Source organism: Pelosinus sp. IPA-1 (assembly GCF_030269905.1).
Lineage (GTDB): Bacteria > Bacillota > Negativicutes > DSM-13327 > DSM-13327 > Pelosinus.
Map to the genome: position 1 here is coordinate 519,043 of NZ_BSVC01000001.1, position 57,671 is coordinate 576,713.

Sequence of the window (57,671 nt, forward strand, 5' to 3'; positions counted from 1 at the left end):
TTACCTACAAAAAGACGGATACAATTCTCTCAAAAAATTCAGCAGAACTGCAACAAGCCGTTGCGCAGGATTATGCTCGGGAAGTTGAATTTGAATTCAATGGATTGTTAAACGATGTTTATTGTATCGCTACGTCGGAGCAAATGACTAATGTAACCGACAAAAATCAAATTCGTCAGATATTACGTAAGGAATTTAAACGGTTTCCGATGTTTAGTGCTCTGTGGTATTTCGACTTGGATGGAATCTCCATTGATACTACAGGACTAGAAACAAAAAGCGATGAACGGGAATATTTTCAAATTGTAAAGCGGACGCAGAAGCCCTATGTTTCTAATCCCTATATTTCCAAGGTTACTGGGAAGTTCGTTGTTGCCGTAGTATACCCTGTTTTTCGCAACGGCAAGATGGATGGCATGATTAATGCAGTCTACCCATCGGATAAAATCCTGGAGAAGGTTCAGCAAGCAAAATTCGGCAAGACGGGGTATGCTATCCTGGTAGGAGGAGATGGTTTAGTTGTTGCGGACGGAAACAATGCCGATTTAGTTGGAAAAGCTAACTTTCTCAAGCAAGACATTCCTGACGCCTTAAATCTTGCCCAGAAAAAGCTTGATGAAAGGGTAGTGAAGTCCACCAAGGAAGCACTTAGCGGCAATATTGTTCAGACTTCTTATACCAACTATGATAATAACTCTAAATATGCAGTGTTTCGTCCTGTACAACTAGGTGAACAGCAGCGTTGGGGTTTGATTATTACAACAGAAACGAAAGAGATATATGAAGATGCGAATAATTTATTGAAATGGATACTATTAATATCTCTTATCGGCTTACTTATCTCTGGAGCAATCGCCTATTCATTCGGGAGAAAATTTACCAAGCCGATCTTGGCTATTAATCAAGAGATGGCGTTAGTTGCCCAAGGAGATTTAAGAAAACGCAGTATCTCTGTCGTCAGTAGTGATGAACTGGGGCAAATGGTAAAAAGTTTCTTGGTAATGAGGGATTCTCTAATCAATATAGTTGAAAAGGTACAACACGAGTCTCAGCAGGTAGCGGCGGCATCCGAGGAACTTACTGCTAGTGCTGAGCAATCCGCACAGGCTGCCAATCAAGTCGCTTCATCAATAACCGAAGTGGCACAAGGAGCCGACAAACAGCATCATGTAGTAAGTGCGGCCGCTGAGATAGTAGGGCAAATGTCGGGGAGTATCCAGCAAGTAGCGGCGAATGCCAATGTATTATCGCAGCAGTCGACTAAAGCTGCTGAAACAGCAAAAGAAGGCGGTAAGTCAGTGGAGGGTGCAGTTAAACAAATGACCGAAATTGAACATACTGTTAGCTGTTCAGCCCAAGTTGTCGCTCGACTAGGTGAACGATCGAAAGAAATAGGACAAATTGTGGACACTATTTCCGGAATTGCAGGTCAGACCAATCTCTTAGCCCTTAACGCTGCTATCGAGGCGGCAAGAGCGGGTGAACAGGGACGCGGCTTTGCTGTTGTTGCCGAAGAGGTTCGTAAGCTAGCAGAACAATCTCAAGAGGCAGCCAAGCAAATCGCACATCTGATTAGCGAGATCCAGGATGAAACAGACAAAGCGGTATCGGCTATGGACGAGGGTACACGAGATGTTAAAGTGGGTACTGGGATAGTAAATGAGGCAGGTAAAGCTTTTCAAGAAATTATTAGTCTTGTAGACAATTTAGCGGGGCAGGTCGAAGAAATTTCAGCAGCTATTAGGAATTTAGCCAGTGGCAGTCAAAAGATTGTGTCGTCCGTTCAGGTAATTGATCAACTAACGGTGACAGCGACCGGGGAAGCACAGAACGTTTCAGCAGCCACAGAAGAACAGTCTGCATCAATGGAAGAAATTGCATCTTCAAGCCAAAGTCTTGCCAAAATGGCTCAGGATTTACAAGAAGTTGTTAGTAAGTTTCGCATTTAATAAAAAGTTACAGAACCTCAGCAAACTACCGATAGCATCACGGAACTATAGTAAAGGATGATTTTTATGGAAGACAAGGTAAGCAACCAGGGACCTTTTTCTAGTGGCACACGGCGTCCTTATCTCATAGCGCCAGCGAATGCCTGTGACTGTCATATGCATATTTATGATAGTCGATTTGCACCATCACCTCATTGGGAAAAACGTCCGCCAGAAGCGAATGTGGATGATTATCGCTTTTTTCAGAAGGGGATTGGCACTACACGTACTGTAGTTGTCACTCCATCCACTTATGGTATTGACAATCGTTGCACCCTTGATGCAATAGAACAAATTGGTCCAACGGCACGCGGAGTGGCTGTTGTTGATATGGATGTATCAGATGACGAGTTGAAGCGACTGGACAGTTTGGGCATATGCGGGATTCGTGTTAACTTTGTTTCTCCCCAATCTTGGGGTGTGACTACAGTAGAAATGTTAGAAACCCTTGCGAAGCGCATAAGCAATCTCGGTTGGCATGTGCAGATTTTAATGTTGGGTGACCAGATCGTTGCCATGGAGGGGGTTTTACAGCAACTACCCGTACCGATAGTAATTGATCATTTGGCTCGCATACCGCAGCCAGCGGGTGTGGATCACCCAGCATTTAAGACTATGTTAAGGTTGCTTGATAAAGGACAGACTTGGGTTAAACTTTCTGGTGCTTATATGGATACAAAGATTGGTCCGCCTAGCTATAATGACGTGACGAAGGTAGCCCAGGGGTTTGTCAAAGCAGCACCAGAGCGAATGGTTTGGGGGAGTGATTGGCCACATCCAACAGAGAAAGAAAAGCCTAATGATGCAGTGCTTTTTGATCTTCTGTCCAAGTGGGCAATAGAAGAAGCCGCGATTTATAAAATTCTTGTCGAAAATCCAGCAATTTTATATGGATTCTCAAAATGATTTTATATGAATGAAGCCATCTTAGCATAGCAATGATTAACTGGATATCAATTAGAGGAGGAAGTTTACATGGATAATAAAATAGTCACACGTCGTACTTTTCTTAAAGGTACAGGATTGACTTTCATGGCATTAAGCGGAATTCGTATCCCAGTGGGAAGTGCTGAAAGTTATTCCACCGAACAAAAAGTGCCTTATTCATCTGGTAGTGAGTTGCCGAATTTGAAGGTGCCTTTGAATGCGACAGATTGTCATCATCATATCTATGATTCACGCTTTCCTGTTGATCCCAATTCCACCCTTAGGCATCCTAATGCCACAGTTGCCGATTACCGTCTGCTGCAAAAGCGGCTGGGCACAACGCGTAATGTAATCGTGCAGCCTTCCACCTATGGTGTGGACAACAGTGGACTTGTTGAATCTCTCAAGGAATTCGGTCTTAAAACAACTCGGGGGATTGCCGTAGTTAATACCAGTGTCACCGATGCTGAGTTGGCAGAATTAGATAAGGTTGGCGTGCGCGGTATTCGCTTCAATATGTCGGTGCCAGGCGAAGCTACGAATATGGATATGGTGCAAACTCTGGCACAGCGGATTAATGAGCTAGGATGGCACATTCAAGTTGTGGCCAAACCGGATAAAATTTTAGCTGGCAAAGACGTGTGGAGCAGTGTTCCGTGTCCAGTAGTATTCGACCACTTAGGGCATATTACCAGTGTCGATCAGCCAGCCTTTGAAGTTATTCTTAATCTGCTGCGGGAAGGCAAGGGCTGGGTGAAATTATCTGGTGCTTATATTCTTAGTAAAGTTGGTTCGCCGACTTACGCAGACAGAACTATAGTAGCAAAAGCGTATGTAAATGAAGTACCAGGGCAATTGGTGTGGGGTAGTGATTGGCCGCATCCTACGTCAAAAATTGACAATAAGCCTGATGATGCTATCCTCATGAGCTTGTTGACGGAGTGGGCACCAGATGAGGCTCTGCAAAGACGCATTTTGGTGGATAATCCAGCTAGGCTTTATGGCTTCCTCGAATAGCCTTTAGGTTTCAGGGCTAGAAGAATTGATTGTTGAACATATTGCACGATGCTAGTAAGTTTGCAGAATGGGACTTGCTGATAATTTTTCGCAAGTTCCCATTCTCTAGAGATGTTGGAAGTTAAATGTCGCGCCCTTAATGCTTAAACTGATTAATAGTCAGTTAGATGAAGGGGAACGATAAAATCAGATGCTGAATCTTATTGATTACGTTATTACCTTTGAAGAGATGGCGGCTTTATTTGTGGGAACTGAAATTGATTTACTAAAAAGCTGTTGAAGAAACAAATGAATTTCATTATTGGCATCATAAACAGAAATTTAAACTTATATAATAATAGCTTCAGATCTGCAGTGTTTTGCCCTGTGAAACTGGGAGAGCAACAGCGTTGAAACTCGTAAGCTGGCAGACCAATTTGCATAATGGCCAATTGGTTCAGGATCTACAAGGAGCTGTCACTAAGTTTCTTGTAAATCATTCATATAATCGAGTATAATACTACTACGATAGATGATGAATGGTGGAGAGTGTAAATGGAAAGAACTGTTTTGCTGTTATTGCAGGAGAAGATGGAAATCCTTACTTCTGCTCAACGTAAAGTTGCTGATTATATTTTGAAAAATCCAACTGAAGTGGCATTTTTGACAACCGATCAATTGGCAGGAATTATTGGGGTTAGCGTAGCCACTGTTATGCGATTGGCTTATGCTCTTGGATATACTGGCTATGCGCAGTTCCAGAAGGATTTACAGGAAATGTTACGCAGCCGAGTTGCGTCACCCCCGACACGATTGGAAACAAATATAAAAAAAGTGGGAAAAAATAAGCTTTTGCTCGAATGTGCTGAAGTCCAAATGAATAACATCAAGAAAACAGTGGAATTTATGTCTGATGAGGCGATTGAGAAGGCCTTTAATCTTATATTTGCTGCGAAGAAGATATATGTTATTGGGATTCGAGGAAGTTCTTCGGTGGCTAATTATTTGAATGAAGGGCTAAACCGTATTGGTGTTGATAGTGAATTATTGATTACCGATTCTGGACGACTACAGTCAATTTTAGTGAAGCCCCCTCTTGACTCTTTATTTATCGCCTTAAGTTTACCGCGATATGGAAAAAGAACCTTTGAAGTTGTTCAGGTAGCAAAAAATAAAGGCGCGAAAATATTATCAATTACAGATGGATATTCGTCACCATTTGCGCTGTTATCTGACGCTTTCCTAGCGTGCGCCTTCGAAAGTTTATCATTTCACAATTCTGAAATCGGTGCTATGTTTCTGGCTGACTTTTTAGTAACCGGTGTGGCTATTCGAAATTCCAACAAAACTAAATATTATTTGGAAGAAATTGAAAAAATAGTAACTGCAACTGATGCTAACTTATTGAAATAAATTACTATGTTTCCTCGAATTTAGATAAACGAAGACTAACGCTTCTCCTAATCTCAGCTTCGTTTAACCAAAAGTCTTAGATAGAGAATCTGTAAATGATTCTGCAAGAGTGATATTTATTTGATTTGTTAAAAGGTGGACTGGATCGGCTCGTAGCATCACTATCCATACTATTCTAAAAAAATGCCCTTGCCAATGATGCAGAGATCCCGATTAAGCTTAAACGGCATTAGATTGATTAGTAATTTGCGCAAGAGATGATATGTTGAACCCTTAAAATGGAATATGAAAGAAAAAACCTCCTGTGGTGGATAAAATAAACTACCATAGGAGGTTTTGTTATGTCTAGAAAAAAGGGAATGAAACATTTATTCAGAGACAATTAAGGTAGAAGCAGTACGAATGCATCTAGAGGAAGGATAGCAACCAGGGAAATCATGCAAAGACTGAGTGTAACGCCTAGGCGTATCCGGTCCAGGTGCGAAGCATTGGATAATTTCTCTCACTCGATGTCTAATTCCATAAAATTATTAATTGTAGCTATAATTAGATTCTCCCCTATGTAGATTTATAAATAAGGCATACATAGGTAGAAGCTTTAATTCCATCTTAATAATAGTCACCTTATCGGATTACTTCTCACATATAGTTCTTGTCCTTCAAGAAAACCTATGTTAAACTAATTTACTATTCAGTAACGTAATCATAGTACTTTCAAATGACGGAGAGTACTATGTAGAATAATAAAGGAGGGGAAAAGGATGAATTCAATCTATTATTTGTTGGCATTCATTTCGGGATCAGTGTTAACTTTGCAAGTTGGAATTAACGGGAAACTATTACATAGCCTTGGGAGTCCTGTGCTTACTTCATTTATCAGTTTTATGGTAGGTACTATTGGATTAGGGGTTATTTATGTGTGTGCTGCTTTTCTTGGGGTACAAACAGTACCCTCTTTACAGAGCTTTTCTCTTCCCAGCTGGTGGGTATGGAGCGGGGGTTTATTGGGAGCATTTTATATTTTTACAGTTATTTTTGTTGCTCCTAAGATTGGATTTGCTAATATGTTTAGCCTAGTTGTTGCAGGGCAAATTATTCTGGCTATTTTGTTTGATCATTTTGGTGTGTTAGGAAACCAGATTCACAGTTTAACTGCGCTAAAATCGGTAGGTGTAGCTTTATTGATCGCTGGTGTATATCTAATTCAAACAAACTAGGATGTAAATGTGCAGTATATAAAAGGATTCTATGCTACAAATAAGTGCGTACTTGTTTAAAAATATCCTACTGATTATTATAGTATTAGAGAAATATTGAAAAGTAATATTTCATATTGCTTAGTTCGTGAGCATAAGAATATCTGATAGTGGTAGTTTTTAGAGGAAGTATAAAAAACAAATTACTAAAGATACTACCTGGAAGATGCAAGTTCATTGGGGAAGCAGTTAATGAATAGGAGGTTGTATTCATGTCATATTTACTTCAATCATTGCAAGCGGGTTCTTTGAGCCTGGCTAATCGTTTAGTTATGCCACCAATGGCTACCTCTAAAGCTGATAGTGATGGCAAGGTAAATGCAGGAGTACTAGATTACTATACGGAAAAATCCGCGGGCGGGTATTTATCACTTGTTATTATAGAACATAGTTTTATTCAGCAAGCAGGCAAGGCCAGTGAAAATCAGCTTTCTGTTGCCGATGATAGTGTAATAGAAGAATTAAGAAAGTTAGCGAATGTGATTCATCGCAATGGAGCTAAGGCTATCATGCAAATTAATCATGCAGGGAGTGCCGCTGATGAAAAGGTTATCGGCGAAATTCCCGTGGGACCTTCTGTCCTAGCCAATCCACGCAAAGGAACAATTCCTAGAGAACTTACCCACCAGGATATTACTGCTATTGTCAAAGCGTTTCAAAATGCTGCCCGTCGCGTCAAAGAAGCTGGTTTTGACGGAGTGGAAATTCATTCTGCCCATGGATACCTGTTAAACCAATTTTTTTCTCCTTTGACAAATAAGCGTGTCGATGAGTACGGTGGAGATGTACACAACCGTATTCGCCTTCATCGAGAGGTCATAGCAGCGGTACGTGAAGTCGTGGGTGAGGATTATCCGATTCTATTGCGCTTAGGAGCTTCGGATTATATAGAGGGCGGAACAACCATTGAAGATAGCAAAATTGCCGCACAAGAATTTGAAAAAGCTGGCGTCAATATCTTAGATATATCGGGTGGTTTTTCAGGTTATGTTGTACCTGGCAATAACTCACAAGGCTATTTTGCCCCACTTACTGAAGCTATTAAGCAAGTGGTGTCCATCCCGGTCATCCTTACTGGTGGTATTATTGATGTGCAAGTGGCTGAGCAGTTACTAGCAGAAGGTAAAGCAGACCTTATTGGTGTAGGTAGAGCTGTATTTAAAGATTCTAACTGGGCGAAAAAAGCTGTTGAAAGCCTTCGCTAACAGATCATTATTGGCATATACGCCAATCTATCTAGCAATATAATCGAAGTGAAAAAACTCTATTTGGTAAAAAGGAAGTGATTGGGAGAAAATAATCCTAATCACTTCCTTTGCTTTATAATAAGTTACGACTGCGTTGCATTTTCTAGAGTGGATATTTAGAACTTTACCTTATAATTACATTGTGTGCTGGTATTTAACTAATGAAAGCAAGAGTTGTTCATTTTTAAATACTCAATATGTTAAAGTTAATAAAGTATGATACTAGCATATTGTGAAAAGTTATCCTATGGCAAAGGAAAATCATAAAGTAACATTGGAGGTTTTAGGAATGAATAGACGTGTAGTTATTACAGGTATGGGGGCTGTATCTTCTTTAGGATGTGGCGCAGATACACTTTGGAATTCAATCAAGCAGGGGAAATCTGGAATAAGTAGAATTGAGAGAATTGATGTATCTGATTTACCTACGCAAGTAGGAGCGGAAGTAAGGGATTTTGATGCCAATCAGTTTGTGGAGAAGAAGGAAATTAAAAGGTTGGATCGCTTTACGCAATATGCCTTGGCTGCTACCCAAATGGCAGTTGAGGAAGCAAAAATAGATTTTGCTGCAGTAGATAAGGAGCGTGTCGGTGTAATTATCGGAACAGGCATTGGCGGTATAGAAACCATAGAAAATCAGCATAGCTTGCTTTTAGAAAAAGGAACCAATAGAATTAGTCCCTTCTTAGTACCCATGATGCTGCCTAATATGGCTGCGGGACTTGTTGCAATTAAATATGGCGCTAAGGGATTCAGTGAATGTACTGTTTCAGCTTGTGCTTCATCGACCAATGCGATTGGTGATGCTTATAAAATCATTCAAAGAAATGCCGCTGATGTGATGATTGCAGGTGGAGCGGAGGCATCCATTACAAGATTAGCATTAGCAGGTTTTTGTGCAATGAAAGCTATGTCAACCAATCTGGATGCCACCACAGCTTCTAGGCCTTTTGATTTAGAGCGCGATGGATTTGTCCTAGGAGAAGGTGCAGGTAGCCTTATTATCGAAGAGTTAAATCATGCTTTAGCGCGAGGAGCTACTATTATTGCAGAAATTGTAGGTTATGGCTGTACGAATGATGCATATCATATTACTGCTCCTGATGAGAGCGGGGCCGCCCGATGTATGAAGTTAGCAATAGAGGATGCCGGGCTAAAGCCGCAGAATATTGGTTATATAAATGCCCATGGTACATCAACGCCATTAGGTGATAAGAATGAAACAAACGCAATAAAAACCGTTTTTCAAAAGCATGCATATGAGCTTGCGGTAAGTTCAACAAAATCCATGACGGGTCATTTATTAGGAGCAGCGGGAGCGATTGAGGCTATTATAACCGCTTCTGCTCTGAAAGATGGTTTTTTACCACCAACGATCAATTACAAAACAAAAGACCAGGGGTGTGATTTATATTATGTGCCAAACGAAGGGAAAAAGGCAGACTTATCTTATGCCTTGACAAACTCCTTTGGTTTTGGCGGGCATAATGCAACACTGGTTTTAAAAGCGTTTTAAAGTTTGGGGGCTATTCAAGGTTATGATAGATATGAAAGAGATTGTAGCGGCAAGTGTTAATTATATTGAGAATAACATCTATAACAAGATTAGCTTAGATGATATTGCCCAGCAATCAGGCATATCAAAATATCATTTGCATAGAATGTTTAAGTCCTTAACAGGTGAGTCTTTGATGGAGTATGTTCAGTCTCGAAAACTTTCGTCTAGCATAAACGAATTGATTCATACCAATATGAGAATTATAGATATTGCGTTAGATTATGGTTTTGATTATGAACAATCTTATATAAGGGCCTTTCGTAAAAAGTTTGGGCATACGCCGCTAAAAGTACGTTCAGAAAATCTATCCTTAATCATTAAGGAAAAATTGAATATACATGATATTTTATCCCTTAATAATTCCATTATCTATAAACCATTTTTTGTTTATAAACCAAAAATGTATTTAGTGGGTAAGCAACATAAAATAGTAAGTAAATCTGGCGATAAGACTGCCAATGCCTATGGGAATGATTTTTATTATAATCATTCCCATAAGATTGTAAATGCAGTGAACCCAGCAGTATATTTTGGTTATACAGACTGGAGTAGAAATGATGAGGGATATATTTATTATATTCCCTCTCTTGAAGTCCCCAATTTATCTCATATACCTGAGGGAATGAAAGGAATTTCAATACCGGCGCACAAATATGTAGCCTTTCGCTTTGTAGGGTTTTTTCATCCCAATGATATTAATGGCAGGCAAGTAGGGCGGTTATTAGTTCATATGTATTCCAAATGGATTTTTAAGTCAGGTTTTAAGTTTGCTGAACCCTTTCGATTTGAGTACATTGATACTTCTGTATCAAAAGATAATTATTGTGAATTAGATATATACCAACCTATCATGGAAAATGATAGGAAAAATTTATACTAGAAAAATGAATGTGAACAAGTCACATTTATTTTTTTGCAAAAAAGTATTCAGAAAAATGATTGGAAGGAATATGTAGTTTATAGCAGAATAGAAAACAAATGATCATTTAATGAATAACGTGAATTGAAGAGGTTTATATGGATGTAAAGTTAAAGTTAGCATATGTTTTTATGGATCTAATACTACCCCTAGTATTAGGTTATCTATTTCGCCGCAAAAAGTATCTAAGCGAAGTAAATTGTAATAAGATGATTGTATTCAATATTCTAGTATTGTCCACTGCTCTGTCCATTCTTAGTTTTTGGACTTTGCCTTTGAAGTTGGAATTAATGTGGCTGCCTCTCTTTGGAATCTTACTTAGTATCATTCCTGGTACCACTGCCTTTTTAATATCAAGTAATAAATATGATAATGGGCTAGAGAAGGGGAGTTACTTAGTATCTGCTATTCTTTCTAATATTGGTACACTAGGTGGACTTTGTGCTTATATTATTTTCGGGGAAGCGGCATTTGCCTATACGCAGATTGTAGGCTTATTTCAAGGATTGGTATTATTCTTATTTTGTTTTCCCATGGCACAATATTATAAAATGAAAAGCAATCCCACAGGTGACAATAAAAAACTTACCTTTGGATCTATGTTTTTTAACCGCAACCAGTTACCAGTTGTGGGGTTAGTTTTTGGTATATTGCTATGCTTAGGCGGCGTTCCTCGTCCCGTATTCTTAGGTGCGGTATTTGATCCATTAGTTCATCTTTGCGCCTGGACGGCTCTAATTCCAGCAGGGTATTCCATTGAATTTTCAGGGATGAAACAGTATTATGGTACTACGCTTGATCTGCTTCCGATAAAGTTTATTATTACGCCAGTGCTAGGCTATTTACTAGCAAGAGAACTTTTCACCGATCCGGCATTGCTTGGTACTATATTGATTATCGCTAGTGTACCTACTGGAATTAATGCGATTGTAACTGCTAGGCTCTATGGATTGAATCTACATGTGTCTGGTGCAGCCTTTGTAGTAACGACTGCCGTTTTTCTAGTAATTGTATATCCGATCCTATTTTTTTGGATTACAACAAATAACGTAGGTATGATTCATTGATTAGAAGAGTTCACTGAAGGTAAAAAAGGATAAAGTGAGTTACAGATACTAAAAAAACTTGAACCATAATAGATATGGTTCAAGTTTTTTATGGTTCAGTAGGATCTAATTACCTTTTCGTGCCATTAAGTTGGATACTTTGTTTGCAAAGCTGATAGGGTCTTCTGGAAGTAGACCTTCAATTAGCATTGCTTGCACATACAATAGGTCACAATAATCTTTGAAGGCTTCTGAATCAGGAGTAGCTTCATGTAAATCCTTTAAGACATGAAATACATCGTGATTTGGATTTAATTCTAGGATTCTGCTAGCCTTGTACATGGTATTATTCATTTCTGACAAGATTTGCTCCATGGAAAGACTGATGCCATTATCATCACTAACTAGGCAGACAGCACTGGATTTTAGACGATTACTAATCTTCACATCCGCTATTTTGCCTTTTAATTGCTCTTTGATGGCCTTAATTAGAGATTCATTTTCTTTTAAAATGGCTTCCGTATCTTTTTTAGCTTCAGGAGAGTCGATATCATCCAAGTTTAATTCCCCACGGCTAATGGATTGGAACTTTTTCTCTTTATACTCTTGTAATGCATCGATTGTAAATTCATCAACCTGATCGTATAGGTAGAGAACTTCAATCCCTTTTTCTCTCAAAAGTTCCATTTGTGGCAACCGTTCTACAGAAGCTCGATCTTTACCTGTCGCATAATAAATGACTTTTTGGTTTTCCGCCATACGTTTCGTATAGTCATCTAAAGTAGTCAATTCTTCAGTTGCATGGGAAGACGCGAAGAGTAATAAATCTTTTAATTTATCGCGGCTTTGGAAATCTGTGTAGGCTCCCACTTTAATAGCCTTACCAAATTCCTTCCAGAAGGTTTCGTATTTAGGACGATCTTTGGAGAGTAAATTTTCTAAGGTTTTTAATACGCTTTTTTCTAGATTTTTGCCAATTAGCTTTAATTGCTTACTGTGTTGCAACAGCTCCCTAGAGATGTTAAGGGAGAAGTCGGAGGAATCCACTAAGCCTTTAACGAAACGCAAATATTCTGGGAGCAGATCCTGGCAGTTGTCCATAATGAAGACCTGTTTTGAATAGAGGCGAATTCCAGAGGTAGTTTTTTGGGTGTACAAATCAAAAGGCGCACGGGAAGGGATAAAGAGTAAGCTTGTGTACTCGACTGTTCCTTCTGCTTTGGAATGAATCAGTTCTAGTGGATCTTCCCAGTCATGGAAGAGATTTTTGTAAAAGGTATGATATTCTTCTGCCGAAATTTCGTTCTTACTGCGGGTCCATAAAGGAGTCATTGAGTTCAAGGTACGAATCTCTACTGCTTGGGTTGCTGGCGCATCTTCGATTTCCTTGCCATCTTCATCTTTTGGTTTTTCTTCTTTAATGAAGTTCATTTTTATTGGGTAGCGGATGTAATCCGAGTATTTTTTTATTAATTCTTCGATGGTATGACGGTTTAGGAAATTGTCTTTGGAACCGCCAGCAGAACGAAACTCTTCATTAAGGGTGATACTAATGGTAGTACCTCGTTTTTCCTTATCCACTTCTTCAATCGTATAGGTTCCATCTCCGCTAGACTCCCACTTGACGCCTTTTGCTTGTCCAGGGGCACGAGTGATTAGGGTTACTTTATCGGAAACCATAAAGGCAGAGTAAAAACCTACGCCAAATTGGCCAATTAATTCATTGTCAGTAGCTGTTTCCTTCTCTTTTAATTTTTGCAGGAAGGATTTGGTTCCTGATTTGGCAATGGTCCCAATATTTTCGACGACTTCATCATAGGTCATACCAATACCATTATCTGATATAGTTAGAGTATGCGTCGCTTCATCGGGAACAAGGAAAATTTCAAAATTTGAGTCTCCTTCGAGTAAATCATGATTTGTCAAAGATTCGAAGCGAATTTTATCGATAGCATCGGAGGCATTAGAGATAAGTTCTCTTAAAAAGATTTCCTTATTTGTATAAATAGAGTGAATCATCAAATCTAATAATTGCTTAGTTTCCGCTTGAAATTCCATAGTTTGTTTCGTTTTTGCTGCTTGGCTCATGTAGGAAGTCTCCTTTTTATTATGTAATTAATTTATAGATTACTTCTTTGTTAGCACTCTCAATATGCGAGTGCTAACTTTCTTATATAATACCTTGATTGTTATTTGAAATCAAGATATTAACCATCCAAATTTACGCAATAATAACATTTTTTTACCGTTTTTATTCAATTTACTAGCGAAATTATATTATCTTTCGTTTTTAAATGAATGCCTCATTCTAATATAAATAAGAGAAAATATGTGGGCCGCTGTAGCTTAGTGCTACAACGGCCCACATATTTATAAATGATAGTAGGAGCTTGGGGCAGATATCGGAAAGAAATCGTGAACTACGTTGAGAGATGTTTTTTTGCATGGAAGGCTGATTGGATAGCCTTTTGAATTGTTTCAGTATTAATTCGTTCAGTCCACTTATCGAAATAACAAGGATAACTTGTTCCGCATGAACTGCATTCTATAAATTGCTTAGTATCCTTTTGCTCTCGATTATCATATAAGTGGGGAAGAAGTTCTTCCGTATTATTAATTCCGGGTGCATTGGAATCTATGACATATGAATATTCATAGGTAGCTTGGTATTTTAATATAAGATGGTCACTATTACAAACGGGACATACAACAGAATTGGTTTGGGTCATAGTAGTTCCCCCTATCGTAGTTTTGTTTGGCGCCTTCAACCTTCCTATTCATTTGTATTATATCCATATTTTAAGAGTATCAAACCGTAAGGATAAAGCCAGGATTTTTGTTAAAAGTACATTCTCTGCTCTCACTCCACACGGTATGGGTGGTAATTTGATAAGAATGAGAAAAATTCTAGGCTTAAAAATAAATCATTCCAAGGATTAATGTAATGCTGATAATTTTTTTGTACATACTAAGTGTAAATATTGTAGTTTTTCCGAACAATCAGATGTAAATAAAGGAGTCGATTTTATGAATAAAGTGATTCAATTTCTAACTGACAACCCAACATTCTACCTTGCCACGGTTGATGGTGATGCCCCAAGAGTACGGCCCTTCGGATTTGTTATGAACTATAAAGATAAGATGTATTTTTGTACTAGCAATCAAAAAAATGTATACAAGCAGCTAAAAGCAAATCCTCAATTTGAAGTGTCTACAACTTCTAAAACAGGGGAATGGTTACGTCTAAGAGGGAAAGCTGTTTTTGATACAAATAAGGAAACGAAACAAGCCGCATTGGACTCTGCCCCTTTTCTGAGTAGCATGTATAGTGTTGATGATCCAAATTTTGAAGTGTTTTATATTGAAAATGCAGAGGCCAAATTTTACAATAGGACGGGTATTTCTGAAACGATCAACTTTTAAGCAATTGTTATTGAATTATAGCAATTGAGGTCTATTTTACCTCTTATTTTAATTAAAGTTATGGCAATAATACTATTGGAGGTGATAAATATGAAAGAACAGAAATGCAAACAAGAACAAAATAGAAAAGAAAATAAGAACGTTGAATTTGCAAAAGAAATTTTTAATAAAGAAAATAAAAAGCAAAATAAAGAAAAATGCTAAAATAACAAAAGGTGGCTATGTAGCCACCTTTTATATTGCAATTAAGGACTTTATTGCATATTGGAACCCGGATCAGGATTCTGGAAGGCTAGCGGCTGAAAAATTTTAAGATCAATTTGAATTCTATAGAATAGAAAAAAGATCAGCCCTACTTGCTAACATTTGTTATGTTCGTAGTTAGGGCTGATCTTCGATTATACTAGGTTAAGTAGTCGTGCTGTCTGGGCTACTAAAAAGCATACCGAAAATGCAATTGTAGTGGGAATTATGAAAGTTAGAAGGGCCCATTTTTTACTACCTGTTTCTTTGTAAGCAGATAAAAGGGTAGTAGTGCAAGGCCAATGTAGTAGGCAAAACAACATAGTACAAACGGCCGTAAGCCAAGTCCAATTATTATGAATTAGAATATTTCGCAGTTCTTCGAGGCTCTCAAACTCCATCATCTGACCCGAGGATAAATAACACATTAAAAGGATTGGTATAACAATTTCATTCGCAGGCAGGCCCAGGATAAAAGCTAAGAGGATAAAACCATCAAGGCCTACGGCATAACCAAGAGGCTGCAGCCAAGCCGCTAGGTGACCAACAATACTTAGTTCTCCTATGTAGATATTTGCCAGCAGCCAGGTGATGGCACCTGCTGGGGCTGCCATTATGATGGCCCGTTTTAAGACAAAGACAGTGCGGTCAATGAGAGAACGATAAAAGATAGGTCCGAATTGGGGTTTGCGGTAGGGTGGAAGCTCTAAGACTAAAGAAGATGCTTCCCCTTTTAATATTGTGTGGGATAATGCCCAAGAAACAGCAAAAGTTACTAAAACACCAAGCATAACCAAGCTCGTAACTACGAGAGAAGCCACTACAGTTTCTAGTTCTGAAATAAATATGCCGCCCATGAAGATAGTAGCGATAGCGATTAGCGTAGGAAAGCGTCCATTGCATGGCACAAAATTATTGGTTAACACAGCAATCAAACGTTCTCTTGGAGAGTCGATAATACGACAGGAGATCACTCCGGCGGCGTTACAGCCGAATCCCATACACATAGTGAGAATTTGTTTACCGCAGGCATGACACTTTTTAAAAATATTATCTAAATTAAAAGCTACTCTTGGTAAGTAACCAAGATCTTCTAGGAGGGTAAATAATGGGAAAAATATCGCCATAGGTGGCAACATAACAGCCACTACCCAAGCTAGCCCTCGATACATACCAAGAACGAGCACACCAGTTAACCAAGCTGGCGCTCCAGCAATTTCGAACCAAACTAACAATTGATCTTGAAAAGCAAAAAGTGCATCTCCAATTATCTCTGAAGGAACATTTGCTCCGGTTATTGTGATCCAAAAGATGGTACTAAGTAATAGCAGCATAATTGGATACCCGAATAGTCGTGAGGTTAAAATATCGTCTAGCTTACTATCCCAACTGCGATTTACAGAAATTTGTTTTGTAATCGCCGGCCTAGCTATCGCCTCGGTGTTGGCATAAATGTCAGAAACAATTTGATCGCCTAAATTCTCATGATTGAGGCGGATTTTTTCCGCTTCAATGCATATTTCTTCTAAAGTCATCATAGGTTTAATTGTAGCATTCATACTGCGGCCTCCTGTAAATATATCAAACTCAAACCTAAGTAGCTTGTAATACTTTTTATAAAAGCCTGGTCGCCATCGAGTAGGCGTAGTGCTACCCAACGAGGATTTAGATTAGGCCCTATTACTCTTGTAATATTTGGCAATAATTGTTGAATTGCATTTTCTACCGCAGGAGAATACTTAATTTGTCTAGGGGTTCCTATGCACGAGCCTATAGACATTTCATATAACCCTTGACGTAGTTTGTCAAGGCCTACTCCATTTCGGGCGGCAGTGGCGATAACTGGCACGCCCAATTCTTTTTGTAAGGCCGGAATATTGATATTTATATTTTTTTTTGTCGCTTCATCCATCAAATTGACACAAACAATCACTTTAGACGTTATCTCCATGACTTGCAAAGCTAAATTGAGATTGCGTTCAAGACAAGTTGCATCAAGTACTACCAGTGTAGCATCTGGTTTGCCAAAACAAATAAAGTCTCTAGCCACTTGTTCTTCGACAGTATGAGCCAAGATGGAATAAGTACCAGGTAAATCTACCATTAGAAAAGAGTGGTCAAGATAGGTAAAATTACCTTGGGCATTATCAACTGTTTTTCCAGGCCAGTTACCTGTATGCTGGTGTAATCCTGTTAGTGCATTAAATACAGTACTTTTTCCCACATTCGGATTACCAGCTAAGGCTACGGTAAACTGTCCTAGACGTGTTGTAATGCCGAAATGCTCATGTAAAAACCTATGGTGCTCATCACGATTAGAATTGTTCATTTCGGTATTCCTCCTAATATTGGTTGGTGAGATTAACAGTAATTTGGCTAGCATCTTCACTGCGTAAAGCAATGAGAGTATCTCTCACTAAGTAAGCTATTGGATCTCCTGATGGACTTTTTCGTATACATTGCACAGGTGTCCCAGGAACCATACCTAGATCAAGAATGCGGCGGCGTAATAAGCCTTGCAAATTAAGGGATACGACTTGACAAATAGATCCTATCCCTAAGGATGATAATGGAACAGTCGTTGATAATGTATTCATGCTAAAATCTCCTTGTTTAATATGTTTTGTAGACGCTGTTTACAAAACATATTTTATTTTTACTTAATTGTTGATTCCCATTTTGATAAGCGGGTGGTTCTTCTCTCCTTAGAGTAGAGGGGAACCGATTGGATTGATGACAGTTTTACTATAAGAGATCGCGTTTTAACATAGGAATTGATATTAGCCGTGGCTAACATTTCTTTTAAAAAAATAGTTAGCCTTGGGTAAGATGTAGAACTTAATTTACTATATGAAAAGCGAAAGGTTTTTGTTACTTACTTAGCTATCAAGAAATATAGAATAAATTAAATTTTTTTGAGTTTTGGTAATTGTGTCCTGTATCATCGAAAAAACGAAAGAAAATTATTTTATTTTAAATGGGGCAACATATAAGAAAAAGGAAAGGTGGGTAATAATGCAGGATTATTGTGGTAGTAATGGTTGTTATATGTTAGAGTCGAGTGATGATTTTGATGGTGAGTTTCTTGAAATTTATCTTAATAGTCCAGTTGTCTATGTTCTTGATAATAATGGTAGTAGTGTTCGTGTAGTAGGCGGTGATCGCCCCGAGCCTGATATTATCTTTGAGTTATTCAAGAATGATGAAGATGGTGTTTTGTTAACGGATAAGATGGAAGTACCTTCATTATTTTTACATGGTGTTAAGGAGTTTATAATAGCACTCTTGCAGTATGATAGAGAGGATTTCGGTACAAAGGAAGGACTTTTAAGGGCTGTAGAAAGTCTACTCGACAAGGAAGGCGCAGAATGGGGTATTGTTCATGAATCCGCAGCGGAATGATTGACTAAAAAAATGAAGACTTTTGCTTGTGCTAACACATGGCAGAGGTCTTCATTGTTTTATTGTGAAGTTTTTACAATAGTATAGCTAAACTACATACTAGTAGAAAGAATGTAACAGAGTAACGGTTAGTGTTTTATAGAGCTTCACTATTTAACTTGACTTAGTTATTCTAAATAGATAAAGTTTATTAATAATGGCAAGTATCCGCATGTAAGATAAGGGAATAGAATGAACATGGTCTCCTGTTTTCTATCAGTAATGCGGTGAAAGGGGGAGTAAGATATGGAAGTTAAGCATCCTGAATGGTTACAGATTCAATCAGATAACCAAACATTATATGGTTACAATCAGGAGTGGTATAAGACTTCGTTTCAAAGAACGAGGGGCTGCGGACCAACAGCTGCTGCCATGTTGCTTTTATATCTGAATAGGCGAGTAAAAGAAGCTTTGCCATACCAGGGCCATAGTATTCCTGCTATAACAAAGGTACTTGAAGACGTATGGAACTTTGTTACTCCTGGTTGGTTGTTAGGACTGAATAGCACTAACAAGTTTTGTAGGGGGACGGAGGCTCTTTTGAGGCATTATAGGCTAGCTTGGCAATGCCAAGTACTGAGCATTCCTATGTTTAGATCTAGTCGACCACCGCTTATGAAAGTTGTAAAGTTTTTGGAAGAGGGGATTGCTTCAGATTGTCCCATCGCATTTTTAAACCTTCACAAAGGGCGAGAGAATGCCTTAGAGAGTTGGCATTGGATTGTGCTAATCGCTTTATCTTATGATAAAGAACAGAAACGTTATATTGCTACCTGTTATGATGGAGGCCGCTTGGTTACATTTGATGTAGCTATATGGCTGGAAACTAGCAAATTTGGGGGTGGTTTTGTCTATATGAAAGTTTGAAAGAATGAGGATATAAAAGTTAAATGCAGCCAACCTACGAAAGGTGGCTGCATTTAACTTTTACGGAATCAGAAAGTATAACACTTTCTTGATTCCAAGTAAGAACGACTAAGGCTTCTGCCTGCGTCCGAGGATTTGGCACAAGCCAAGTCTTTTCTTATATAATTAGGGTCTTTGAGGTTTCCTCTGTGTGTTAACTGTTCGGTCACTTCTCCGGTTGGAAACATCTTTAGGATCACCGAAAGTGACCTTTTTAGAATTAGCGACGATTTTCTGTTTATGTACAATATCCATAAAATCACCTCCTGCCCAATAGTTTATCCATATCATAGTGATTCATGTTATAAAAAGAAAATCCCTCATAAATTGGAAAGGTTCATAAATATGTCTTTACGCTATAAGGGCACAAATCCTGATAAGTATTTGCAGGAATCAAGCCTTTTATTAGTAAATAGATTACTAATAAGAGGCTTGGTTCTCTTAGGTTTATAATCCTGATACTATTTAGAGTAAAGGAGTAAAGTGAATGAAAGAAGAGATTATCTCTCAAATCATTAATTTTGTCAGTACTTCCGAGTTGAATAAGTTGCCACATACGGAAAAAAAAATCTACAATTCTCCTCTAATTGGGTTTGCGGATGTCAACAATCCAATTTTTGAAGTCTATAAGCAGAAGATAGGGTCATTTCACTTGACACCGAAAGAATGGTTTAGGTTGGAATTTGAGGATAGTTCCTTGTCCAACGGAACCGTAATATGTTGGATCCTTCCTTTTACCGAAAGTGTCTTAAAAAGTAACTCCTTAGAAAAAGAACTTCCTTCAAAAGAGTGGGCTCAAGCTAGATTTTATGGTGAGCAGTTTAATGATATGTTAAGAGACTTTGTCGTCAATCTAGTCACTGAAGCGGGGAGTCGTACGGTTGCACCCTCATTGAGTTCACACTGGAAGCGAAGTTATGACGATACTATTGGAATTGCATCAACTTGGTCGGAAAGGCATGCTGCTTATGCCGCTGGCCTAGGAACATTTAGTCTAACCGATGCACTGATAACTGAACGTGGCATGGCGATGCGTGTTGGTAGTGTAATCACAGAGTTAGTTCTAGAGCCTTCTCAAGCTGCATACAAGGGAGTTTACGATAATTGCTTGTATTACAATTCCAATAGTTGTGGAGCTTGTATCCGTAGATGCCCAGCCGGAGCAATTTCAAAAAATGGGCACAATAAAGATTTATGCTTTGACTATACGCGCAAAATCGTAATGCCTGCAGTCAATGAAGTCTATGAGGTTACCACGCCCAGTTGTGGACTGTGCCAAACTAGGGTTCCTTGTGAAAAAGCAATTCCCAAAAGGCCCAAAGCAAAATCATTGTAATTAATTAAAGTTTTTAGGGATTTTGTTAGGGCAGGAGGTGATACTATCTTTTGTATTGATAAATTTAATAAGAGTATTAATATATTCTCATTTAGGAGGCAGGAATTTGGAAGGTGAGAACTTGGTTTCCGTGCATAATCAGTATGATATTTTTTTGGCGTCGCCAATTTCCAGTTTTGGTTCAGCCTCTCAGTATATAGATGATAGGTATAATACACTTCAACTCATTGGTATATTAGAAGATAAGGTAGGAACCGTTTTTTACGCTGGGAGAAATCTACCGGATAAGGATAACTTAGATGGTGATGGGGAGGTAAAGAAAGATTTTGAGGCGATCAGAAATTGTGACTATTTTATCATGTGTTATCCTGAAAAAAGTACATCAAGTGTATTAGTTGAGGCGGGATATGCTCTTGCATTAGACAAGTTTTCTATCTATATTGTCCGAAATCTTTCCGATTTACCATTTCTGTTACAATTTGCGATACGATCGTATGAAAACGTTATAGCCTATGAATCTGAGTCCATAGATAAATCTGCCTTATTTATAGAACGAGAAATTTCCCTCCATAGGGAGAGGAGAAAATGATTTTCTTTATGCCAATAAATTTATGATATCGGGTTCTAGATTGACTGTGGTTCTCAATAAAAGGATTTTGCTATATTTTTTTGAAACTACATTAATATTTAACCTCAACTTCGGTAAATACTAATTATAGGAGGTGATCCTATGAAAGAGAAACTTCATCATAAGACGATACGGCATTATAAAAAAATAGCGGCAGCACTTGGCAGTGCTGCAGTTGTTGCAGCTTCGATTATTCCGGGCATAGCTGCAGTAGTTGGATCTCCTAATGTTACCCCGCCTGCAGCGGAGCCTACTACGCAAGAGGCACAACCTCAACAAGCTGATCAGCAGGCGCAAAATGTGCCGCAGGAAGAAGCGGGGGCAAAACAGGTCCTAGATATAACCGCGACTGCATACGCACCAGGACCTCATGACAACGACCAGTGGGGCAACAAGACTCGTATGGGAACACAAATTAGACCTGGGGTAATTGCTGTGGATCCGAAAATAATCCCTCTCGGTTCACAAGTAATGATAAAGTATCCTGATGGTACAAAAGAATATGCAGTAGCAGAAGATACAGGCGGAGCTATCAAGGGACATCGAATCGACGTGGCAAAGTGGACGGTAAAAGAAGCAAGCCGATTTGGTATTAAACCTGTTAAACTATATGTATTAAATACTCCGGAACAGAGTAATGAAGGGCAAGCATAAGTTTACAAGTCTAAGTCCCAACGCTCCTCCAAGATATTTTCACCCCAAGTAGGATTTTCGTGAGAGCTTGTTAATGTGAAACCGTGACTTTTATAGATGTGGCGGGCAGTTTTAAGCAAGCTAAATGTTTCAAGAAAAACGTGTTTATAGCCTTTTTCGCGGCAAAAGTCTAATGCCATTGTGACGAGTCTATGCCCTAAGCCTCTGCCGCGGATTTCAGGCTCAATTAAGAAATATCTTAGCTGTGCAGTCGAATTATCAGACTTGACGATTACTACGCTACCGATAGGTTTGTTTTCTATTTCTGCGATTAACATGCATTCATAGTTTATATCATAGTGCTTTGCGAAATGATGTAAACCTTTGTCTACATAATCTCTAAAAACGGAATTTAACCCATATTCCTCTTCGTATAAGACGCAATGTCGGGAAAGAATGTAATCAATATCTGAGGCAATAAAATTTCGTATTATAATTGGGTTAACACGATCTGATATGATGTTTTTAATTATTTCCATTGCCTCTGTAACTTTTGTAAGTTGAGTCTCATCTAAAGGGTGAATTAGAGAAGCAATGTGCTCATCGGATTTTTGGTTGAGACTTGCGATTGTTTCATTGCCTTTCACTGTTAAAGTAATCAAGTTTATTCGATTATCTTTTTTAGATTGAACTTTTGTAATAAGTTGGTTTTTTTCTAAAGCTTTGATAATTCTACTCATATAACTGCGGTCTATATTTAGGCGAGTTGCCAACGCATTGGAGGTACAATGCGTTATTTTGCTTATCTCAAGCAGTACACGAGCCTCTGTTAAGGAGTAGCCACTCTCTAGAATATGCTGGTTAAGTAATCCTAAAATATTGGTATAAAATCGATTGAAACTCCTGATCTTATGAATACAATCTAGATTATTTTGCATAATTCATTCTCCTAAAGTTAATTGTGGACTTTGTCCTCTAATTAGCTTATGAAAAATAATGGACTTTGTCAACAAATTTTTGTTGGGGAAGAACGATTCAATGTAACTAATTATATAATGAACTAGCAACTCAAACATGTGTGATAATTAGATAGAAAAGTATTAGCGTAAAAGCTAATACTTTTTTTTGAAGCAGTAAAAGGGAGAGTCCTGTGCTTTACTTAAATCCAATAGAGTAAAGATAGGAAAAGTAATATACGGTACGTGAGAAAAAAAAGTTAGTGGCATATAAGAGTATCTATTTTTTAGTTGAAATATCAACTAAAAAATAGTAGAATATAGTTAGTTGATATTTCAACAAAAAGTAATATCATGGGGGAATTGATATTAGTAAGCTGAAAAATAAAGTGCTACGAGAAGTTGGTATGCTGGCTCGCTGTATCCAATCGATTAGTGATATTAAATATCGGGACATCAAATTACAAAGAGGTCAGTTTATCTTTTTGACTCGTATCTGTGAATGTCCAGGTATCAATCTAATTGAACTTTCCAATATTCTCAAAGTTGATAAGGCAACAACAACGAAGGCAATACAAAAACTGATGGAAGAGAATTATGTTGTGAGGGAACGCAATAGTGCAGATAAAAGAATGTGGCATTTGTTTCCTTCTGCAAAAGCCCAGGAGTTTTATCCTTATATCATCCAACAAGAAAACTGCAATATTGAAAGTTGTTTTACTGGATTTAGTCCTGAGGAAAAAGATACTGTATATCATTTGCTCAAGAGAATGCGTGAAAATATTGAACAAGACTGGAAGGAATTAAAAAAGGGTAAAGAGGATTTAGAATAAAGAGTGTTTAAGGAGAGGTTAAAATGACAGAAATTATTTTCAAGGAGTATTCGAAGGAGTATAAGGATGCAATCATTAATTTAATTCTTGATATTCAACAAAATGAGTTTAGCATTCCAATAACGAAAGAAGACCAACCAGATTTAAGTGATATACCTAATTTCTATCAATCTGGAAAGGGGAATTTTTGGGTGGCTTTATGCAACAATCAGGTTGTTGGGACCATTTCATTGATAGATATAGGAAATAACCAAGGCGCATTGCGGAAAATGTTTGTGAAAGATGCCTATAGGGGAAGCAAGTATAATATATCAAAATTATTGTTACAAAAATTGATGGGATGGGCTAAAGAATGTAGTATTCATGAAATTTATCTAGGAACCACAGAAAAGTTTTTAGCGGCTCATCGTTTCTATGAGAAAAATGAATTTATTCAAATAGCAAAAGAGGACTTGCCAAATGGGTTTCCGATCATGAAAGTAGATACGAGATTCTATAAAATTAAGCTTAAATAACAATTTTGCAGTATGAAAAACAGCCTTAGTCGATTTTTGACAAAGGCTGTTTTTTGCACATAAATAATTAATATTCATAATTCATGTTAGACATGAGTCAAAGCAACCTAATTCGACTTATCGTGTTGACAGTCCAGGATACGAGTTCAAAGATTGCGTTATTCCTATAGTTGGTGAACGAGCTATTCATAGTGACATTATCACAAGTTAAACACACATAAAATGTTGTATGGCTTGACATGCGGTAGAAAAAGGAATAAAATAAATTTAATTCCCAGTAAAACACTATGAATACTAGGGATTAAACCCTAATAAATAGATAAAGATAATACATGATGAATAATAATAATGAGGTGAAAAAATGGCAGAAAAACTCTTAGAAATTCATGGATTACATGCAACCGTTGAGGGTAAAGAAATCTTAAAAGGCTTGAATATTGAAATCAATAAGGGGGAAGTCCATGTTATTATGGGGCCTAATGGCTCCGGTAAATCGACGTTAGTGAATTTGATTATGGGCCATCCAAAGTATGAGATAACTGCTGGGTCCATTGCTTTTGAGGGGGAAGACATTACAGCTTTAAAAAGCTTTGAAAGAGCTAGAAAAGGAATCTTTCTATCTTTCCAAAATCCTGAAGAAATACCAGGGATAACGGTAGAAAATTTATTGCGGACAGCCAAAAATGCAATAACTGGTGAAACTATAAAAATTATGGCTTTTAAGAAAGAGCTGAAACAAGCTATGGAAACCTTAAAAATAGACAATACATATGCAGCACGACATGTGAATGTCGGCTTTTCAGGCGGGGAAAAGAAAAGAAATGAAATACTGCAAATGATGATGCTCAATCCGCAATTGGCAATGCTGGATGAAACGGATTCAGGTTTAGATATTGATGCTGTTCGTATTGTTTCCTCAGGGGTAAAACACTTCAAAAACGAGAAGAATGCAATTTTAATTATTACACATAATACCAAGATTCTTGAGCAATTAGACGTAGATTATGTTCACATCTTAATGAACGGGAAAATTCTTCAGACGGGGGATGCTTCCTTGATATCCCAAATCAATGAAAATGGTTTTCTTCATCTGGGAGGAGACGCTCTGGATTCAGGCGAGGTGAATACGCTCCATGGATAAGAAAAAGACTGTTGTTGAGGATATTGATCGAGGTCTTTATGATATTAAAAATGAAGATCGTTATCGTTATAAAGCCTCAAAAGGACTAACTCCTCAGATTGTGCTGGATATTTCCAAAGAAAAGAATGATCCAGAATGGATGCGAGAGTTTCGCCTTCGTTCTTTAGAAATTTACAATCAAACATCTATGCCGACATGGGGACCTTCTCTGCATGAACTGGATATGGATGATATTGTTACCTATGTCCGACCAGACACAGAAATGAAGGGGAAGTGGCAAGAGGTTCCTGATGATATTAAGGATACATTTGAACGTTTGGGAATTCCTCAAGCTGAACGAGAATCATTAGCTGGTGTAGGAGCTCAGTACGATTCTGAAGTAGTTTATCATAGTGTCAAAGAAGAACTGGTCAAGCAAGGTGTAGTTTATACTGACATGGAAAGTGCTCTAAGAGAGTATGAGCCTATGATTAAGGAATATTTCATGAAGCTTGTTACACCAAATGATCATAAATTTGTAGCCCTGCATGGAGCTGTTTGGTCAGGTGGTTCCTTTGTCTACGTTCCGCCTGGTGTTCAGGTGGAAATACCGCTGCAGTCTTATTTTCGTTTGAATTCGCCAGGCGCAGGGCAATTTGAGCATACATTAATTATCGTGGATAAAGGGGCGAAGCTTCATTTTATTGAAGGCTGTTCTGCTCCTAAATATAATGTTACGAATTTGCATGCAGGATGCGTCGAGTTATACATAAAAGAAGATGCTAGCCTGCGCTACTCTACCATCGAAAACTGGTCAAGAAATATGCTGAATTTAAATACCAAGCGAGCCTTGGTAGAAAAAAATGGCAGCATTGAATGGGTTTCTGGCTCTTTTGGTTCTAAGATTTCCATGCTGTATCCCCGTAGTATTCTCAAGGGAGAAGGAGCACGAGCGGAATTTAACGGTGTCACTTTTGCGGCTCAAGGTCAGGTGCTGGACACAGGGGCGGCTGTCATTCATGCGGCACCGTATACCTCTTCCAATATTAATTCCCGGTCTATTTCCAAAGGCGGAGGAGTTGCTGTTTATCGTGGTGCGGTAAAAGTAGCACCTAACGCTCACCATTGCAAATCCTTGGTAAGCTGCGAATCCTTAATGCTGGACGATCTTTCTCGTTCTGATACCCTGCCAGTCATTGATATTCAAAATGATGAGGTAGATATCGGTCACGAAGCAAGAATTGGCAGAATCAGGGAGGAGGCTATCTTTTATCTCATGAGCCGGGGTATTAGTGAGCAAGAAGCTAAAGCTATGATTGTAAGAGGGTTTGCAGAACCGATTGCCAAGGAGCTTCCCTTGGAATATGCTGTGGAGATGAATAATTTAATTAATATAGAACTGGAAGGCACCATTGGATAGGGGATGATGACATGGAAAAACTACAGAAGAATTTAAGTCCGATTCCAGTAAAAACCTGGAATTGGCTAGGTGTTAATGATACTGTCCTTGAAGCTGATATTCCTGCTATAACGGATTACTCCAAGCAGCCTGTAACGACAGGATCAGAAAAGGGCGTAACCATTACAGATATCCGTTTGAGTAGAGATACAATTAAATTTATGGAAAAGAAAATGGACACTGGCGCGAGTGAAGCAATGAGAGACTTTGTTAAGAAGAATCAAAACAGTGGTTATTTCATTGAAATAGAAGAAGGGGAGAAAATAGGAACTCCTATTTTCCTTCAATATGACTTAGATGAGGAAAATCCGACCCTAGTAGATGACCACTTTATCCTTGCTCATGAAAACAGCGAGGCGACCATTATCATCAACTATAAATCGTCCTGTATTCAAAACGGTTTCCACAGTGGTGTGACTAAAGTATTTGCTAAAAAAGGAGCTGTTGTTCATTTAATTAAAGTGCAAATGTTGGCTGACCAAGATACTCATGTCGATGCCATTAGTGCGATCGCTGATGAAAAAGGGCAGGTTGATTTCACATTGATAGAACTAGGTGCCCTACAAACCATTACAGGCTGTAGAACACAATTGGTGGGGAAAAACAGCACTGGAACAATTCATTCTCTTTATTTTGGTGATCAGAATCGTAAAATTGATATTAATTATGTACAGACCCATCAGGCTCGTGAATCGTTGAGCAGCATAGAAGCACGAGGCGTACTCTTAGATCACAGTCAAAAAGTCTTTAAAGGTACATTGGACTTTATTAAGGGGTCCAGCGGCTCTAAGGGCAAAGAAGAGGAATATACGGTTTTATTAAGCCCAACCGTGCGGAATCGCTCCACACCACTAATGCTGTGTGGGGAAGATGCGGTTGAAGGGCAACATGCTGTTAGTACAGGAAAAATGGATGAAAATAAGCTTTTTTATCTGATGAGCAGAGGGCTTAGTGAAGCGGAGGCAAAAAAGTTAATTATCGAAGCTGAATTTCAGCCCATTCTGGAAAAAATACCAGTGAGCGAATTGAGAGATACAATTTCTATGTATCTAAGGAGGCGGCTAAATCGTGTCTAATAATTACGTCAATGATTTTCCTATCTTGCAACAAACGATGAATGGAAAACGGCTTGTTTACCTTGATAATGGAGCTACAACTCAAAAACCTCTCTCGGTTATCAATGCTGTTCAAGAATATTATGCAGCCTTTAATGCCAATCCTCATCGAGGCGCTTACGAGTTAAGTGTTAAAGCTACTCAAATTTATGAAGATGCCCGAGAGAAGGTTAGAAAATTCTTGGGGGCAGAAAAAGCAAGTGAAATTATTTTTACTAAGAATGCCACCGAATCTTTAAATTTATTGGCTTATAGCTATGGAATGACCTTTATTAGTCCAGGAGATGAAATTGTTATTTCCATTGCTGAACATCACAGCAATATTGTGCCTTGGCAGCAGGTGGCCAAAGCGAAGGGAGCTACCTTACAATATTTATATGTGAATGAAGCCGGCATTCTAACGGATGAGGAAATCGAAAAGAAAATTAGCAGCAAAACAAAAATTGTAGCAGTTACCCAGGTATCCAATGTGCTTGGAATTGTCAACCCCATAGAAAAGATTGTGCATAAGGCGCATAGCGTGGGGGCAGTTGTGATTGTTGATGGTGCACAAAGTGTTCCTCACTTTTCTGTGGATGTAAGGGCATTGGACGTTGATTTCTTAGTTTTTTCGGGACATAAGATGCTGGCTCCTATGGGAGTTGGTGTGTTATACGGTAAAGAGCATTTGTTGGATAAAATGCCGCCTTTTTTAAGCGGCGGCGATATGATTGAGTATGTATGGGAACAGGATACTTCTTTTGCACCACTGCCAGCTAAATTTGAAGCAGGAACCCAAAATGTAGGAGGTGTCTTAGGGCTCTCAGCAGCCATAGACTATATTGAGAAGGTCGGTTTTCCCAATATAGAACAGATTGAAGAAAAATTAATCCATTATGCGATACCGAAGCTTCAGCAGCTCTCTTTTATTACTCTTTATGGATGTGATGATCTTTCGAAAAAGACCGGAGTAATATCCTTTAACGTAAACGATATTCATCCCCATGATGTGTCCTCTATTTTGGATGCTGATGGGGTTGCTATACGAGCTGGTCATCATTGTGCGCATCCCTTGATGCGATATCTTGGAGTGAATGCAACGTGCCGTGCTAGTTTTTATTTTTATAATACACGTGAAGACGTAGATGCATTGATAAATGCCCTAGGGCGTGTCAGGGGAGTGCTTGGCTATGGATCTTAGTGAGATTTATACGGAAATTATTGCAGAGCATAATAAGTCAAAGCGAAATAAAAAACAGATGGAAAATCCTACAGTGATCCTAAAGGGCAGAAACCCAAGCTGTGGAGATGAAATAGAACTTGCATTAAAGGTAGAGAAGAATATCATCCAAGATGCATCGTTTACGGGGGTTGGCTGTGCGATTTCCCAAGCTTCTACATCGATGATGATTGATTTGATTCGCGGGCAAACCATTGAAAAAGCACAGCTGCTGATTGATACCTTTCTAGGCATGATTAAGCGGGAAATCACGGAGGAGGATCAATTGGAGATATTAGATGAGGCAGTTGCCTTACAGAATATTTCCAACATGCCTGCCAGAGTGAAGTGTGCAGTTTTATCATGGCACACACTGGAAAGTGCGATTACAGCGGAAGAAGGAAACATAAGTAAAAGCAGTTAATTACCCATTAAATGACTGCAGGTTATAGAAAGAAGACTCATCGCCAAATGAGTTTTTCTTTTTTAGTAGAGGGGGGATCATTTAGCTGTCATTGTGAGCATCGGAAGCAACCCTATGAAAAAACATCCTTAGTCGATTATTGACTAAGGATGTTTACTATTTAAATAAACTCCAAGATTTATAGAATTATATTAAGTTAAGTATTTAGAGGATAAATAAAAGATGAATTGAATAATTAACATGAAATGCCAGTCCAAGATCTAGGAGGATGATGAGAATGAAATTTCCTAAAGAAACTGTATTACTTATTATTGATGTTCAAAAAGCGATTGATAATCCAGAATGGTCTAAATATGGTAATCGCAATCATCCTAAAGCCGAAGAGAATATGGCGACAATTATTCAGGAGTGGCGAAAATCTGGGCGAAACATAATCCATGTCAAACATGAATCAAAGGAACCTAATTCCACCTATCGTCCTGACAGTCTTGGATGTGAGTTCAAAGAATGTGTTACCCCTATAGTTGGCGAACGAATTATTATTAAACATGTTAATAGTGCCTTTATTGGGACAAAGCTTGAAGCAATTTTAAGAGAACAAAATATTTCAGATTTAGTAGTCTTTGGTGTTATCACGAATAACTCTGTGGAGACCACAGTGAGAATGGCTGGAAATTTGGGATTTAATACATACGTAGTAGAGGATGCAACCTTTACCTTTGCAAAACCAGATTATTATGGACGTATTTATAGTGCAGAGGAGGTGCATGGGATATCCCTGGCAAATATGAATCATGAATACTGTAAGATTATCAGTATGAGTGAATTAATGAATATGTTATAAAATAAATACCTTTGTCAAAGCTGTTTTCATGAGAAGCATAATTGGAGGAGAGTGTTATTTGCCTTACATGTCAGATTTTACTTGAGGAAGTAATGCCAAAGGGTGGAGTTATTTACAAGGACAATTTAGTGATCTTACATCATTGCTTGGATATAAATGTAGCTGGGTATTTTATTCTGTCACCAATAAGACATGTTGAGAGTATGGAGCAATTAGAACAAGAAGAATTATTTCAGTTAGCAACAATTTCTAAAGTGATAGCCGAGGTTATTGCAAAAGAACACGACATCGATAGAGTTTATCTACTTAGCTTAGGTGAAGAAACCACCCATTTTCACTGGCACATATTTCCCAGATATAAGTGGATGTTGAACCTTCCTGCTGAAGAGATTCGTACAAACGGTAAGGTAGACGGGGCCAAGCTGTTTAGCTTTATCCGAAATAAATATAAGACGGATAAGCAAGAGTTATTCGATAATCGAATTCTGGAAATAGAAAATAGAATTAAGAAGCAAATGAGACAAAAGGATGAAATAAACTTTGCTTAAATGGGAAGTCTTCATAAAAAAGTAAGGCGTACTATCATAAAATTAAAAAATCTATACCCTTTGGGATAGGCGCTAAGTCCCAAAATGATTTATGATATAAATTATATTAATCCATTTCATTTATGATGGATTATTTTTTTTGCAAATCATAAGATTGTAGCTATCAGACGCCAAGGCAACGATAGTTTGAAAAAAGACAAGGAGGGAAAATATGGAATATGGAGAGGCAATAGAAACAAGGATTCGGATAGAAAATGAGTATAGAAGCGGGGCCAGTTGGTTTTATTGGATTGCCGGAATGTCCATCTTAAATGAAATATTTATTCAAACCCATACTAGCTGGAATTTTGCTATAGGACTTGGAATAACACAAATTTGTAGTGCTATATTTGGAAGCAATGTTGTGTCGATTGTGATAAACTTAATTATATCGGGGATATTCTTGCTTTTTGGTAAAATGGCACATCGAGGACATAGATGGGCTTTTATAGTAGGAATGATTCTATATTCTTTTGATGGTATTCTTTTTATTCTAGTCAAAGATTATGTAGGCTTGGGTTTACATGTATTTGCACTTTTTTACATTTATCGAGGAATGAAGGCATATAAGCAACTAATTACGATAAGTAATAGCCAAACATTGACAGCAAGTGAAGAAGAAGAAGCTTTTAGTAATAAGATATAGAAAACGCAGAGAAGCGAAAAAGGTGAGGCCAATTCCTAATGATGAAAGGACTCGCTAACTCGCTTACAAGGCACTGCTGTTGACGTTACCATTTGTCGTGTTATAATTTAAGTGTAATCTTATAATAAGACGTTGAGTCTGTTATAGCCTCGCACTATGCGATAATGACTCTTACCAGACGACTGGTAAGAGTCTGTTTTTTTTAGAAAGTCATTTAAAGATTAGTAAATTAATGTTTAAGGATGAAGGGGATGAATATATATGGAAAACCTTTGGTTAATTTATGCGCTATTATCGGCTTTGACCGCTTCGCTCGTTGCGATATTTGGGAAAATTGGCCTACAGTCAATCGACGCAAATGCTGCTACTGCCATTAGATCCATAATTATGGCTGCTTTTTTAGTTGCAGTAGTTGCCGTTCAAGGAAATTTGGGGCAATTGTCATCAATTATTTCTGATAAAAAGGCGATTTCCTTTATTGCACTTAGTGGGATTGCTGGCGCACTATCATGGTTATTCTATTTTTTGGCTTTAAAGGTTGGAAAAGTATCACAAGTTGCTCCCATAGATAAATTAAGTGTTGTAATTGCTGCAATTATCGCCGTAACTTTTCTTGGGGAAAAAATTAGCATATTAGGTGGAATTGGCATCGCCCTTATTGCACTTGGTGCTATATTAGTTGCTGTAGGATAAATGACAGCTAAGTCTTAAGTTAAGCAAACGGATGAAGGTTTCAAATGGAGTATTACTCCACCTGAAACCTTCGTTTTTTTTATTCTGTTTGGTTTCTCAGTGTCCTCTAATGATAAATAAAATGAGGATAATACGTTTTAGCTAAGACGGGCAACGGGTTTTGCCGGGCTCGAAGGTGTAAAGAAAAATTCCGAATGTGGCAACTTTGATTCCGTGAGTGGAAATAAAGTTGCCACATTGATATGACTAATGAGCAGATATTGGACTGCAAGTAGTACTGAAAAAGTGGTAAGAGTGGATTGTTGGATAGACTAGTAATCTAATTAGAAGTGTACGAAGTTTTAATCTGTAGTTTTTGCCAGTTAAAATCGGTGTTACCTTTTTCTGGCATAGAAATTGCACATTTAAATTACAGGAATGAACAATAAGAATTATAGGAGGTTATTTTTGTGGAAAGACATCAAAATTTCGGTTACGATACTACAATCATTCATGCCGGTCAGTCGCCAGATCCGACTACTGGTGCACTTGCCACTCCAATTCATCAAACGTCTACGTTTGTATTCGAGAATGCCGAACAAGGAGCAGCACGGTTTGCCTTAGAGGAGAATGGTTACATATACACACGTCTGGGAAATCCTACGCAACATTCTCTTGAAGAAAAAATGGCTGCCCTTGAAAAGGCAGAGGCAGCTCTGGCTGTTGCTTCTGGCATGACGGCAATTGCTGCTTCGTTTTGGACGATTTGTGGTAACGGTGATCACATTGTAGCATCGGATACCTTATATGGATGTACTCATGCCTTGCTATCTCACAGCATGCCTAAATTTGGTATTGCTGTCACTTTTGTTGATGCGTCTAATTTAGAAAATATCCGCAAAGCCATACGGCCTAATACGAAAGTAGTATTTATTGAGACTCCTTCTAATCCAACACTTACCATTATTGACATTGGGGCAACTGCCAAGCTGGCCCACGAGCACAATGTCAAACTTATGGTAGATAATACATTTATGTCTCCTTATTGCCAGCGCCCTTTAGAATTAGGTGCCGATATAGTAGTGCATAGTGCTACTAAATATATCAATGGCCATGGAGATGTTATTGCTGGTATTGTTTTAGGGCAAAAAGAATTCATCAACGAGGTACGGTTTGTTGGTGTAAAAGATGTTACCGGTGGCTGCATTAGTCCCTTCAATGCTTGGTTGACTCTGCGCGGCCTGAAGACTCTTGGCGTCCGGATGGAAAGACATTGCCAGAATGCTCTTGAGGTTGCTAAGTTTCTGGCGGAACATCCTGATGTGGAAAAAGTAAATTACCCAGGTTTGCCAGAACACCCAGGGCATGAGCTAGCCAAAAGGCAGATGTCAGGTTTTGGCGGTATTATAAGCTTTGAAGTAAAAGGAGGCGTTGAAGTCGGACGTAAGATCATGAATAGTGTTAAACTTTGCTTATTGGCAGTCAGCCTCGGCGACACGGAAACGTTAATTCAGCATCCTGCCTCGATGACTCATTCCCCTATTCCTCGTGAAGAGCGCCTAAAAGCAGGCATAACTGATGGGCTGATTCGATTATCAGTAGGGTTAGAAGACCCTAAAGATATTATCTTTGACCTGGACCAAGCTATAAAAAAGGGGAGTGCCAATACTCTCGATAAACCCAATATAAAGCTGACCTTCTAATGCTGTTATTTTAATATTTTTGATGAATTGCTGTTAAGTAAGTATTCCAATCCATAACGACGGATTTTAGTTAAAACTGCTGTATGGGAAAGGCCAATATCTCGAGCTGCTCCTCTGGCACTTCCATGTTTTTTTAAAGCTTTTTCCAAGATCAATCTTTCCGTATGATCGATGACTTGTTTCAAACTTTTTTCCCTTACATCAGACCGAGTCTCATTAAAAGCTAATTCATTATGTAGTAAAAGATCTGAGATATCAATTTCTTTACCCAAAGTTAGGTGAATAGCCCGTAGAACTACATTTTGTAATTCTCGTACATTACCTGGCCATTCATAGTGGGTTAAAAATTCGATGGCAGCTGGCGAAAAATCGAACTGCCTGTTTAGTTCTGTACAATACTTAGCACGAAAGTGTTGCAAAAGTATTGGGATATCCTCAGGACGCTGCCTTAAAGGGGGAATTTGGATGGGGATTACATTAATACGGTAATATAAATCCTGGCGGAACTGTTTTTTTAGGATCATTTCTTCTAAATTTCTGTTAGTGGCTGCAAGAATTCGTACATCAATAGGTATTTCTTGCGTTCCGCCTACGCGACGGACAACTCCCTCTTGGAGAACTCGTAACAATTTTCCTTGTAAAGCAAGTGGCAATTCGCCAATTTCATCAAAAAATAGAGTTCCATTGTGAGCTGCTTCAAATAGACCCCTCTTTCCACCTTTTTTGGCACCGCTGAAAGAGCCATCCTCATAACCAAATAATTCGCTTTCTAATAAGGCTTCTGGAAGTGCTGCACAATTGATGGGTACAAAAGGTTTAAGGCACCGGGTGCTAGCATGGTGAATGGCTTGAGCGAACATTTCCTTGCCTGTACCACTTTCTCCTCCAATTAAAATGCTGCAGTTATTTACTGCTACTCTTTGGGCAATATTGATTAACTGTTTCATGGTTGAGCTAACATAGATGATATTATCAAACTCAAATTTTTGGTTTTTCATAATCGATTTAACAAGTTGTTTAGCTGATTTCATACTTTTTAATGTAGCAACCGATCCAACTACTTGATTATTTTCATCTCGTATCGGTTGCCCAGAACATAAATAATGGAGAGTGCCTCGGGGTGTAGCGATCAACATTTGTTGGTTATCAAAAGATTTTCCTAACAGAAGTCCACTAAAATACATATTTGATCCGATTATTTGCGTGATGTCGTTTCCTACGGATGTCGACTTGTCGATCCGCAAGAGTTGTGCAGCTGTGGAATTGATATAGCGAATTAACCCCTCTGAGTCTAAACCGATAATACCATCATTTGCAAATTCCAGTACTGTTTGCAATTCTTTTTCGCGTTGTTCATAAGGCTGTAAAGCGATATTCGTAATGCCATGGATATCACTGTGATGTAACAGTTCCCTTTTAATTGAATCTGCAATTTTATTATTATCATCTAGAAGATCACCATCTAAATAAAATTTAATAAAAATTTGTCCGGTTGATACCTCCATAGACTTTATGCTTACTCCTTCATGAGAAAAAACTTGGGCTACTTCTTGAATCATACCAATACGATCACTTGTTTTTAACATCCAGCGAATCACAGTCATTAGAATCACTTCCTACTATTTGTTAGTCTTGATTTTGTTTTGCTTCTACGAATATGGTAGCAAAGGTTTTTAAAAATTGAACTAGCTGGTATATAGTTACGCCAAGGTTTCGTTATTTCCTTTATATGTAAGGAATTTATGCATAGGGCTAGCCTTCGCCAATGATTTGACGGGGGCTTATTTCTTTGCACAAAATGCACTAGAAAATTAACTAGTAAAAGTTACATAGTCGTGAAACACAGTCGTGAAAATACAGTTATTGACAATGTAAGTATTATCCAATACAATATATATCAGAAGTAAATATATCAAGTTGATATAGAAGGGTAAAATGATATGATTGATTATATAATTTTAGGGTTTTTATTAGATAAAGAAATGACGGGTTACGATATTAAGCAAAAAATTAGTGTAAGTACAGCTAATTTTTATGATGCAAGTTTTGGCAGCATTTACCCAGCCCTAAAACGATTGGAGGCACAAAAGCTAATTGTTTCAAAAAAAAGTATAAAGAAAGGAAAATTTAAAAACATATATCATATTCTTAATCTAGGTAGACAAACCTTCCTAGACTGGATTAAAGAACCACTTGTGCTACATCAATCTCGAAATGAATATTTGCTCAAAATATTTTTCTATCGTTATCTATCCAAGGAAGAAGTGGTTAGTCGAATCACACAATTTATAAAGTTGTTATCGGAGTATAAAGCGAATCTGGTCAAGATTGAACCCTTAGTTGCTTCACAAGCGGACTTCTTTCAATTGTCGACACTCCATTATGGATTGGATAGTTACCAGTTTTTAATTGATTGGTTTCAACAGTATTTAATAACTATAGATCAAGAATATTCAAAACCTGAATAAGCTTATTAAGACTCTAACGGAATCCAGGCTAAAAAAGCCATACTATATAAATGAGGGGAGAATAAGTGATGAAAATTGTAGCTATTAATGGGAGCCCAAGAGGCAAGGTTAGTAATACGAATGTCATGGTCACCGCTTTTTTAAAGGGAGCACAAGCGGCAGGGGCAGAAACTGTAAATGTTTATTTAGCAGAAAAGGAGATCAAACATTGTAAAGGATGCTTTTCCTGTTGGATCAATAATCCCGGACAATGCGTAATTAAAGATGATATGGCAGAAATAATGTCAATTACAGAAGGTGCAGATATCCTTGTTTTAGCTACGCCACTTTATTTTGATAATATCTCTGGCATTCTAAAAGATTTTATGGACCGCAGTATAGTAAAGGGCGATCCTCACTTTCAAAAAGATTCAACGGGAGAATGTCGCCACTTGAAAAAAACAACAAGACCATCTCCTAGACTAGTAATGATATCGAATTGTGGTTTTCCTGAAAGATCTCACTTTCAAGTAGTTTCTCATTGGGTCGAGAGAGCAGCGCTTAACATGCATACTGAAGTCAGCGGCCAAATTTATGCAACGCAAGGGGGACTTCTGACTGCTCAAATAGAAGAGTTACAACCTGTTATTTTTAACTATCTGCAACTTTTAGAAAAGGCTGGAGAAGAGGTTGTTACGAATCTAAAAATATCCGAGAAAACTAATAAATTATTAGAGCAAAGCTTTATTCCTGATGAGATCTATATTCAACAAGCTAACAATTATTTTGATACTATATTAAAATAGAGTTAGATTACTTGTATATTTTGAAACGCCAATGAGTATTGAATGATGTTATTACCCGATGAGTACCAAAAGGATATGCTGTGTAAAAATTAAAAGAGCCCAGGATACGTGTAAATACGTATCCTGGGTTTTAAGCATTATTTGACAAGCTGGAAAGTCCAATCAGTTAAAAATATTTTCTCTGTCTTAGGCAGGAGTATTAGGTTATATTACAGAAATTTCCTTTTAATAGAATGAAATTTATCCATTTAGCCAAATCTTAGAGAAAACGGTTTAGGCCATAAATTCATTTAGGAGGGTATTGGGATGATACGATTACTTACTGAACAGGATAAAGTCCAAGTCATGAAGTATTTGCAAAAGGATAGTTTTGGAGGGGCTTTTATATTAGGAAATTTGTTGGGATTTGGCTTAGAAAATCATAAGGACCAGAGAAGATGTGGTGATTACTATGGCTATTTTTCTAAAGAAGAATTAATAGGAGTATTACCCTTTTATAATATGGGCAGCTGCATCCCCGTATTTGAAGACAAAAAAGAAGTGGTTGCATCTTTTGCAAATATTTTGAGGATGCGACAGTTCCAAGTTCTAATAGGAATGAAAAAGTTTATCAAGCCCTTATATGAAGCCGTTTCTAATGAAAAGGAGATAGTAAGCTATCAGGAAAGCAACTACTTTGTAAATAAACATTTTAGCCCTTTGAATTTAGAAAATACAGCCTTTTCCGATGCCCGTGAAATCAATAATAATGAAGCAGTAGAATTTATAAGAAGGGCTTATCGGGAAGGCTTCCATCATGAGCATACTCCTGAAGAAGCAAGGAAAATAATAGAACAACGCAATGGGGAGGAAGAGTATCTTTTTTTGATAGTTGACGGTAAAATCGTTGCACAGGCCTATATTCAAGCCGTTACTGATAAAATCAATCAAATTGGTGGAGTATTTACCTTGGAGGGGGAACGTAACAAAAGATATGGCAAGGCCATTGTATCGGAACTATGTCGTCGTATTATTGCCAGAGGAAAAATTCCAACCCTTTCAGTTCGTAAAGATAATACTCCAGCAGTTAAAGCATATGTCACTCTTGGCTTTTCATATCATGATGATTATCTAATTGTTAAGTGCAAAGTATAACTAGGTGAGGGGAGTGAAAAACATAGAAGAGTGCAGTGAGCGAGAGCGATGTTATTATGTTGATTGGCTGAGAGTACTAGGAATAATATGCGTATTTTTTTTCCATAATACGAGATTTTTTGACTTTATAGACTGGGAGCTAAAAAATAAAGAAACATTTTTGGAACCTACTATTATTGTTATGTTCGTTAATTTTTGGATAATGCCGCTGTTTTTTATGTTAGCTGGTATAGGGACTCGATTTGCATTAAGAACCAAAACAACAATTCAGTACATTAAGGATAGATATTGGAGATTGGTGATTCCATATCTATTTGGGATATTAATTCTTATACCGCCACAGAGATATGTAGAGTGTCTGAACAAAGGTAAGTTTTCAGGAACATTTTTAGATTTTTTACCATGGTATCCAGAACATAGGTTGTTTCTCGGAAATTTTGGTTTTAGTCCAGTATGGTTTGGCGAACCAGGAACTCATTTATGGTTTTTGGCTTATTTATTTGTTTTTTCGGTCATTGCTTTGCCTATAATTCATTATCTGAAAAGCGAAAGCGGTGAAAGGCTTATTAAGCAGCTTGCAATAGTTGGTGAAAGGATTGGAGGCATATATCTTCTTGTAGTACCACTGGCTTGTGTAAGGATAGTTTTGCAACCGATCTATCCGAAGTATTCATCATGGGCTGATTTTACATTTTGGTTTTTAATTTTTATTTTTGGCTACATACTATGTTATGACCAACGGTTTGTGGAAAGCGCTGACCGGCACAAATACATATCATTAGGAATTGGTATTTTGCTTTTAGTATTATTGGTAGTGTTATTTATATTCTTTTTGGATCATTTGAAGAAATGGTGGGATCATCCCGACTATTCTTGGGGGTGCATTTTCTTTCATACAATGTGGACCGTTACAACCTGGTCATGGTTAATATTCTTCTTGGGAGCAGGTAAAGCGTTCCTAAACTTTAAAAATACATGGTTGAGTAAATTGAACGAAGCAGTGATGCCTTTTTATATGCTGCATCAGACGATTATTTTGTTAATTGGTTTTCAGATCATACAATGGCATAGTAATGCATTGTTTAAATATATCGCGATAAGTTCTATGTCCTTTGTTGTGATTATAGCAATCTATTATTTATGTATAATGAGGTTTAATGGGTTACGTATTTTATTTGGCATGAAACCCCTTGGAGGCAGTGCAATTTCACAGATAAGTGTAAAAGGGAAATAAGAATTTGGCGAAAGGTAGGGTTCACAGTGAAGTGACATCTTTTCAACCATTCTATTAGGTTGGTTGGCATAATAAAAGAGGGATAAACTCTATGATACTAGAGTTTATCCTTCTTCTTTCATTTCGATGCTTTTTCGCCGAACTTAGCCTTTCTAATTAAATAAACAGCAAATGTGAAACTAGTATTATGCATGTTACTTTGGATTGTTTCTAGGGATAATATGGTATATAGTTAGAATTAACCGAATCAGAGGTAGCATGAAAAAAAGAATTTGGAGGAAGAACTTATGCAATTAGGCAGAAGCTCGAAAGATATTATAAACAGCTATCCTTATTGGAGTAGGTTAAATAGCCTACTGCGTTGTATCTTTACAATTATGCTTAGTGCATTGTCATATTATTTGTCTACAGAGTATTGGTATTTCTCTTGGATTGCTCTTTTACTCCTTTGTCTTTATGCGTTGAAAGCATCATCCTCCTTTACATTTCTAACGGGATTTTTTTCATATTTACTTGGATCATCCAATCCTCATGCGGTGCTGCCCCTTATCGTTTACTGGCCTTTGATTGTTATTAATGCGACTCTATTTGCCAGTGTACTTGCTATCTTTCGTCATATTGCCGTCAGATGGAAAGGACGGGATACAAGCTTTATCTTTGCGTGCGGTTTAACGGCACAGGAATTCATTGTGTCACTATATTCTCCCCATGGGGCTGTACATAGTATAGCTTATACGCAAATATCTAACCCTTCTATTATTCAAATTGCATCTATTACAGGTATTTGGGGTATTACTTTTTTAATGGCTCTCATCCCTGCAAGTATTGCTTTAGCTTATCATTATCCTCAGAATCGAAGGATAACTATAAAAACGAATCTAATTCCAGTAAGTTTACTTTTATTCACGATTTTATTTGGATTTTATCGCTTACATACGCCTTTGGAAGAGCCTAGTATAAAAGTGGGCATTGCTTCGATATCTACTAATTTTGAACAATATGCAGCCGTAGCAGCAAATCGGGACGAACAGCAAGTTACAGCTACTATTCAACGTTATATTCAAAAGATTGATTTACTTGCACAATCAGGGGCAGAAGTTGTTTTGCTGCCAGAAAAGATTATTACGATAGAAAAGTATGACGATAATTTTCAGCGTCTGTTTAATACAGCACAGAATAATAAAGTTAATTTAATTGTAGGAGTAACTAGAAAAGATGATAGGAATTTTTATAATTCGGCATATATCTTTTCTCCGGTAGGAGAAGTTCTTTTAGAATATGATAAAAAGCATCTACTTCCAGCGTTTGAAGGTAGGTATACTTCAGGAACTAAACTTGGGATCATAGACAAGTGGGGGATTGAAATTTGCAAAGACATGGACTTTACCCAACCTGCACTCGATTATAGTAAGCAAGGAGTAAATATTGTTTTCGTTCCTGCATTGGATTTTCATGATGATGGTTGGAGTCATGCTCGTGTTGCAATTATGCGGGGCGTTGAAGGGAATTATGCAGTAGCACGAGCTGGACAATGGGGACTATTAACCTTAAGTGATAGTAGAGGTCGTATTATAGATGTAGTATCTAGCGATGTAGAAGATGGCACCGGAGCTATTTTAGTAGGTAGGGTAGAGCTTGGGCAAGGAAAATCAATATATAGCAAATTGGGTAATAGTTTTGGATGGTTATGCCTAGGAATTTTTATTATATTGATTATAATACCTAATAAATCTAAAATAAGGGAGATGAAGATATGGATTGCAGAATTATTAAAAAAGAGGCATTCAAGGTTATAGGCAAGGTGTCCAAAGTATCTACAAAAGGAGGGGCAGAACTAAAGGCAATTCCTGAGTTGTGGGATAAATGTAATTCTGATGGAACTTGCCAAAGAATATGTTCAATTGATCCCAGACAAAATATACTAGGTATTTGTATGGATTTTGAACATGATAAAGAACAATTTTCCTATATGATTGCAATTGAAGATATAAATAATGTACAGGATACTGGTTTTGAAACCAGAGAAATTCCTGCTGGCACTTGGGCAGTTTTTGCATCAGTAGGACCTATGCCAAATGCCATACAAACAGTATGGGAAAAAATCTTTAAGGAATGGTTACCTGCGTCAGGCTTTAAGCATGCTGATGCACCTGAGCTTGAAGTATATTTTCCTGGAAATCCATCAGCGCAAGATTATAAATGTGAAGTATGGATACCGATAATAAAAAATAGCTAATAGGAGATAAGTTTTAATACGTAAATGCAAACATTGTTGAATGTACTAATTTTAAGTGTAACAGAGATTTTTTATTTATTCGGGATAGTAATTGCAGTGGGTTTGTTATTAGGGTGGATTGAATCGCTTTCAAACGGGTGGGCATATAAAGCTTTTGGTAAACCGGGTATCATGTTAACTGCATGTATAGGGACACCAATCCATGAAATAGGTCATGCTCTAATGTGCTTACTATTTGGGCATAAAATTATTTCTATAAAACTCTTTGATATCAATCCTAAGAATTCAACCCTTGGATATGTGAATCACAGTTTCAACAAGTATAGTCTATATCAAAGAAGTGGGAATTTTTTCATAAGTATTGGGCCGATATTTAGTGGAACAGCAGCCATACTATTCTTTATGTACATGTTAGAGCCTAATACCTTCAAAGCATTGCAGATGTACATAGTATCAGCCCCTGTAGGGAGTAACAACATAGTAGATTTTATAAAATGGTCCGGGCACTCCATCATGATCGTGTACAAAGGAATAGTGAGCAATGGAAGCATAAGTTCGCCAAGTTTCTGGCTATTCTTAGTATTAACAATATGTACATCCTCACATATCGCGTTAAGTAAGGCGGATATAGATAATGGGAAATCAGGGCTAATCGTTACTTTATTAGTGATTGTACTATTTAATATAGGTGCATCATTATATGGAATTGAAACCCTAAAATATGTGTTGGCAGTTGCTAAGTATAATATCTACTTACTATCTGTGTTATCTGTATCGATTGCTTTTTCCCTCGTAACAGCTTTAATAATGGGGATCTTTTGTAGTATAAAAGGCTATTATAGAAAATAATTATGTCAGGTTGAGGGAAGATAATTTAAAGGAGATAATTACATGGGAGAAAAGGTTGATTATAAAAAAGAATTAAAAGAATTATACAAGGCATCGGCCAAAGCGTGTTCGGTCATAGAGGTACCGGCTATGAGATTTCTCATGATTGAGGGAAAGGGAAATCCAAATGAATCACTTGAGTTTCAAAATGCCGTGGAAGCGTTGTTTAGCGTTTCCTATACCTTGAAATTCATGATTAAAAAATCAGCTAGTATAGACTATGGAGTAATGCCCTTGGAAGGTCTGTGGTGGTGCGATGATATGAAAAAATTCAGCGTGGAAGATAAAGATAACTGGAAATGGAAGCTAATGATGATGCAGCCATCACACATAACCCATGAGAATTTTTTTGAAGCAGTTGAAAAAATAAGTCGGGAAAAAAAGCTAAATGCTGCTGATAAAATTAGCTTTGCTACATATGATGAGGGAAAAGCCGCACAGATATTACATATTGGACCTTTTTCAGAGGAGGGACCAACCGTGCAAAAACTTCATACATTTATTTTGGACAATCAATATCAGATGAGTGGAAAACACCATGAAATTTACCTTAGTGACACTAGGCGAGGCAAAGCAGAAAACTGGAAAACTATTATTAGACAACCGATTATGTGATTATCGGCATTGATCTGTTGAGGATGGGAATGGTTAGAGCAGTTCAACATCATTAAAGAAAGTTGAACGCCCACAAGAGGAGTGTAACTCCTTTTTGTGGGCGGCTTTTATTTTTAGACTATAGTCTGTTGAGTGAAGCGAAACAAAAAAATACCTGCTATGCGTTAGACGGGTGGTGCTGATTGCTTAAATCAAATAAATAGTCATTGAATTTATCGAACCTAAAAGTTATTTGTGTCGTAAATATTATGTACAAATTTTTTGTACATAATATTTCTATTTTTTGAAGAAGGAGAATGCAAAATGAGAAATGCCAGATTAACCGTATTTTTTATTGTTTGTCTAAGGGGCGTGATGCAAGGGGTGGGTTGAAAATAGACGCAATGAATGGTATGATTGTAAAAAAATGGGCGTGAGGATATTCATGTATAAGAAATATTTTAGTTTTTTACATAAAGCCGATAAATCGGTAAATGAAAGCGTGTTGGTAGAAAATTACGAGGATAGTAATCATTTAATCGAATTGCGTCATGTAGAAAAGACATACCATACCGATGCAGGAGATTTTACGGCACTTAGAGGTGTTGATTTACAAGTCAATGCAGGTGAATTCCTAGCGATTATTGGTAAGTCAGGTAGCGGGAAATCGACAATTCTTAATATGATTACAGGTGTCGATCGCCCCACGGCTGGTGAAGTAATGATAAATGGTACAGCCGTGCATAAAATGCAAGAAAACCAAATGGCAGTGTGGCGTGGGCGCAATATCGGTATTGTATTTCAGTTTTTTCAATTACTACCTACCTTATCCGTTTTAGAAAATATTATGCTGCCGATGGATTTCTGTAATACGTATAGACCTGGTGAACGGCAAGAACGGGCGATGTCATTGTTAGCAATGGTTGAAATGACTGGTCAGGCGAATAAATTGCCTACTGAACTTTCTGGCGGTCAGCAGCAGCGGGTAGCAATTGTACGTGCGTTGGCGAATGACCCACCGATTATCGTAGCAGATGAACCAACGGGAAATTTAGATTCGAAAACAGCGGATGCTGTTTTTACGTTATTTGATGAGTTAGTTGGGCGTGGGAAAACAATTTTAATGGTTACACATGACAGCGACATAGAGAGACGTGTTGGGCGGTCAATTACAGTTGCGGATGGTGAGATAGTAAATCAAACTACGGATCATAAAATTTTTAATCAGGCGTCCACTGTAGGAGGAAATCCGTCATGATGATTGGCGTGCGGTGGCTCAAGGTACTCCGCGACCTATTGAATAATAAGATTCGCACGATGCTGGTAGTATTATCGATAGCGGTAGGTGTTTTTGCCATCGGCATGGTAGCAGGTACTTATGAGATTATATTACGGGATTTAAGCAGTAGTTATAAAGCTGCAAATCCGGCTATGGCAACTATTTACTCCAGCTCATTTAAAGAGGAATTTTTAGAATCCATTCGTAAGGTAAAAGGTGTTTCTGGAGCGCAAGGACAGCGGACGCTATCTATGCGTGTAAAGGTGGGGCCTGATAAATGGCAAAAGCTAGAGATGGCTGTAATCCCTGATTATAAGGATATTCATATTAATAAGCTGAAACTGATTAGTGGTTCCTGGCCACCACCAGAGAGACAGATGCTGATTGAACGCAGCGGATTGGATGATATAAAGGCCAACGTGGGTGACGAGGTGGAGGTAGAGAGTTCGGATGGTAAAAAACGTAGCCTGCGTATTGCAGGAGTCGTTCATGATATTAACCAGAATCCCACCGCCTTTTCAGGCAGAATTTATGGATATATCACTATGGAGACATTGGATGCCTTAGGATTGAAATGGGAACTAGATACCGTTAATGTCACGGTTGATGGGGATCCCCCTTCGGAAGAATATATCGCTCAAGTTGGACAAAAGGTATGGGATAAAATTGAAAAAAGTGGACGTAAGGTTTTCTGGATGTATAAAAATAAGCCAGGTGAACATCCGGCTCAATCCATGATTGATGCTTTATTGATGACCCTCGGTGCAATGGGGATATTGTCATTGATATTAAGCGGGTTTTTGCTGGTAAATACCATTTCTTCACTTTTAACGCAGCAAGTCAGGCAAATTGGAGTCATGAAGGCGATCGGTGCTTCCACGAAGCAGATTATCAAAATGTATCTTATGTATGTGATTGTTTATAGCCTATTGGCATTGATGATAGCTGTGCCTTTGGGAATTTTAGCAGCGGGAGCTGTTTCAAAATTTATTGCCAGTTACATAAATTTTGATATTTCAGGTCTTGCCATTTCTTATCCTGTATTAGCTGCTGAAGTGGCCACAGGCCTACTGATTCCCTTATTGGCTGCAATACTCCCAGTTGTTAGAGGGGCTAGGATTACCGTGCGAGAAGCTATTAACTCTTATGGCGTAGGTAGTGCGGGCGGTTTTGGTACAGGGATGATTGATCGAATTACAAGACGGATGAAAGGCGTATCTCGTCCAGTTCTTTTATCCCTGAGAAATACATTTCGCCGTAAAGGGCGCTTAGCACTTACTCTAATTACCCTAACTGTCAGCGGGGTTATTTTTATCTCTATATTCAGCGTGCGCGATTCTATGATGCTAACACTTGAGGATGCATTGGATTATTTTAAATATGATATACAAATTGATGTTAAGAATTGGTCTAGAGTGGAACAACTCGAACAAACGGCCATGAACGTATCAGGTGTGTCAAAGGCGGAAAGCTGGAGTTTTGACGGTGCGAGATTATTGAAAAGTGATGGCAGGGAGAGCGAAAGTACTGAGATTGTAATCATGGCGCCGCCAAGCGGGACCAAAATGCTTAAGCCGATTGTACTGCAAGGGCGTTGGCTTGTACCTGAGGATGAAAGTGGAATAGTTATTAATACTGAGGTTTTAAAGGATCATCCAAATGTTAAGGTAGGCGACCGATTAGCGATTAAACTGAGTAAGTCTGATAAGCAAAAAACCTACTGGACAGTAGTAGGGATTGTCAGAGGGGTTATGGCCGGACCGTTTGTATATGCTAATTACTCCTATTTTTCAAATGTAATAGGCAAACCGGGGCAAGGTATTAACGTCTTTGCAGTTACAGAAAGTCGAGATCCTGATGTTCAGCTGCAAATTTCTAAAACCCTGGAAAAGCATTTTAAAGATTCCGGCATGCCAGTAAGTCGTATACAGACGATGTCAGATTTAAAGGCTCAAATCCAGTCTCAATTTAATGTAATTATTATATTCTTACTCGTGATGGCTTTAATGCTTGCCATTGTGGGCGGTTTAGGATTGATGGGAACTATGAGTATTAATGTACTTGAACGTACCCGTGAGATTGGAATCATGAGGTCAATTGGAGCATCCAATTGGGCGGTACGAAGAATATTTATCATTGAAGGTGTACTGATTGGGATATTAAGCTGGGGATTGGCGATGATTATCGCCTTACCGATTAGTAAACTATTCAGCAATCTGCTAGGAGATGCTTTTATGCATGCGCCCTTTAGTTTTAGTTTTTCTGTTGGCGGTGCTATATTATGGCTCATCATCGTAATTGTTCTAGCTGCTGTAGCCAGCTTTTTACCAGCCTGGAATGCTTCTCGGTTAAGTATACGGGAGGTCTTGGCCTATGAATAATGAATTGCAAAGGGGATTTCTAATGACTTTAAATAGCAAAGGTAAAAAATGGGCAGCTGTAGTGTTAGTGATTGTTATTTTGGCAGGTGGTGGCGGATACTATGCTTTTCACCGGGAAAATACGCCAGCGCAGCAGCCGGTTTTGCCACCTGTAAAGGCGAGCAATAAGGTGGTAGCGGAAGGAAAAGTGATTCCGGTAAAATATTCAGTGCTCAGTTTCTCCGTAAGTGGTATCATATCGGAGATTCTTGTGGCTGAAGGAGACAAAGTAGAAGCTGGGCAAGTTTTGGTTCGGCTAGATAGCCGGGAGCTTCAAGCCAAATCACAAAATGATTTAGCGGAATTGGCTAAAGCTCAGGCAAGTCATAGTAAAACAAGCGCTGGGCTTAGACCGCAGGAAGTAACGATGAAGCAGGCAGTAATGGAACAGAACCGTGCTTCGAGTGAGGAAGCAAAAGTAAATTTTGAGCGAACAAAGCGACTTTTTGAACAGGGAGCTGTTTCAGGGCAACAGCTGGATAAAGACAAGACTGCCTATCTAAAAGCACTGGCCGAATTGCGGCAGGCAGAGGCTGACCTTGACATGGCGAAAGCCGGTTCAAGATCGGAAGATATTGCAGTGACAGCGGCGGATGTAGCTGCGGCTAAAGCAAAATTGCACGGGACACAGGAAAGTATCGTTCTGACAGAACTTCGGGCGCCTTTTAGCGGTACCATAGCCTCAATAGACCTTAAAGTAGGTGAATTTGTTTCGATTGATCCGGCCAAACGTGATGAAAATGTAGAAATAACAGATAATGATAATATTCAGTTAGCAGATTTATCAAAATGGCAAATTAAAACTACGGATTTGACGGAGATTAATATTGCTCGCATCAAGGAGGGGGCGGAGGTGAAAATTACCTTTGATGCAATTCCAGGGTTGGAGCTTCCCGGGAAGGTAACGCGAATCAGGCCTTTTGGTGAGAAAAAACGCGGTGACATGACCTACGCTGTATTCATTGAGCCTCTCCGTATGGATGAACGGATGCGTTGGAATATGACGGCATCGGTGTCGATTGATGCATCATAACTCTAAATTGAACTAATCATAGTTTAGTAGTGGTCTATATGCTACTATGTCCATACACGTCTTTATCTTTCAGAATATCCGGTAATATAACGAGGAAGCTCTCTTGCTTAATAAGGCAAAGAGAGCTTCCTTGTCTATTGGTAAGGGGAGTTCGTACATAGAGCCGGATTTGAGTTCAAAAGATCGTAAAGTACCTTTACCAAAAAGGCGAGAGTACTTTACGATCTTTTTACGGAATCAGAAAGTATAATACTTTCTTGATTCCAAGTAAGAACGACTAAGGCCTCCGCCTACGTCCGAGGACTTGGCACCAGGCCAAGTCTTTTCTTATGTTATTGTTAACATTTGCAGTTGGTCTTTTGTTTAGTTGACTCAACCTCATTTGCATGGTTGAGCCCCCAATGGCAGAGGGTGGACAAAATAGGTAAAAGACTTTTACCAGCCGCTGTAAGAGAATACTCCACTTTAGGTGGTATTTGAGTATAGATTAATCGATTCACTAATCCGTTTTCTTCTAGCTGCCTAAGTTGCTGAGTTAACATTTTTTGTGTAATCTGGGGTAATGATCGCCTGAGATCGCTAAATCGGATTGTTTTTTCACCTATATACCATAATATCAGTGATTTCCATTTTCCACCGATAAGGCCTAGTGTTAAGTCCATGGCACACCTGTATTCTGCGTTTTTATACGTAATGGTCATAATACTCACTCCTCGCAGTTTCATTTAATGGGCTAATTTAATTATATCGGTATACTAAAAGGTACTATAAAACAAATAAGTACCTACTTGCTAAAAAATACCTTATGATTTAAGATTATACCATAAGAAGTGATTCGGGAAAAGAAAAACCGAAAGAATAAATCACTGAAATTAATATAAATCTTGGAGGAAAAGAAAATGAAAAAAACTTTTGTAGCAGCGTTAGTAGGAATGAATATGATGGCAGCTGGGATTGCTTCAGCTAATCAAATTATCCCAGAAATAAATCCAATAAAGCCAGGTATTGAAACTATAACGACTAGTAATGGGAAAAATGGTTCTCAATATGCAATAATCGACCATAACCCGACTATCTTTGATAAACAGGTAGTCGGTGTACATACAGTGGAAGGTTGGGTCAAAAATAATGTAGTTCACACTACAATAGATGGAGTTGCCGCTTATTCCCATCCCATTAATGCAGATCTTGAAACAGTAGTAATGAATAATAGTAGCAAGAATGGGACTCAATACGCCGTAATTGATCATAATCCCGCTAACTACAATAAACGGATAGTTGGTGGGCATATTGTGGAAAGTTCGGTCAAGAATGATGTAGTTAACACCGCCATTGACGGAGTTATTACTAATTCTTATCATATCAATGCTGATCTTGAAACTGTAGTGATTAATAATAGCAATAACGGCTCCCAATATGCTGTAATCGATCATAATCCCACTAATTATAATAAACGGATCATTAGTGGACATGCTGTAGAAAGCTGGTCCAAAAAAGATATAGCTCACACCATAGTTGACGGAGTCGCTATGAAGGGTGACGAATAAAGGAATAGTAGGTAAAAGGGCTGTCTTAAAATTTCATTTTGAGACAGCCCTTTACTTAATTCATTTCATTTAGAAGAGAAAAATCGATAAAAATAATGGGGGGATAATAATGGAGCTAATTACAGTAAATAAAGACTTATGTATTCATTGTGGAATTTGTGCAGAAGTATGTCCACCGAAAGCTTTGGCAATGGGGGAAAATGGTCCAGAAGCAATAGTACCACAAGCCTGTAATGGTTGTGGACACTGTGTTGCTGTGTGTCCTCATATGGCAATTGATAGTAGCAGAGCACCTTTAGCAAATCAGTCCGATTTATTAGAATTTCCAGTTATAAATGAAAACACTGCGCAACAATTTCTTAGGTCACGTAGATCAATTCGCTGCTATAAGGATACTGCGATTCCACGAGGACAACTACTAAAGTTAGTTGAAATCGCTCGATTCGCTCCTACAGCCAGTAATAAGCAAGGGGTGTCCTATATTATTGTTGAGGATAAGAAAATCATTCAAAGGGCTACTGAGATTACGATTGAGTGGATGGAAGAAGAATTGAAAAAGGAAACCCCATCTCATTGGAGCTTTCCATATCATGTTCGTAACTATAGGGAAAAAGGTGTAGATACTATTTTGCGTAATCATGCTCCTTTGATTTTAGCGACTGCGCAAAAGAGTTTTAGTAATGGACGAGAGAATACAATTTTTTCTCTTGCTTACCTTGAACTTTTTGCAACGGCTCTTGGATTAGGTTCTTGCTGGGCGGGACTCTTCGAAATGTGTATATTTGCAAACCATTACCCTTTGATAGAATTGTTCAAAATCCCCGAAGATAAAGTGATAACAGGAGCAGTTATGGTTGGTTATCCAAAATATAAATTTAAAAGGCTGGTTGACCGCAACCCATTAGATGTAGCATTTTTATGATAAAAGATAGAAAAGTAGTAGTCAAAGACTGTCTGATTAGCTAAAAAATACCCACAAAAAAGTGTGTAATTTACTACCTGACTTTGAAATGGTACCATAAGTAATAAGTCCAAAGCAGGAAAGTTAATAAGGAGGGTATTAAGATAAAAGATGGATTATTGCGTTTTAAAACTCACAGTATACAAAAGAAGATTTTATAGTCATTTTAAATCAGAAGATTTTGATGTCAATTAAATGACTTTAAAAATCGGGAGACTATAAAAAACAAATTGCTCTAATCGTATAGGGAGATTTCTTAATGTTTAAAAATCGTCATCTATTACTAGTTACTCTAATTATTGTTTTTATAATGTATACTTCCAGCTCAATATTAACAGCAAAACAAATTGAAAGAGAAAGAGGAGTTGAAAAAAATATGATCGTTACTAGTAGTGGTATTATTAATGGTATAATTGATAAAAAGTATGGGAAATATGGAGCACAATTTTCAAAAGGCATACCAACTCATTCAATACCATTAACAATAAAGGAATATCCTAAAGACACTAAAACATTTGCTATAATCATGGAAGATAAGGATGCGATTCCTGTTGTAGGATTTTCATGGCTGCATTGGTCTGTTGCTAACTTAACTAAAGATTCATTAGAGGAAAATGCCAGCATAAATGCAAAAGATTTTATCCAAGGGACAAATAGCTGGTCTAGCAGTTTACTCCCGCAACCATTAGATAGAGATGAAGCAGCAAAATATGGGGGACCGACTCCTCCGGACAAAAATCACGATTACGAAATACATGTGTTTGCATTAGATACTTCACTGGACTTACATAAGGGGTTTTACGTGAATGAGCTTTATAAAGCTATGGATGGGCATATATTAGCTCAATATACATTAAAAGCAATTTATACTAACTAAAATAATTCGATCTTGGGAGTTTCATTAATTGTAGAATGAGCTAAGTTTGGCAGGAGGATTAAATATTGAAAATACGAAGTGAGTTTACTTGTCCTTTAGAATTAACACTTGATATGATTTCAGGGAAATGGAAACCGATTATAATTTGGCGACTACGCCTAGGAAAGCAACAACTTTCTACACTAAATAAAGATATTCAAGGTATAAACCAAAAGATGCTAATACAACACTTGAGTGAATTAATTGAGTGTGGAATTGTTGAGAAAATAACGTACCTAGGTTATCCTTTAAAAGTAGAATATTTCCTTACAGAAATCGGTTTCAAATTTTTGGGTGGTTTAGAGGTTTTTCAAGAAATAGGTCAAGAATACTTTAATCAAAATCAAGGGGCGGTTCTGCCAAAGGAAGTCATTATATAATCGTTAGATACAGTAGTTGGAATTAGGAAGCAAATTTTGTAATCACCCCCGATAGCATCGGCGGTGATTACTTTTTTTGAGTAAGCTTAGAAGTAAATGAAAGAATTTAGATTGTGGAAAATGGTTGTTCTTTACAAGAAATCTTTTAATATTGCAGCTTATCTTCCTAATATTGCAGCTTACTTTTGAGTGTATTGAATGGAGTAATTTACTAGCATATACTAGAAATAGGAAGAGGGGGTGGTCAAGATAAAAATTACCATTGAAAATATACCTGACGGAATTGAGCCAGAGATAATCATACGATGTAACGAAGTTGATGATTCATTACTGCAGCTTATCTATTCCATTAAATCAGCTTCAAAAACGCTAGTAGGGATTACAGATTTGCAAATGCATATTATCAATCCTAAAGATGTATTTTATTTTGAATCAGTTGACAATAAAGTATTTATATATTGTCAAGAAAAGGTTTTTGAATCAAGACTAAAGCTTTATGAAATTGAAAAGGTATATGAGAACTGGGACTTTTTTAGAGCATCAAAATCGACAATCCTTAACATTACGAAAATAGACTCTGTAAGGCCAGTTTTCTATGGAAGATTTGAAGCGTTGCTTCAAAATGGCGAAAAAATATTTATTTCTCGGCAATATGTTCCTGTACTCAGAAAGAAATTGGGATTATAGGGGAGGCTGTAGTAATGAAATTAAGTCAATATTTAAAACATTTTCTGAAGGATACTTCTAAAGCTAGTGGATGTTTGATGATTATTGTTGCTATATTTTTGGGGCTTAATTCTATAGAGACAATTAAAGCCTCACTGCTATGGCAAATTATTGTAATAGCATCAGCATATACACTCTTCAAATTTGCGTTTGTAAATAATCTTGATCTAGGAAAAAAAACGCAATTAATCTTATTTATTATTTATTCTACACTAGCAAATATGATGGTAGTACTATGGCTGTGTTTAATTAGTCCTAATATAGATAGTAATCTTATAATAATGTATATCATTGTGATTTTAATTGTGAAGGGAGCAGCTTTTGCAATGATGTATATTGACGGCCAAGAACAAGCAAAACAGCTTAATGAGAAACTGAGCGAGTATAAGAACGGCATTAATGAATAAACTGATTACAAGTTCTAACAACTGCGAGATTTATATTTGATTTGAAAATTAAATATAAATCTCGCAGTTTAATTTTATCTAAAAATAGAAAGAAGTGATTTTAATTCACTTGTTTGGTCTTCTTTCATTTATGAAGCAAAGAAATGAAAGAGTGAAACTTTTGTAAGTCAACATTAATTCGTCGGTGTATTCATAAGAAATCCTTAAATTAATATAAATCATAATAGGACTTATGTTTAAGGAGGAGATGGAATTATGCCGAAACGCTATCTTACCAGCAATCAGGGAGCTCCTGTTACCGATGATCAAAATTCATTAAGTGTAGGGGAAAGGGGACCAATAGTACTTCAGGATATAGTTTTCCTCGAAAAAATTTCACATTTTGACAGGGAGAGAATTCCTGAAAGAGTAGTACATGCTAAAGGAGCCGGAGCTTTTGGTTTTTTTATACCCTATAACTCAATGGCTCCATTTACCAAGGCAAATTTTTTACAAGATCCCGAAAGGAAAACACCGGTTTTTGTTAGGTTTTCGGTAGCAGGCAGCTCTGTCGGTGGTGCAGACACAGTCCGGGATATCAGAGGATTTGCTGTGAAATTTTATACAGAAGAAGGTAATTATGATCTTGTTGGCAACCATATTCCAGTGTTTCCGATTCGAGATCCCATTCAGTTTCCGGATTTGTTTCATGCTTTAAAGCCAGACCCGGTTACTAATGTCCGGGGAGGGCCAATAGCAGCCAGCCGTTTTTGGGACTTCATGTCGTTAAGGCCAGAGTCAATGAATTTTCTTACCTACTTGTTTGCAGATAATGGAACTGTCAAAAGCTATAGAACAATACCAGGGTACGGAGTTAACACATATAAGTGGGTTAATTTGTGTGGAGAAGGGGTATATGTTAAGTATCACTGGGAACCCTGTGAAGGTATTGAATATATAGACAGCAAGACAGCGGTTCAACTTGCAGGCATGGATCCTGACGTAGCAAGTAGAGATTTGTTCGATACCATTGCGGCAGGGCATACTGTTGAATTTGAGATGCGTGTACAAATAATGAACCTTGAAGATGAATGCGAGCAAGCATTTGATCCATTGGACTCTACCAAAATTTGGCCGGAAGAATTATTTCCATTAATGCCAGTAGGCAGAATGGTGTTAAATAAGAATCCTGAGAATTTTTTTGTAGAAGTCGAGCAGTCAGCCTTTTCTCCGGCGGCTATTGTACCGGGAATCGATTTTTCAAATGATAGAATTCTGCAAGGCCGTATCTTTCCTTATGGAGATACCCAAAGATACCGTATAGGTGCCAATTATTTACAGCTTCCAATAAATATGCCTAGAAAATCGATTGAAAATATGATGCAAGACGGAGCCATGCAAACTATGTATAACGAAGGCATTGCCAACTATTTACCCAATACATTAGGTGGTGGGATGCCTATGGAGGCACCTCAGAAAGGGAAAACCGATCAAGAATTTGTTTCAGGCAGTATAGCTCGGCAGGAAATAGCAGACGACAATTATTGTCAGGCCAGGTTTAGATATCGAACTATGACTGTGATGGAAAAGAAACATTTGGTTTCCAATATTGTAGAAAGCTTAAATCAAGCATATGAACCTATTCAAAGGAGAATGATTGAACATTTTATGCAGATTGATAGTGAGCTTGGTAGCAGAATAGCACAGGGAATAAATTTGATCATATAAAGGTAACATTTATTGCAGGAAAGAGAAGTAAATAGTTGTATAAATATAAAACCAGCTTATGCTGGTTTTTATTATTTAGAGGATAAAAATAGAAGTTGTGGAATTTGTTTGATAATGTGAAATACTTGAAATCAGAATGGGGGAGGGATATTATGAAAAGCAGAATTGAAGGCAAAGTATCCATAACTGCACAGGGGACGTGTTTAGTCCGGGCGATATCTTATTATGAAAAAGACGTAAATTATAAAACCAATGATCATATTGCTCCTATTATTGTACCTTCCTTTCTTAATTTGCTAACTAAATATGGATTTTACAGGGTACTATTAAAAAAAATGTTTTTAAAAGCTCCGGGAAATTGCGAATATCTAATTGCTAGGACAAAATTTATTGATAGTATTTTTGAAAGCATTGATGATAGTATTGAACAAGTATTGATATTTGGAGCTGGATTTGATTCCCGTGCTATTCGCTTTAAAAATAAATTAGCTAAGACAAAAATATTTGAGCTTGATGCTCCGATAACTCAGCAAATTAAAATAGATAGAATCAGGGGGAAAAATATTGAGATTCCAGAAAATCTAAAATTTATCTCTATTGATTTCAAGAAAGAGTCGTTGGCTAAAAAGTTAGATGAAATTGGTTTTGACAAAAATAAAAAATGTCTTTTTTTATTAGAAGGATTAACAATGTATCTTAATCAAGAATCTATCGATAATATTTTTAATCTAGTTAATAAATATTCCGGAGAAAATAGCCTGATTGTATTTGATTATGTTTCAGCCTCGATGGTTAGGCGAGAAAATACCTATAACGATCCCAAAATTAAAAAGCATTATCAAGTTCTTGCTAAAGCTGGTGAGAAACCTAGTTTTATGATTGACGGATATATTCAGGATTTTCTAGCAAAATATAATTTATATGTAATAGATGAATTAGACTCAGCTAGATTAGCAAAAAGATATTTTAACAAAGATGACTTTGACCTGATAGCCCAAAAATTTAGGGTGGTAATGGCAAAAAAGTAAATTGTTTAGAGAAAATGTGCTTTTTCGCCTCATAATTAGAGAAGTGAAGGAATTATTTTTCTTGTCTTAAAACAGAGCAATGCCTGAAAAAGTGTAAATTCAGTCGGGTATCAGGCTAGTTTAAGGACACACTACGTAAGAACGTGCACTGTGCACCATTTGATTGTCAATTCGACCATTAACTCACTTGGTAACATAGCGATATGGGGGAATAATCATTAATGATTGAATTGACAAGAACGTCAATGTAAGATAAACTCAATTCGAGACTTATCGAACTTTGATACAAATAAACTAGGAGTTGCAAAAATGGATACAAAAAAAATGGCAAAAATATTTAAAGCTCTTTCAAATGAGAATCGATTAGAATTGTATTTGAAAATTGCCGAGGCTCATGAAGCGAGTTTTGAAACGGGTGGGGAATGTTGTATTGCAGATATCATGGTTTGTTTGAATATTGGTGCGCCGACAATTTCACATCATATCAAAGAATTAGTAAATGCAGAACTAATTTTTACTGAAAAAAGGGGAAAGTTTTTAGTATGTAGGGTAAATGAGCAACTAGTTACTGAAGTAAGCAAGATGTTAGCCCTGCAAAATTCATTATAGTAATAGCTATAATGAATTTGAAATACACTTCGATTATTGCAAAAGTGTTAAAAAATGAAATTGTTTCTGCACGTAAAAATCAAAATAAGTAATAGAAAGATAAGGGAAAATAAGAAATGAAAATATTTTATTTTACAGCTACAGGGAACAGTTTGTACGTTGCCAAAAGAATTGGTGGAGAGTTATGTTCAATTCCTCAAATGGTAAAGGAAGGAACGAATGAGTTTGTCGATGAAGCAATTGGCTTTGTATTCCCCTGTTATGGCTTTGCCCCCCCGCGGATGGTACTAAATTTTATCAAGAAGTCAAAGTTTAAGGCCAATTACTTTTTTGCAATTATGACGTATGGTAATAAGGCAGCATCCGGATTGGGGTATATGGAGAAAATCGGGAATCAGGCAGGCATTCAATTCAATTACACAAATGAGGTTCTAATGGTTGATAATTATCTTCCTATATTTAAGATAGAGGAGCAGTTAAAAAAAGAAGACACGAAAAAAACGGAAGAAAAACTAGAGCAAATAGTAAAAGATATTAAAAGCAGACAAAAACAGTTCGTAAGAAAAGGATTTGTGTCGAATGTTTTATCTAAAGGTGGCTCTAAATTAATCAATAAACTTAATCAAGATGCTGGGGATAAGCAGTTTATTGTTCGAGATAATTGTAATGGCTGTAAAGTATGTGAAAAGGTTTGCCCTATAAGTAATATTAAAGTGGATAGAAAACCTGAGTATTTGCATAAATGCGAAGGGTGCTTTGCGTGCATTCACCACTGCCCACAAACTGCAATACATCTAAAAATTGAGCGCAGCAATACTAGATTCATGAATCGGAATGTGAAACTAAAAGAAATCATTGATGCGAATAATCAGAGCAATTCTTGAATAGTACTCATAGCATCTTGGCAATACAGGAAACGTTATCCCTTTGTCGAAGAAATAAAGAAAAAGTTATATAGCACAAATAATATTGATGAGGAAATATTATATTGAAGGATCAAATAGTAAGGAGTATACAGAAGTGATTGATATATTATCACCATTTGGAAACGATTTTGGATTTTCTGTTAAATCATTTTCTGACTATGATGAAATAAAACTATACCCTGAAGAAGTAAAAATTATTAGTGCTAAAGCCGTACAAAAACGTAAGGTTGAGTTTTACTTAGGTAGAGCAGCTGCCCGCAGTGCTTTAAGTCAAATCAATATATATAAAATTCCTGTCCATAAAGGTGTTAATAGTGAACCTTTATGGCCAAAGGGAGTAGTTGGGGCTATTAGTCATTCA

General features: G+C 37.6%; 57 protein-coding genes (2 of these 57 only partly in view). 49 read left to right on the forward strand and 8 right to left on the reverse strand.

Annotated features, from left to right (window positions below):
* From QSJ81_RS02300 to QSJ81_RS02340, 9 genes are all read left to right on the forward strand, one after another.
* A protein-coding gene (locus tag QSJ81_RS02300; protein ID WP_285715791.1) for a methyl-accepting chemotaxis protein crosses the window boundary here: on the forward strand, positions 1-1,949 show its 3' portion. The gene continues 91 nt to the left of window position 1, outside the view; only the last 1,949 of its 2,040 coding nucleotides appear in the window; its start codon lies beyond the left edge, outside the window; the stop codon is at positions 1,947-1,949.
* Positions 1,950-2,015: 66 nt separating this feature from the next.
* Positions 2,016-2,894, forward strand: coding sequence for an amidohydrolase family protein (locus QSJ81_RS02305; protein ID WP_285715792.1), 879 nt, complete (start codon positions 2,016-2,018; stop codon positions 2,892-2,894).
* 69 nt (positions 2,895-2,963) lie between these two features.
* Positions 2,964-3,932 carry an amidohydrolase family protein gene (locus QSJ81_RS02310; protein WP_285715793.1) on the forward strand — a complete coding sequence of 323 codons (969 nt, stop codon included), beginning with the start codon at positions 2,964-2,966 and terminating at the stop codon, positions 3,930-3,932.
* Positions 3,933-4,466: 534 nt separating this feature from the next.
* On the forward strand, positions 4,467-5,324 hold the full coding sequence (locus QSJ81_RS02315) for a MurR/RpiR family transcriptional regulator (protein ID WP_285715794.1): 858 nt from the start codon (positions 4,467-4,469) through the stop codon (positions 5,322-5,324).
* A gap of 761 nt (positions 5,325-6,085) precedes the next feature.
* Positions 6,086-6,541, forward strand: a complete 456-nt coding sequence (locus tag QSJ81_RS02320) for a DMT family transporter (protein WP_285715795.1) — start codon at positions 6,086-6,088, stop codon at positions 6,539-6,541.
* A gap of 251 nt (positions 6,542-6,792) precedes the next feature.
* Positions 6,793-7,785, forward strand: a complete 993-nt coding sequence (locus QSJ81_RS02325) for an NADH:flavin oxidoreductase (RefSeq protein ID WP_285715796.1) — start codon at positions 6,793-6,795, stop codon at positions 7,783-7,785.
* Positions 7,786-8,116: 331 nt separating this feature from the next.
* Positions 8,117-9,343 carry a beta-ketoacyl-ACP synthase II gene (gene fabF / locus QSJ81_RS02330; protein ID WP_285715797.1) on the forward strand — a complete coding sequence of 409 codons (1,227 nt, stop codon included), beginning with the start codon at positions 8,117-8,119 and terminating at the stop codon, positions 9,341-9,343.
* 22 nt (positions 9,344-9,365) lie between these two features.
* Positions 9,366-10,265 carry an AraC family transcriptional regulator gene (locus QSJ81_RS02335; RefSeq protein WP_285715798.1) on the forward strand — a complete coding sequence of 300 codons (900 nt, stop codon included), beginning with the start codon at positions 9,366-9,368 and terminating at the stop codon, positions 10,263-10,265.
* Positions 10,266-10,402: 137 nt separating this feature from the next.
* On the forward strand, positions 10,403-11,371 hold the full coding sequence (locus QSJ81_RS02340; RefSeq protein ID WP_285715799.1) for an AEC family transporter: 969 nt from the start codon (positions 10,403-10,405) through the stop codon (positions 11,369-11,371).
* Between the two features lie 105 nt (positions 11,372-11,476).
* Here the strand turns inward: QSJ81_RS02340 and htpG are convergent, their stop codons facing one another.
* Both htpG and QSJ81_RS02350 read right to left on the reverse strand, forming a co-directional pair.
* Positions 11,477-13,438, reverse strand: a complete 1,962-nt coding sequence (htpG, locus tag QSJ81_RS02345; RefSeq protein ID WP_285715800.1) for a molecular chaperone HtpG — start codon at positions 13,436-13,438, stop codon at positions 11,477-11,479.
* Between the two features lie 332 nt (positions 13,439-13,770).
* Entirely contained in the window at positions 13,771-14,079 is a 309-nt protein-coding gene (locus QSJ81_RS02350) for a hypothetical protein (protein ID WP_285715801.1), read from the reverse strand.
* A gap of 298 nt (positions 14,080-14,377) precedes the next feature.
* Here QSJ81_RS02350 and QSJ81_RS02355 point away from each other — a divergent pair, with 298 nt between their 5' ends.
* Positions 14,378-14,773 (forward strand): pyridoxamine 5'-phosphate oxidase family protein, encoded by a 396-nt coding sequence (locus QSJ81_RS02355; protein ID WP_285715802.1) that lies wholly within the window; start codon positions 14,378-14,380, stop codon positions 14,771-14,773.
* Between the two features lie 398 nt (positions 14,774-15,171).
* Here QSJ81_RS02355 and QSJ81_RS02360 read toward each other — a convergent pair whose 3' ends face one another.
* Genes QSJ81_RS02360 through QSJ81_RS02370 form a run of 3 tightly spaced genes read right to left on the reverse strand, consistent with a single transcriptional unit; the run spans position 15,172 to position 17,613 of the window.
* Positions 15,172-16,575, reverse strand: coding sequence for a nucleoside recognition domain-containing protein (locus QSJ81_RS02360; RefSeq protein ID WP_285715803.1), 1,404 nt, complete (start codon positions 16,573-16,575; stop codon positions 15,172-15,174).
* Positions 16,572-17,345 (reverse strand): FeoB small GTPase domain-containing protein, encoded by a 774-nt coding sequence (locus QSJ81_RS02365; protein WP_285715804.1) that lies wholly within the window; start codon positions 17,343-17,345, stop codon positions 16,572-16,574. The genes QSJ81_RS02360 and QSJ81_RS02365 overlap by 4 nt, the downstream gene beginning before the upstream one ends.
* Positions 17,346-17,358: 13 nt before the next feature.
* Positions 17,359-17,613: a FeoA family protein gene (locus tag QSJ81_RS02370; RefSeq protein WP_285715805.1), complete on the reverse strand. Its 255-nt coding sequence runs from the start codon at positions 17,611-17,613 to the stop codon at positions 17,359-17,361.
* Between the two features lie 418 nt (positions 17,614-18,031).
* Between QSJ81_RS02370 and QSJ81_RS02375 the strand changes: the two genes are divergently transcribed.
* The 5 genes from QSJ81_RS02375 to QSJ81_RS02395 all read left to right on the forward strand — a co-directional run bounded on the left by QSJ81_RS02375 (position 18,032) and on the right by QSJ81_RS02395 (position 21,981).
* Positions 18,032-18,418 (forward strand): hypothetical protein, encoded by a 387-nt coding sequence (locus QSJ81_RS02375; RefSeq protein ID WP_285715806.1) that lies wholly within the window; start codon positions 18,032-18,034, stop codon positions 18,416-18,418.
* 285 nt (positions 18,419-18,703) lie between these two features.
* Complete coding sequence (locus tag QSJ81_RS02380; protein WP_285715807.1) at positions 18,704-19,324, forward strand: hypothetical protein; 621 nt, start codon at positions 18,704-18,706, stop codon at positions 19,322-19,324.
* A gap of 526 nt (positions 19,325-19,850) precedes the next feature.
* Positions 19,851-20,699: an epoxyqueuosine reductase gene (locus tag QSJ81_RS02385; RefSeq protein ID WP_285715808.1), complete on the forward strand. Its 849-nt coding sequence runs from the start codon at positions 19,851-19,853 to the stop codon at positions 20,697-20,699.
* Between the two features lie 106 nt (positions 20,700-20,805).
* Entirely contained in the window at positions 20,806-21,288 is a 483-nt protein-coding gene (locus QSJ81_RS02390) for a hypothetical protein (protein WP_285715809.1), read from the forward strand.
* Between the two features lie 141 nt (positions 21,289-21,429).
* Positions 21,430-21,981: a 3D domain-containing protein gene (locus tag QSJ81_RS02395; protein ID WP_285715810.1), complete on the forward strand. Its 552-nt coding sequence runs from the start codon at positions 21,430-21,432 to the stop codon at positions 21,979-21,981.
* Positions 21,982-21,983: 2 nt separating this feature from the next.
* On the opposite strand, the gene QSJ81_RS02400 is transcribed toward QSJ81_RS02395, so the two are convergent.
* Positions 21,984-22,898: a bifunctional helix-turn-helix transcriptional regulator/GNAT family N-acetyltransferase gene (locus QSJ81_RS02400; RefSeq protein ID WP_285715811.1), complete on the reverse strand. Its 915-nt coding sequence runs from the start codon at positions 22,896-22,898 to the stop codon at positions 21,984-21,986.
* A 407-nt stretch (positions 22,899-23,305) separates the two neighbouring features.
* On the opposite strand from QSJ81_RS02400, the gene QSJ81_RS02405 reads away from it, so the two are divergent.
* The 12 genes from QSJ81_RS02405 to megL all read left to right on the forward strand — a co-directional run bounded on the left by QSJ81_RS02405 (position 23,306) and on the right by megL (position 34,032).
* Positions 23,306-23,749, forward strand: a complete 444-nt coding sequence (locus QSJ81_RS02405) for a MarR family winged helix-turn-helix transcriptional regulator (protein WP_285715812.1) — start codon at positions 23,306-23,308, stop codon at positions 23,747-23,749.
* A gap of 23 nt (positions 23,750-23,772) precedes the next feature.
* Entirely contained in the window at positions 23,773-24,264 is a 492-nt protein-coding gene (locus QSJ81_RS02410) for a GNAT family N-acetyltransferase (RefSeq protein WP_285715813.1), read from the forward strand.
* A gap of 361 nt (positions 24,265-24,625) precedes the next feature.
* Complete coding sequence (sufC, locus tag QSJ81_RS02415) at positions 24,626-25,405, forward strand: Fe-S cluster assembly ATPase SufC (RefSeq protein ID WP_285715814.1); 780 nt, start codon at positions 24,626-24,628, stop codon at positions 25,403-25,405.
* The gene (sufB, locus tag QSJ81_RS02420; RefSeq protein ID WP_285715815.1) at positions 25,398-26,804 is read left to right on the forward strand and encodes a Fe-S cluster assembly protein SufB; all 1,407 of its coding nucleotides are present in this window, start codon (positions 25,398-25,400) and stop codon (positions 26,802-26,804) included. Before sufC ends, sufB begins: the two co-directional genes overlap by 8 nt.
* Positions 26,805-26,815: 11 nt before the next feature.
* A complete protein-coding gene (gene sufD, locus QSJ81_RS02425; RefSeq protein ID WP_285715816.1) occupies positions 26,816-27,919 on the forward strand; it encodes a Fe-S cluster assembly protein SufD in 1,104 nt (367 codons plus the stop codon).
* Positions 27,912-29,138: a cysteine desulfurase gene (locus QSJ81_RS02430; protein ID WP_285715817.1), complete on the forward strand. Its 1,227-nt coding sequence runs from the start codon at positions 27,912-27,914 to the stop codon at positions 29,136-29,138. The genes sufD and QSJ81_RS02430 overlap by 8 nt, the downstream gene beginning before the upstream one ends.
* Positions 29,128-29,580: a Fe-S cluster assembly sulfur transfer protein SufU gene (gene sufU, locus QSJ81_RS02435; protein WP_285715818.1), complete on the forward strand. Its 453-nt coding sequence runs from the start codon at positions 29,128-29,130 to the stop codon at positions 29,578-29,580. The genes QSJ81_RS02430 and sufU overlap by 11 nt, the downstream gene beginning before the upstream one ends.
* A gap of 277 nt (positions 29,581-29,857) precedes the next feature.
* Positions 29,858-30,424 carry a cysteine hydrolase family protein gene (locus QSJ81_RS02440; RefSeq protein ID WP_285715819.1) on the forward strand — a complete coding sequence of 189 codons (567 nt, stop codon included), beginning with the start codon at positions 29,858-29,860 and terminating at the stop codon, positions 30,422-30,424.
* A gap of 92 nt (positions 30,425-30,516) precedes the next feature.
* Positions 30,517-30,972 carry an HIT family protein gene (locus QSJ81_RS02445; RefSeq protein WP_285715820.1) on the forward strand — a complete coding sequence of 152 codons (456 nt, stop codon included), beginning with the start codon at positions 30,517-30,519 and terminating at the stop codon, positions 30,970-30,972.
* A 211-nt stretch (positions 30,973-31,183) separates the two neighbouring features.
* On the forward strand, positions 31,184-31,657 hold the full coding sequence (locus QSJ81_RS02450; RefSeq protein ID WP_285715821.1) for a hypothetical protein: 474 nt from the start codon (positions 31,184-31,186) through the stop codon (positions 31,655-31,657).
* Between the two features lie 261 nt (positions 31,658-31,918).
* Positions 31,919-32,350: an EamA family transporter gene (locus QSJ81_RS02455; protein ID WP_285715822.1), complete on the forward strand. Its 432-nt coding sequence runs from the start codon at positions 31,919-31,921 to the stop codon at positions 32,348-32,350.
* Positions 32,351-32,799: 449 nt separating this feature from the next.
* A complete protein-coding gene (gene megL, locus QSJ81_RS02460; RefSeq protein ID WP_285715823.1) occupies positions 32,800-34,032 on the forward strand; it encodes a methionine gamma-lyase in 1,233 nt (410 codons plus the stop codon).
* Between the two features lie 5 nt (positions 34,033-34,037).
* Here the strand turns inward: megL and QSJ81_RS02465 are convergent, their stop codons facing one another.
* The gene (locus QSJ81_RS02465; RefSeq protein WP_285715824.1) at positions 34,038-35,636 is read right to left on the reverse strand and encodes a sigma 54-interacting transcriptional regulator; all 1,599 of its coding nucleotides are present in this window, start codon (positions 35,634-35,636) and stop codon (positions 34,038-34,040) included.
* 336 nt (positions 35,637-35,972) lie between these two features.
* Here QSJ81_RS02465 and QSJ81_RS02470 point away from each other — a divergent pair, with 336 nt between their 5' ends.
* The 11 genes from QSJ81_RS02470 to QSJ81_RS02520 all read left to right on the forward strand — a co-directional run bounded on the left by QSJ81_RS02470 (position 35,973) and on the right by QSJ81_RS02520 (position 48,103).
* Positions 35,973-36,500, forward strand: a complete 528-nt coding sequence (locus QSJ81_RS02470; protein ID WP_285715825.1) for a PadR family transcriptional regulator — start codon at positions 35,973-35,975, stop codon at positions 36,498-36,500.
* Between the two features lie 68 nt (positions 36,501-36,568).
* On the forward strand, positions 36,569-37,285 hold the full coding sequence (locus tag QSJ81_RS02475; protein WP_285715826.1) for a flavodoxin family protein: 717 nt from the start codon (positions 36,569-36,571) through the stop codon (positions 37,283-37,285).
* A gap of 306 nt (positions 37,286-37,591) precedes the next feature.
* Complete coding sequence (locus QSJ81_RS02480) at positions 37,592-38,419, forward strand: GNAT family N-acetyltransferase (RefSeq protein WP_285715827.1); 828 nt, start codon at positions 37,592-37,594, stop codon at positions 38,417-38,419.
* 13 nt (positions 38,420-38,432) lie between these two features.
* Entirely contained in the window at positions 38,433-39,653 is a 1,221-nt protein-coding gene (locus QSJ81_RS02485) for an acyltransferase family protein (RefSeq protein WP_285715828.1), read from the forward strand.
* Between the two features lie 287 nt (positions 39,654-39,940).
* Entirely contained in the window at positions 39,941-41,449 is a 1,509-nt protein-coding gene (locus QSJ81_RS02490; RefSeq protein WP_285715829.1) for a nitrilase-related carbon-nitrogen hydrolase, read from the forward strand.
* Entirely contained in the window at positions 41,407-41,889 is a 483-nt protein-coding gene (locus QSJ81_RS02495) for a GyrI-like domain-containing protein (RefSeq protein ID WP_285715830.1), read from the forward strand. Before QSJ81_RS02490 ends, QSJ81_RS02495 begins: the two co-directional genes overlap by 43 nt.
* A 96-nt stretch (positions 41,890-41,985) precedes the next feature.
* Positions 41,986-42,738, forward strand: coding sequence for a hypothetical protein (locus QSJ81_RS02500; RefSeq protein ID WP_285715831.1), 753 nt, complete (start codon positions 41,986-41,988; stop codon positions 42,736-42,738).
* Positions 42,739-42,780: 42 nt separating this feature from the next.
* Positions 42,781-43,392, forward strand: a complete 612-nt coding sequence (locus QSJ81_RS02505) for a GyrI-like domain-containing protein (RefSeq protein ID WP_285715832.1) — start codon at positions 42,781-42,783, stop codon at positions 43,390-43,392.
* Between the two features lie 424 nt (positions 43,393-43,816).
* Positions 43,817-44,629 carry an ABC transporter ATP-binding protein gene (locus tag QSJ81_RS02510; protein ID WP_285715833.1) on the forward strand — a complete coding sequence of 271 codons (813 nt, stop codon included), beginning with the start codon at positions 43,817-43,819 and terminating at the stop codon, positions 44,627-44,629.
* A complete protein-coding gene (locus QSJ81_RS02515) occupies positions 44,626-47,031 on the forward strand; it encodes an ABC transporter permease (protein ID WP_285715834.1) in 2,406 nt (801 codons plus the stop codon). The genes QSJ81_RS02510 and QSJ81_RS02515 overlap by 4 nt, the downstream gene beginning before the upstream one ends.
* A complete protein-coding gene (locus QSJ81_RS02520; RefSeq protein WP_285715835.1) occupies positions 47,024-48,103 on the forward strand; it encodes an HlyD family secretion protein in 1,080 nt (359 codons plus the stop codon). The genes QSJ81_RS02515 and QSJ81_RS02520 overlap by 8 nt, the downstream gene beginning before the upstream one ends.
* 338 nt (positions 48,104-48,441) lie before the next feature.
* Here QSJ81_RS02520 and QSJ81_RS02525 read toward each other — a convergent pair whose 3' ends face one another.
* Positions 48,442-48,804, reverse strand: a complete 363-nt coding sequence (locus QSJ81_RS02525) for a winged helix-turn-helix transcriptional regulator (protein WP_285715836.1) — start codon at positions 48,802-48,804, stop codon at positions 48,442-48,444.
* 198 nt (positions 48,805-49,002) lie between these two features.
* Between QSJ81_RS02525 and QSJ81_RS02530 the strand changes: the two genes are divergently transcribed.
* The 11 genes from QSJ81_RS02530 to QSJ81_RS02580 form a co-directional block, all read left to right on the forward strand.
* Positions 49,003-49,650, forward strand: coding sequence for a hypothetical protein (locus QSJ81_RS02530; RefSeq protein ID WP_285715837.1), 648 nt, complete (start codon positions 49,003-49,005; stop codon positions 49,648-49,650).
* Positions 49,651-49,759: 109 nt separating this feature from the next.
* Complete coding sequence (locus QSJ81_RS02535) at positions 49,760-50,572, forward strand: nitroreductase family protein (RefSeq protein ID WP_285715838.1); 813 nt, start codon at positions 49,760-49,762, stop codon at positions 50,570-50,572.
* A gap of 298 nt (positions 50,573-50,870) precedes the next feature.
* Positions 50,871-51,488: a YbhB/YbcL family Raf kinase inhibitor-like protein gene (locus QSJ81_RS02540; protein WP_285715839.1), complete on the forward strand. Its 618-nt coding sequence runs from the start codon at positions 50,871-50,873 to the stop codon at positions 51,486-51,488.
* 65 nt (positions 51,489-51,553) lie between these two features.
* Positions 51,554-51,907, forward strand: a complete 354-nt coding sequence (locus tag QSJ81_RS02545; protein WP_285715840.1) for a winged helix-turn-helix transcriptional regulator — start codon at positions 51,554-51,556, stop codon at positions 51,905-51,907.
* A 240-nt stretch (positions 51,908-52,147) separates the two neighbouring features.
* Complete coding sequence (locus QSJ81_RS02550) at positions 52,148-52,594, forward strand: LytTR family DNA-binding domain-containing protein (protein WP_285715841.1); 447 nt, start codon at positions 52,148-52,150, stop codon at positions 52,592-52,594.
* Between the two features lie 14 nt (positions 52,595-52,608).
* Positions 52,609-53,040 (forward strand): hypothetical protein, encoded by a 432-nt coding sequence (locus tag QSJ81_RS02555; protein WP_285715842.1) that lies wholly within the window; start codon positions 52,609-52,611, stop codon positions 53,038-53,040.
* 255 nt (positions 53,041-53,295) lie between these two features.
* Entirely contained in the window at positions 53,296-54,747 is a 1,452-nt protein-coding gene (locus QSJ81_RS02560) for a catalase (protein ID WP_285715843.1), read from the forward strand.
* Positions 54,748-54,899: 152 nt separating this feature from the next.
* The gene (locus QSJ81_RS02565; RefSeq protein ID WP_285715844.1) at positions 54,900-55,775 is read left to right on the forward strand and encodes a class I SAM-dependent methyltransferase; all 876 of its coding nucleotides are present in this window, start codon (positions 54,900-54,902) and stop codon (positions 55,773-55,775) included.
* Between the two features lie 309 nt (positions 55,776-56,084).
* A complete protein-coding gene (locus QSJ81_RS02570) occupies positions 56,085-56,384 on the forward strand; it encodes an ArsR/SmtB family transcription factor (RefSeq protein WP_285715845.1) in 300 nt (99 codons plus the stop codon).
* A 116-nt stretch (positions 56,385-56,500) separates the two neighbouring features.
* Positions 56,501-57,268, forward strand: coding sequence for an EFR1 family ferrodoxin (locus tag QSJ81_RS02575; protein ID WP_285715846.1), 768 nt, complete (start codon positions 56,501-56,503; stop codon positions 57,266-57,268).
* 136 nt (positions 57,269-57,404) lie between these two features.
* Positions 57,405-57,671: the beginning of a 4'-phosphopantetheinyl transferase family protein gene (locus QSJ81_RS02580; protein ID WP_285715847.1), read on the forward strand. The gene runs 423 nt beyond the window's last position; 267 of the gene's 690 nt are visible here — the first part of the coding sequence; its start codon is at positions 57,405-57,407; its stop codon lies off the right edge, out of view.

Excerpts from the sequence above, each read along its gene's own strand:
- QSJ81_RS02470 (WP_285715825.1), top strand. The coding sequence starts at position 35,973 with ATGATTGATTATATAATTTTAGGGTTTTTATTAGATAAAGAAATGACG.
- QSJ81_RS02530 (WP_285715837.1), top strand. The coding sequence starts at position 49,003 with ATGAAAAAAACTTTTGTAGCAGCGTTAGTAGGAATGAATATGATGGCA.
- QSJ81_RS02370 (WP_285715805.1), bottom strand. The coding sequence starts at position 17,613 with ATGAATACATTATCAACGACTGTTCCATTATCATCCTTAGGGATAGGA.
- QSJ81_RS02575 (WP_285715846.1), top strand. The coding sequence starts at position 56,501 with ATGAAAATATTTTATTTTACAGCTACAGGGAACAGTTTGTACGTTGCC.
- QSJ81_RS02520 (WP_285715835.1), top strand. The coding sequence starts at position 47,024 with ATGAATAATGAATTGCAAAGGGGATTTCTAATGACTTTAAATAGCAAA.
- QSJ81_RS02380 (WP_285715807.1), top strand. The coding sequence starts at position 18,704 with ATGGAAGTTAAGCATCCTGAATGGTTACAGATTCAATCAGATAACCAA.
- QSJ81_RS02315 (WP_285715794.1), top strand. The coding sequence starts at position 4,467 with ATGGAAAGAACTGTTTTGCTGTTATTGCAGGAGAAGATGGAAATCCTT.
- QSJ81_RS02510 (WP_285715833.1), top strand. The coding sequence starts at position 43,817 with ATGTATAAGAAATATTTTAGTTTTTTACATAAAGCCGATAAATCGGTA.
- QSJ81_RS02375 (WP_285715806.1), top strand. The coding sequence starts at position 18,032 with ATGCAGGATTATTGTGGTAGTAATGGTTGTTATATGTTAGAGTCGAGT.
- QSJ81_RS02540 (WP_285715839.1), top strand. The coding sequence starts at position 50,871 with ATGTTTAAAAATCGTCATCTATTACTAGTTACTCTAATTATTGTTTTT.
- QSJ81_RS02495 (WP_285715830.1), top strand. The coding sequence starts at position 41,407 with ATGGATTGCAGAATTATTAAAAAAGAGGCATTCAAGGTTATAGGCAAG.
- QSJ81_RS02570 (WP_285715845.1), top strand. The coding sequence starts at position 56,085 with ATGGATACAAAAAAAATGGCAAAAATATTTAAAGCTCTTTCAAATGAG.
- QSJ81_RS02445 (WP_285715820.1), top strand. The coding sequence starts at position 30,517 with ATGCCAAAGGGTGGAGTTATTTACAAGGACAATTTAGTGATCTTACAT.
- sufB (WP_285715815.1), top strand. The coding sequence starts at position 25,398 with ATGGATAAGAAAAAGACTGTTGTTGAGGATATTGATCGAGGTCTTTAT.
- QSJ81_RS02310 (WP_285715793.1), top strand. The coding sequence starts at position 2,964 with ATGGATAATAAAATAGTCACACGTCGTACTTTTCTTAAAGGTACAGGA.
- QSJ81_RS02400 (WP_285715811.1), bottom strand. The coding sequence starts at position 22,898 with ATGCAAAATAATCTAGATTGTATTCATAAGATCAGGAGTTTCAATCGA.
- fabF (WP_285715797.1), top strand. The coding sequence starts at position 8,117 with ATGAATAGACGTGTAGTTATTACAGGTATGGGGGCTGTATCTTCTTTA.
- QSJ81_RS02560 (WP_285715843.1), top strand. The coding sequence starts at position 53,296 with ATGCCGAAACGCTATCTTACCAGCAATCAGGGAGCTCCTGTTACCGAT.
- QSJ81_RS02350 (WP_285715801.1), bottom strand. The coding sequence starts at position 14,079 with ATGACCCAAACCAATTCTGTTGTATGTCCCGTTTGTAATAGTGACCAT.
- QSJ81_RS02490 (WP_285715829.1), top strand. The coding sequence starts at position 39,941 with ATGCAATTAGGCAGAAGCTCGAAAGATATTATAAACAGCTATCCTTAT.
- QSJ81_RS02305 (WP_285715792.1), top strand. The coding sequence starts at position 2,016 with ATGGAAGACAAGGTAAGCAACCAGGGACCTTTTTCTAGTGGCACACGG.
- QSJ81_RS02535 (WP_285715838.1), top strand. The coding sequence starts at position 49,760 with ATGGAGCTAATTACAGTAAATAAAGACTTATGTATTCATTGTGGAATT.
- QSJ81_RS02325 (WP_285715796.1), top strand. The coding sequence starts at position 6,793 with ATGTCATATTTACTTCAATCATTGCAAGCGGGTTCTTTGAGCCTGGCT.
- QSJ81_RS02340 (WP_285715799.1), top strand. The coding sequence starts at position 10,403 with ATGGATGTAAAGTTAAAGTTAGCATATGTTTTTATGGATCTAATACTA.
- QSJ81_RS02440 (WP_285715819.1), top strand. The coding sequence starts at position 29,858 with ATGAAATTTCCTAAAGAAACTGTATTACTTATTATTGATGTTCAAAAA.
- sufU (WP_285715818.1), top strand. The coding sequence starts at position 29,128 with ATGGATCTTAGTGAGATTTATACGGAAATTATTGCAGAGCATAATAAG.
- QSJ81_RS02385 (WP_285715808.1), top strand. The coding sequence starts at position 19,851 with ATGAAAGAAGAGATTATCTCTCAAATCATTAATTTTGTCAGTACTTCC.
- QSJ81_RS02480 (WP_285715827.1), top strand. The coding sequence starts at position 37,592 with ATGATACGATTACTTACTGAACAGGATAAAGTCCAAGTCATGAAGTAT.
- QSJ81_RS02565 (WP_285715844.1), top strand. The coding sequence starts at position 54,900 with ATGAAAAGCAGAATTGAAGGCAAAGTATCCATAACTGCACAGGGGACG.
- QSJ81_RS02525 (WP_285715836.1), bottom strand. The coding sequence starts at position 48,804 with ATGACCATTACGTATAAAAACGCAGAATACAGGTGTGCCATGGACTTA.
- htpG (WP_285715800.1), bottom strand. The coding sequence starts at position 13,438 with ATGAGCCAAGCAGCAAAAACGAAACAAACTATGGAATTTCAAGCGGAA.
- QSJ81_RS02320 (WP_285715795.1), top strand. The coding sequence starts at position 6,086 with ATGAATTCAATCTATTATTTGTTGGCATTCATTTCGGGATCAGTGTTA.
- sufC (WP_285715814.1), top strand. The coding sequence starts at position 24,626 with ATGGCAGAAAAACTCTTAGAAATTCATGGATTACATGCAACCGTTGAG.
- QSJ81_RS02395 (WP_285715810.1), top strand. The coding sequence starts at position 21,430 with ATGAAAGAGAAACTTCATCATAAGACGATACGGCATTATAAAAAAATA.
- QSJ81_RS02360 (WP_285715803.1), bottom strand. The coding sequence starts at position 16,575 with ATGAATGCTACAATTAAACCTATGATGACTTTAGAAGAAATATGCATT.
- QSJ81_RS02450 (WP_285715821.1), top strand. The coding sequence starts at position 31,184 with ATGGAATATGGAGAGGCAATAGAAACAAGGATTCGGATAGAAAATGAG.
- QSJ81_RS02335 (WP_285715798.1), top strand. The coding sequence starts at position 9,366 with ATGATAGATATGAAAGAGATTGTAGCGGCAAGTGTTAATTATATTGAG.
- QSJ81_RS02505 (WP_285715832.1), top strand. The coding sequence starts at position 42,781 with ATGGGAGAAAAGGTTGATTATAAAAAAGAATTAAAAGAATTATACAAG.
- QSJ81_RS02455 (WP_285715822.1), top strand. The coding sequence starts at position 31,919 with ATGGAAAACCTTTGGTTAATTTATGCGCTATTATCGGCTTTGACCGCT.
- QSJ81_RS02475 (WP_285715826.1), top strand. The coding sequence starts at position 36,569 with ATGAAAATTGTAGCTATTAATGGGAGCCCAAGAGGCAAGGTTAGTAAT.
- QSJ81_RS02465 (WP_285715824.1), bottom strand. The coding sequence starts at position 35,636 with ATGACTGTGATTCGCTGGATGTTAAAAACAAGTGATCGTATTGGTATG.
- QSJ81_RS02365 (WP_285715804.1), bottom strand. The coding sequence starts at position 17,345 with ATGAACAATTCTAATCGTGATGAGCACCATAGGTTTTTACATGAGCAT.
- sufD (WP_285715816.1), top strand. The coding sequence starts at position 26,816 with ATGGAAAAACTACAGAAGAATTTAAGTCCGATTCCAGTAAAAACCTGG.
- QSJ81_RS02515 (WP_285715834.1), top strand. The coding sequence starts at position 44,626 with ATGATGATTGGCGTGCGGTGGCTCAAGGTACTCCGCGACCTATTGAAT.
- QSJ81_RS02410 (WP_285715813.1), top strand. The coding sequence starts at position 23,773 with ATGACAGAAATTATTTTCAAGGAGTATTCGAAGGAGTATAAGGATGCA.
- QSJ81_RS02555 (WP_285715842.1), top strand. The coding sequence starts at position 52,609 with ATGAAATTAAGTCAATATTTAAAACATTTTCTGAAGGATACTTCTAAA.
- QSJ81_RS02355 (WP_285715802.1), top strand. The coding sequence starts at position 14,378 with ATGAATAAAGTGATTCAATTTCTAACTGACAACCCAACATTCTACCTT.